General features: G+C 66.7%; 59 protein-coding genes (2 of these 59 cut by a window edge). 40 read left to right on the top strand and 19 right to left on the bottom strand.

Annotated elements, in window-relative coordinates; genetic code table 11:
• Window positions 1–268: the 3' portion of an acyl-CoA thioesterase gene (locus tag FPZ24_RS01385; protein ID WP_146569374.1), read on the top strand. The gene continues 158 nt to the left of window position 1, outside the view; 268 of the gene's 426 nt are visible here — the last part of the coding sequence; its start codon lies beyond the left edge, outside the window; it ends in the stop codon at window positions 266–268.
• Window position 269: 1 nt separating this feature from the next.
• Here FPZ24_RS01385 and FPZ24_RS01380 read toward each other — a convergent pair whose 3' ends face one another.
• Entirely contained in the window at window positions 270–764 is a 495-nt protein-coding gene (locus tag FPZ24_RS01380; protein ID WP_146574067.1) for a winged helix-turn-helix transcriptional regulator, read from the bottom strand.
• A gap of 150 nt (window positions 765–914) precedes the next feature.
• Here FPZ24_RS01380 and FPZ24_RS01375 point away from each other — a divergent pair, with 150 nt between their 5' ends.
• Window positions 915–1,232, top strand: coding sequence for a CC_3452 family protein (locus FPZ24_RS01375; RefSeq protein ID WP_146569373.1), 318 nt, complete (start codon window positions 915–917; stop codon window positions 1,230–1,232).
• A gap of 149 nt (window positions 1,233–1,381) precedes the next feature.
• The gene (locus FPZ24_RS01370; protein ID WP_146569372.1) at window positions 1,382–3,469 is read left to right on the top strand and encodes a RelA/SpoT family protein; all 2,088 of its coding nucleotides are present in this window, start codon (window positions 1,382–1,384) and stop codon (window positions 3,467–3,469) included.
• A 78-nt stretch (window positions 3,470–3,547) separates the two neighbouring features.
• Here FPZ24_RS01370 and FPZ24_RS01365 read toward each other — a convergent pair whose 3' ends face one another.
• Both FPZ24_RS01365 and FPZ24_RS01360 read right to left on the bottom strand, forming a co-directional pair.
• Window positions 3,548–5,347, bottom strand: coding sequence for an aminopeptidase P family protein (locus FPZ24_RS01365; protein ID WP_146569371.1), 1,800 nt, complete (start codon window positions 5,345–5,347; stop codon window positions 3,548–3,550).
• Window positions 5,348–5,476: 129 nt separating this feature from the next.
• The gene (locus FPZ24_RS01360; RefSeq protein WP_146569370.1) at window positions 5,477–6,823 is read right to left on the bottom strand and encodes an MFS transporter; all 1,347 of its coding nucleotides are present in this window, start codon (window positions 6,821–6,823) and stop codon (window positions 5,477–5,479) included.
• A gap of 123 nt (window positions 6,824–6,946) precedes the next feature.
• Here FPZ24_RS01360 and FPZ24_RS01355 point away from each other — a divergent pair, with 123 nt between their 5' ends.
• From FPZ24_RS01355 to FPZ24_RS01345, 3 genes are read left to right on the top strand one after another with little or no spacing between them, the layout of a single operon-like run.
• A complete protein-coding gene (locus FPZ24_RS01355) occupies window positions 6,947–9,007 on the top strand; it encodes a S9 family peptidase (protein ID WP_146569369.1) in 2,061 nt (686 codons plus the stop codon).
• Window positions 9,008–9,355 carry a hypothetical protein gene (locus FPZ24_RS01350; protein ID WP_146569368.1) on the top strand — a complete coding sequence of 116 codons (348 nt, stop codon included), beginning with the start codon at window positions 9,008–9,010 and terminating at the stop codon, window positions 9,353–9,355. It abuts the gene before it with no gap.
• Complete coding sequence (locus tag FPZ24_RS01345; protein WP_146569367.1) at window positions 9,352–9,741, top strand: acyl-CoA thioesterase; 390 nt, start codon at window positions 9,352–9,354, stop codon at window positions 9,739–9,741. Before FPZ24_RS01350 ends, FPZ24_RS01345 begins: the two co-directional genes overlap by 4 nt.
• An 81-nt stretch (window positions 9,742–9,822) precedes the next feature.
• Here the strand turns inward: FPZ24_RS01345 and FPZ24_RS01340 are convergent, their stop codons facing one another.
• Entirely contained in the window at window positions 9,823–11,283 is a 1,461-nt protein-coding gene (locus FPZ24_RS01340; RefSeq protein ID WP_146569366.1) for a glycosyltransferase family 2 protein, read from the bottom strand.
• Window positions 11,284–11,375: 92 nt separating this feature from the next.
• On the opposite strand from FPZ24_RS01340, the gene FPZ24_RS01335 reads away from it, so the two are divergent.
• Window positions 11,376–11,951, top strand: coding sequence for a cytochrome b (locus FPZ24_RS01335; RefSeq protein ID WP_146569365.1), 576 nt, complete (start codon window positions 11,376–11,378; stop codon window positions 11,949–11,951).
• Window positions 11,952–12,028: 77 nt separating this feature from the next.
• Complete coding sequence (locus FPZ24_RS01330) at window positions 12,029–12,514, top strand: methylated-DNA--[protein]-cysteine S-methyltransferase (RefSeq protein ID WP_146569364.1); 486 nt, start codon at window positions 12,029–12,031, stop codon at window positions 12,512–12,514.
• Here FPZ24_RS01330 and FPZ24_RS01325 read toward each other — a convergent pair.
• Both FPZ24_RS01325 and ppc read right to left on the bottom strand, forming a co-directional pair.
• Window positions 12,511–13,503 (bottom strand): cell wall hydrolase, encoded by a 993-nt coding sequence (locus FPZ24_RS01325; RefSeq protein ID WP_240047561.1) that lies wholly within the window; start codon window positions 13,501–13,503, stop codon window positions 12,511–12,513. The genes FPZ24_RS01330 and FPZ24_RS01325 overlap by 4 nt on opposite strands.
• 40 nt (window positions 13,504–13,543) lie before the next feature.
• Window positions 13,544–16,213 (bottom strand): phosphoenolpyruvate carboxylase, encoded by a 2,670-nt coding sequence (gene ppc, locus FPZ24_RS01320; protein ID WP_146569363.1) that lies wholly within the window; start codon window positions 16,211–16,213, stop codon window positions 13,544–13,546.
• 241 nt (window positions 16,214–16,454) lie between these two features.
• Here ppc and FPZ24_RS01315 point away from each other — a divergent pair, with 241 nt between their 5' ends.
• A complete protein-coding gene (locus FPZ24_RS01315) occupies window positions 16,455–17,153 on the top strand; it encodes a PEPxxWA-CTERM sorting domain-containing protein (RefSeq protein WP_146574065.1) in 699 nt (232 codons plus the stop codon).
• Here the strand turns inward: FPZ24_RS01315 and FPZ24_RS01310 are convergent.
• On the bottom strand, window positions 17,150–17,716 hold the full coding sequence (locus FPZ24_RS01310) for an HNH endonuclease (RefSeq protein ID WP_146569362.1): 567 nt from the start codon (window positions 17,714–17,716) through the stop codon (window positions 17,150–17,152). The two genes, FPZ24_RS01315 and FPZ24_RS01310, sit on opposite strands and share 4 nt — an antisense overlap.
• 96 nt (window positions 17,717–17,812) lie before the next feature.
• Between FPZ24_RS01310 and gluQRS the strand changes: the two genes are divergently transcribed.
• The 8 genes from gluQRS (at window position 17,813) to FPZ24_RS01270 (ending at window position 23,737) form a co-directional block, all read left to right on the top strand.
• Window positions 17,813–18,679, top strand: a complete 867-nt coding sequence (gluQRS, locus tag FPZ24_RS01305) for a tRNA glutamyl-Q(34) synthetase GluQRS (RefSeq protein WP_146569361.1) — start codon at window positions 17,813–17,815, stop codon at window positions 18,677–18,679.
• Between the two features lie 9 nt (window positions 18,680–18,688).
• Entirely contained in the window at window positions 18,689–18,913 is a 225-nt protein-coding gene (locus FPZ24_RS01300) for a twin transmembrane helix small protein (RefSeq protein ID WP_146569360.1), read from the top strand.
• Between the two features lie 32 nt (window positions 18,914–18,945).
• Window positions 18,946–19,500: a cob(I)yrinic acid a,c-diamide adenosyltransferase gene (locus FPZ24_RS01295; protein WP_146569359.1), complete on the top strand. Its 555-nt coding sequence runs from the start codon at window positions 18,946–18,948 to the stop codon at window positions 19,498–19,500.
• Window positions 19,501–19,577: 77 nt separating this feature from the next.
• Window positions 19,578–20,837, top strand: coding sequence for an ergothioneine biosynthesis protein EgtB (gene egtB, locus FPZ24_RS01290; RefSeq protein ID WP_146569358.1), 1,260 nt, complete (start codon window positions 19,578–19,580; stop codon window positions 20,835–20,837).
• On the top strand, window positions 20,837–21,814 hold the full coding sequence (gene egtD, locus FPZ24_RS01285) for an L-histidine N(alpha)-methyltransferase (RefSeq protein WP_146569357.1): 978 nt from the start codon (window positions 20,837–20,839) through the stop codon (window positions 21,812–21,814). Before egtB ends, egtD begins: the two co-directional genes overlap by 1 nt.
• Window positions 21,811–22,584, top strand: coding sequence for a class I SAM-dependent methyltransferase (locus FPZ24_RS01280; protein WP_240047560.1), 774 nt, complete (start codon window positions 21,811–21,813; stop codon window positions 22,582–22,584). The genes egtD and FPZ24_RS01280 overlap by 4 nt, the downstream gene beginning before the upstream one ends.
• A 36-nt stretch (window positions 22,585–22,620) precedes the next feature.
• Window positions 22,621–23,490, top strand: coding sequence for a 3-hydroxybutyryl-CoA dehydrogenase (locus tag FPZ24_RS01275; protein WP_146569356.1), 870 nt, complete (start codon window positions 22,621–22,623; stop codon window positions 23,488–23,490).
• A gap of 7 nt (window positions 23,491–23,497) precedes the next feature.
• On the top strand, window positions 23,498–23,737 hold the full coding sequence (locus tag FPZ24_RS01270) for a CBU_0592 family membrane protein (protein ID WP_146569355.1): 240 nt from the start codon (window positions 23,498–23,500) through the stop codon (window positions 23,735–23,737).
• A 99-nt stretch (window positions 23,738–23,836) separates the two neighbouring features.
• Here the strand turns inward: FPZ24_RS01270 and FPZ24_RS01265 are convergent, their stop codons facing one another.
• Window positions 23,837–25,141, bottom strand: a complete 1,305-nt coding sequence (locus FPZ24_RS01265; protein WP_146569354.1) for a NupC/NupG family nucleoside CNT transporter — start codon at window positions 25,139–25,141, stop codon at window positions 23,837–23,839.
• Between the two features lie 181 nt (window positions 25,142–25,322).
• Here FPZ24_RS01265 and FPZ24_RS01260 point away from each other — a divergent pair, with 181 nt between their 5' ends.
• The 7 genes from FPZ24_RS01260 to FPZ24_RS01230 all read left to right on the top strand — a co-directional run bounded on the left by FPZ24_RS01260 (window position 25,323) and on the right by FPZ24_RS01230 (window position 30,094).
• Window positions 25,323–25,760 carry a hypothetical protein gene (locus tag FPZ24_RS01260; protein ID WP_146569353.1) on the top strand — a complete coding sequence of 146 codons (438 nt, stop codon included), beginning with the start codon at window positions 25,323–25,325 and terminating at the stop codon, window positions 25,758–25,760.
• Between the two features lie 162 nt (window positions 25,761–25,922).
• Window positions 25,923–26,576 carry a queuosine precursor transporter gene (locus FPZ24_RS01255; RefSeq protein WP_146569352.1) on the top strand — a complete coding sequence of 218 codons (654 nt, stop codon included), beginning with the start codon at window positions 25,923–25,925 and terminating at the stop codon, window positions 26,574–26,576.
• Between the two features lie 10 nt (window positions 26,577–26,586).
• Window positions 26,587–27,486 carry an acetylglutamate kinase gene (argB, locus tag FPZ24_RS01250; RefSeq protein WP_146569351.1) on the top strand — a complete coding sequence of 300 codons (900 nt, stop codon included), beginning with the start codon at window positions 26,587–26,589 and terminating at the stop codon, window positions 27,484–27,486.
• Between the two features lie 44 nt (window positions 27,487–27,530).
• On the top strand, window positions 27,531–27,836 hold the full coding sequence (locus tag FPZ24_RS01245; RefSeq protein WP_146569350.1) for a YggT family protein: 306 nt from the start codon (window positions 27,531–27,533) through the stop codon (window positions 27,834–27,836).
• A gap of 38 nt (window positions 27,837–27,874) precedes the next feature.
• Window positions 27,875–28,771, top strand: a complete 897-nt coding sequence (gene folD / locus FPZ24_RS01240; RefSeq protein WP_146569349.1) for a bifunctional methylenetetrahydrofolate dehydrogenase/methenyltetrahydrofolate cyclohydrolase FolD — start codon at window positions 27,875–27,877, stop codon at window positions 28,769–28,771.
• 94 nt (window positions 28,772–28,865) lie between these two features.
• Window positions 28,866–29,471, top strand: a complete 606-nt coding sequence (locus FPZ24_RS01235; RefSeq protein ID WP_146569348.1) for a Cif family virulence factor — start codon at window positions 28,866–28,868, stop codon at window positions 29,469–29,471.
• Entirely contained in the window at window positions 29,468–30,094 is a 627-nt protein-coding gene (locus tag FPZ24_RS01230; protein WP_146569347.1) for a MarC family protein, read from the top strand. The genes FPZ24_RS01235 and FPZ24_RS01230 overlap by 4 nt, the downstream gene beginning before the upstream one ends.
• Here the strand turns inward: FPZ24_RS01230 and FPZ24_RS01225 are convergent.
• Entirely contained in the window at window positions 30,087–31,826 is a 1,740-nt protein-coding gene (locus FPZ24_RS01225) for an AcrB/AcrD/AcrF family protein (protein ID WP_146574062.1), read from the bottom strand. The two genes, FPZ24_RS01230 and FPZ24_RS01225, sit on opposite strands and share 8 nt — an antisense overlap.
• A 220-nt stretch (window positions 31,827–32,046) precedes the next feature.
• On the opposite strand from FPZ24_RS01225, the gene FPZ24_RS01220 reads away from it, so the two are divergent.
• Complete coding sequence (locus FPZ24_RS01220; protein ID WP_146574060.1) at window positions 32,047–32,433, top strand: GtrA family protein; 387 nt, start codon at window positions 32,047–32,049, stop codon at window positions 32,431–32,433.
• A gap of 1 nt (window position 32,434) precedes the next feature.
• Complete coding sequence (locus FPZ24_RS01215; RefSeq protein ID WP_146569346.1) at window positions 32,435–33,166, top strand: class I SAM-dependent methyltransferase; 732 nt, start codon at window positions 32,435–32,437, stop codon at window positions 33,164–33,166.
• Between the two features lie 133 nt (window positions 33,167–33,299).
• Here FPZ24_RS01215 and FPZ24_RS01210 read toward each other — a convergent pair whose 3' ends face one another.
• Both FPZ24_RS01210 and FPZ24_RS16990 read right to left on the bottom strand, forming a co-directional pair.
• Window positions 33,300–34,337 carry a glycosyltransferase family 2 protein gene (locus tag FPZ24_RS01210; RefSeq protein WP_146569345.1) on the bottom strand — a complete coding sequence of 346 codons (1,038 nt, stop codon included), beginning with the start codon at window positions 34,335–34,337 and terminating at the stop codon, window positions 33,300–33,302.
• Between the two features lie 10 nt (window positions 34,338–34,347).
• Window positions 34,348–34,485, bottom strand: a complete 138-nt coding sequence (locus tag FPZ24_RS16990) for a hypothetical protein (RefSeq protein WP_186728963.1) — start codon at window positions 34,483–34,485, stop codon at window positions 34,348–34,350.
• Between the two features lie 104 nt (window positions 34,486–34,589).
• Between FPZ24_RS16990 and polA the strand changes: the two genes are divergently transcribed.
• Entirely contained in the window at window positions 34,590–37,373 is a 2,784-nt protein-coding gene (gene polA / locus FPZ24_RS01205) for a DNA polymerase I (RefSeq protein ID WP_146569344.1), read from the top strand.
• 101 nt (window positions 37,374–37,474) lie between these two features.
• Window positions 37,475–38,893 carry a lipopolysaccharide biosynthesis protein gene (locus FPZ24_RS01200; protein WP_146574058.1) on the top strand — a complete coding sequence of 473 codons (1,419 nt, stop codon included), beginning with the start codon at window positions 37,475–37,477 and terminating at the stop codon, window positions 38,891–38,893.
• Here FPZ24_RS01200 and FPZ24_RS01195 read toward each other — a convergent pair.
• Complete coding sequence (locus tag FPZ24_RS01195; protein ID WP_146569343.1) at window positions 38,883–39,491, bottom strand: ankyrin repeat domain-containing protein; 609 nt, start codon at window positions 39,489–39,491, stop codon at window positions 38,883–38,885. The two genes, FPZ24_RS01200 and FPZ24_RS01195, sit on opposite strands and share 11 nt — an antisense overlap.
• Window positions 39,492–39,560: 69 nt before the next feature.
• Here FPZ24_RS01195 and FPZ24_RS01190 point away from each other — a divergent pair, with 69 nt between their 5' ends.
• Genes FPZ24_RS01190 through FPZ24_RS01180 form a run of 3 tightly spaced genes read left to right on the top strand, consistent with a single transcriptional unit; the run spans window position 39,561 to window position 41,322 of the window.
• Complete coding sequence (locus FPZ24_RS01190) at window positions 39,561–40,142, top strand: SCO family protein (protein ID WP_146569342.1); 582 nt, start codon at window positions 39,561–39,563, stop codon at window positions 40,140–40,142.
• Window positions 40,139–40,576, top strand: a complete 438-nt coding sequence (locus FPZ24_RS01185; RefSeq protein ID WP_186728961.1) for a YcgN family cysteine cluster protein — start codon at window positions 40,139–40,141, stop codon at window positions 40,574–40,576. Before FPZ24_RS01190 ends, FPZ24_RS01185 begins: the two co-directional genes overlap by 4 nt.
• Window positions 40,573–41,322, top strand: a complete 750-nt coding sequence (locus FPZ24_RS01180; protein ID WP_146569341.1) for a M48 family metallopeptidase — start codon at window positions 40,573–40,575, stop codon at window positions 41,320–41,322. The genes FPZ24_RS01185 and FPZ24_RS01180 overlap by 4 nt, the downstream gene beginning before the upstream one ends.
• On the opposite strand, the gene FPZ24_RS01175 is transcribed toward FPZ24_RS01180, so the two are convergent.
• The 6 genes from FPZ24_RS01175 to FPZ24_RS01150 all read right to left on the bottom strand — a co-directional run bounded on the left by FPZ24_RS01175 (window position 41,301) and on the right by FPZ24_RS01150 (window position 47,132).
• Window positions 41,301–43,388 carry a transglycosylase domain-containing protein gene (locus FPZ24_RS01175; RefSeq protein WP_146574054.1) on the bottom strand — a complete coding sequence of 696 codons (2,088 nt, stop codon included), beginning with the start codon at window positions 43,386–43,388 and terminating at the stop codon, window positions 41,301–41,303. The two genes, FPZ24_RS01180 and FPZ24_RS01175, sit on opposite strands and share 22 nt — an antisense overlap.
• A 91-nt stretch (window positions 43,389–43,479) precedes the next feature.
• Window positions 43,480–43,881: a peptide-methionine (R)-S-oxide reductase MsrB gene (msrB, locus tag FPZ24_RS01170; RefSeq protein WP_146569340.1), complete on the bottom strand. Its 402-nt coding sequence runs from the start codon at window positions 43,879–43,881 to the stop codon at window positions 43,480–43,482.
• A gap of 25 nt (window positions 43,882–43,906) precedes the next feature.
• Complete coding sequence (locus tag FPZ24_RS01165) at window positions 43,907–45,013, bottom strand: NAD(P)/FAD-dependent oxidoreductase (RefSeq protein WP_146569339.1); 1,107 nt, start codon at window positions 45,011–45,013, stop codon at window positions 43,907–43,909.
• Complete coding sequence (locus FPZ24_RS01160; RefSeq protein WP_146569338.1) at window positions 44,992–45,681, bottom strand: methyltransferase domain-containing protein; 690 nt, start codon at window positions 45,679–45,681, stop codon at window positions 44,992–44,994. Before FPZ24_RS01160 ends, FPZ24_RS01165 begins: the two co-directional genes overlap by 22 nt.
• Window positions 45,678–46,754 carry a type III polyketide synthase gene (locus FPZ24_RS01155; protein ID WP_240047559.1) on the bottom strand — a complete coding sequence of 359 codons (1,077 nt, stop codon included), beginning with the start codon at window positions 46,752–46,754 and terminating at the stop codon, window positions 45,678–45,680. Before FPZ24_RS01155 ends, FPZ24_RS01160 begins: the two co-directional genes overlap by 4 nt.
• A gap of 93 nt (window positions 46,755–46,847) precedes the next feature.
• Window positions 46,848–47,132: a hypothetical protein gene (locus FPZ24_RS01150; RefSeq protein WP_146569336.1), complete on the bottom strand. Its 285-nt coding sequence runs from the start codon at window positions 47,130–47,132 to the stop codon at window positions 46,848–46,850.
• A gap of 82 nt (window positions 47,133–47,214) precedes the next feature.
• On the opposite strand from FPZ24_RS01150, the gene gltX reads away from it, so the two are divergent.
• The 8 genes from gltX to FPZ24_RS01110 all read left to right on the top strand — a co-directional run bounded on the left by gltX (window position 47,215) and on the right by FPZ24_RS01110 (window position 53,996).
• Window positions 47,215–48,534 carry a glutamate--tRNA ligase gene (gltX, locus tag FPZ24_RS01145; protein ID WP_146569335.1) on the top strand — a complete coding sequence of 440 codons (1,320 nt, stop codon included), beginning with the start codon at window positions 47,215–47,217 and terminating at the stop codon, window positions 48,532–48,534.
• A 182-nt stretch (window positions 48,535–48,716) separates the two neighbouring features.
• Window positions 48,717–49,373, top strand: a complete 657-nt coding sequence (locus FPZ24_RS01140; RefSeq protein ID WP_240047558.1) for an energy transducer TonB — start codon at window positions 48,717–48,719, stop codon at window positions 49,371–49,373.
• Between the two features lie 50 nt (window positions 49,374–49,423).
• The gene (locus tag FPZ24_RS01135; RefSeq protein WP_146569334.1) at window positions 49,424–49,774 is read left to right on the top strand and encodes a hypothetical protein; all 351 of its coding nucleotides are present in this window, start codon (window positions 49,424–49,426) and stop codon (window positions 49,772–49,774) included.
• A gap of 17 nt (window positions 49,775–49,791) precedes the next feature.
• The gene (gene ribD, locus FPZ24_RS01130; protein WP_146569333.1) at window positions 49,792–50,814 is read left to right on the top strand and encodes a bifunctional diaminohydroxyphosphoribosylaminopyrimidine deaminase/5-amino-6-(5-phosphoribosylamino)uracil reductase RibD; all 1,023 of its coding nucleotides are present in this window, start codon (window positions 49,792–49,794) and stop codon (window positions 50,812–50,814) included.
• Window positions 50,814–51,431, top strand: a complete 618-nt coding sequence (locus tag FPZ24_RS01125; RefSeq protein WP_146569332.1) for a riboflavin synthase — start codon at window positions 50,814–50,816, stop codon at window positions 51,429–51,431. Before ribD ends, FPZ24_RS01125 begins: the two co-directional genes overlap by 1 nt.
• 293 nt (window positions 51,432–51,724) lie before the next feature.
• On the top strand, window positions 51,725–53,008 hold the full coding sequence (gene ribB, locus FPZ24_RS01120) for a 3,4-dihydroxy-2-butanone-4-phosphate synthase (RefSeq protein WP_146569331.1): 1,284 nt from the start codon (window positions 51,725–51,727) through the stop codon (window positions 53,006–53,008).
• A complete protein-coding gene (gene ribH / locus FPZ24_RS01115) occupies window positions 53,008–53,427 on the top strand; it encodes a 6,7-dimethyl-8-ribityllumazine synthase (protein ID WP_146569330.1) in 420 nt (139 codons plus the stop codon). Before ribB ends, ribH begins: the two co-directional genes overlap by 1 nt.
• Window positions 53,427–53,996 carry a hypothetical protein gene (locus FPZ24_RS01110; RefSeq protein WP_146569329.1) on the top strand — a complete coding sequence of 190 codons (570 nt, stop codon included), beginning with the start codon at window positions 53,427–53,429 and terminating at the stop codon, window positions 53,994–53,996. The genes ribH and FPZ24_RS01110 overlap by 1 nt, the downstream gene beginning before the upstream one ends.
• Here FPZ24_RS01110 and FPZ24_RS01105 read toward each other — a convergent pair.
• Window positions 53,989–54,639, bottom strand: a complete 651-nt coding sequence (locus tag FPZ24_RS01105; protein ID WP_186728959.1) for a TMEM175 family protein — start codon at window positions 54,637–54,639, stop codon at window positions 53,989–53,991. The genes FPZ24_RS01110 and FPZ24_RS01105 overlap by 8 nt on opposite strands.
• 97 nt (window positions 54,640–54,736) lie before the next feature.
• Between FPZ24_RS01105 and acs the strand changes: the two genes are divergently transcribed.
• Window positions 54,737–55,419 carry the start of an acetate--CoA ligase gene (gene acs, locus FPZ24_RS01100; RefSeq protein WP_146569327.1) on the top strand. Its footprint extends 1,255 nt past the window's final position, so the window shows 683 of its 1,938 coding nt (coding positions 1–683); it begins with the start codon at window positions 54,737–54,739; the stop codon falls past the right edge of the window.

The following is a 55,419-nucleotide window of genomic DNA, read 5'->3' as shown; positions in this document are numbered from 1 at the left end:
TGTTTGGACCGATACCGAATTCCACGTCCGCCGCGCCGAGGTCGATTATCTCAAGCCGTTCGTCTGGGGCGACACGATCCGCATCTGGGTGCGCATCGACCGCGTCGGCAACAGCAGCATGACGCAGCGCTACGAGATGGTGAACGAAGCGACCGGCGAACTCCACTGCGCGGTCGATATGGTGATCGTGAACGTCCATTTGCCGACCGGAAAACCCGCGCCGATCGATGACGCAGTGCGGCAATTTATCGCGAATTTGCCCGGCTAGATCACTCGGCCGCCTGTTGCAGCGGCTCGTTTTCGCCGATCACGTCTTCGGGCAGCGCCCAATGCAGGTCGCCTTTGCCGAGCGCACGGCCGTCGTGGGAGAGCACTTGGACCGGCTGGATTCGCCGCATGTCGCGGGCGTCGACCAACACCGGCGTCGCGGGCATGCCGGTCTCCCAGCGTTCGCCCCATTGGCGCAGCGCCACCATCGTCGGCAGCAGCGCGAAGCCCTTGTCGGTCAGGAGATACTGAATCTTGCGGCGATCCTCAGGCAGCGCCTCGCGAGTCAGGATGCCGTGTTCGACAAGGCGTGCGAGACGGTTGGCGAGGATGTTGCGCGCGATACCGAGTTCCGACTGGAACTCCTCGAAATGGTGCAGGCCGTTGAACGACGCGCGCAGGATCATGAACGACCAACGCTCGCCCATCGCCTCGAGCGCGGCCGGCAGGCTGCATTCGACCAGATCGCGCAGCGGTTCCCTCAGGTGTCCGCCCATGCCCATCAGAATTCCTCTCTACTCGACCCAGCGTATCGCATTTCAACTGACATGAAAATGCCATGTAAGTTTTTAGTTGCAACTCGCTACCTAATACACTAGGTGGTGATTCGCAACCTATTGTGCGTTGCAAGGACGAAGGAGGAAAACATGTCCCGCATTCTCGCTTTCATCGGCGCCGTTGCCGTCACCACCGTGCTCGGTTCGACCGTCGCTCTCGCGCAGCCCCAGGGTTCCGGCTTCTACGCCGCCACCCCTGTCGAGGCGCCGGCCAAGACCAGCATCATCACCCGCGACACGATGTGGAAGTTCCGCGACGGCGCGTTCACGGCCGCCAAGGCGCCGGAACGTGACATGGTGTTGTGCCAGCTCGTCGCCCAGCGCGTCGGCAAGCTGTCGTCGTTCACCGCCGGTGGTCAGGCGCTCGCCGCCGACGACCTGGCGAAGTGCAACGCCAAGGCGAACTGAGACCCATCCCCTCGGGGCCGCTTGCACTCCCATGCAAGCGGCCCTTTTTCGCCGCTGGCCCGTTCCTCGACCGAGGAGCGGGCCGGCGTCGTTTCTGCGCTCAGCATTTTTGTTGCAAAGCAGCGCGATCCCGGCATCTTAGGTCATAGATGCTGCGCCAATACGAGCTGGTCGATCGGGTCCTGGGCTACGATCCCGACGCTGACGAAGCGTTGCTCAACCGCGCTTATGTCTTTTCGCTGCAGGCACATGGCAGCCAGAAGCGCGCGTCGGGCGACCCGTATTTCAGCCATCCGATCGAGGTTGCGGGCATCCTGACCGACCTCCACCTCGACGACGAAACGATCGCGACCGCGATCCTGCACGATACGATCGAGGATACGGTCGCCACCCCCGACCAGATCCAGAAGATGTTCGGCGACAATGTCGCGCGGATGGTCGACGGCGTCACGAAGCTGTCGAAGATCGAGGCGCAAAGCGACACCGAGCGCGCCGCGGAGAACCTGCGCAAGTTCCTGCTCGCGATGTCCGACGACATCCGCGTGCTGCTGGTCAAGCTGGCCGACCGGCTGCACAACATGCGCACGCTCCACCACATCGAAAAGCCCGAGAAACGCAAGCGGATCGCGCGCGAGACGATGGATATCTACGCGCCACTCGCCGAGCGGATCGGTATGTACGAGTTCATGAAGGAGATGCAGAGCCTCGCCTTCGCGCAGATCGAGCCCGAAGCGTTCGCGTCGATCAGCAAGCGGCTCGATCAGCTCAAGGAAGGCGGCGGCGATCGCATCGCGAAGATCGGTTCCGGCCTGAAGCTATTGCTGTCGCGCGCGGGCGTCGATGCCGACATTACCGGCCGCGAGAAGCACCCGTACAGCATCTGGAAGAAGATGCAGGAGCGGCACATCAGCTTCGAGCAACTCTCGGACATCATGGCGTTCCGCGTGACGGTGCCGACCGAGGAGGATTGCTACCGCGCGCTCGGCATCATCCACCGCCGCTGGCCGATGGTGCCGGGGCGATTCAAGGACTACATCTCGACGCCGAAACGCAACGGCTATCGTTCGCTTCACACGTCGGTAATGCATGCCGGCGACACCCGCGTCGAAATCCAGATCCGCACAGAAGAAATGCACGCGGAGGCCGAATACGGTCTCGCCGCGCACTGGGCGTACAAGTCCGGCAAGGTGCGCGCCGACACGCAGCACAGCTGGATCAGCGACCTGGTCGAAATCCTCGAGACCGCCGAGAGCGCCGAGGAACTGCTCGAACACACCAAGATGGCGATGTACCAGGATCGCATCTTCGCCTTCACGCCTAAGGGCGAACTGCATCAGCTGCCCAAGGGCGCGACGCCGATCGACTTTGCCTATGCCGTCCATACCGATCTCGGCGACCAGGCGGTGGGTGCCAAGATCAACGGCCGCCACGTGCCGCTGCGCACGATCATCGAGAATGGCGACCAGGTGCAGATCCTGCGGTCGAAAGCGCAAGCGCCGCAGCCCAACTGGCTCAACTTCGCTATCACCGGCAAGGCGCGCGCCGCGATCCGGCGCAAGCTGCGGCTGACCGAGCGCAAGGAAACGCTGACGCTGGGCCGAAAGCTCTACGACGAGATCGTTCAGCGCCTGCCCGCGCCGCTCAGCGTCGACGCCGTGAAGACCGCGCTCAAGAAACTCAAACTTGCCGATGAAGATGCGTTGCTGGAGGCGGTGGCGCGCCGACGCATCACCGACGCCGAGCTGATGGAAGCGCTGATGCCCGGATCGGCCGGCACCGACGCCGGCCGCGCGCTGCCCCAGCAATCGGCGGTGTCGATCACCGGGCTGACCGCCGGCGTCGGCTACAAGCTCGACACGTGCTGCCACCCCGTCCCCGGCGACCGCATCGTCGGCCTGCGCCGTCCCGACGAGGAAATCGCAGTCCACCGCATCGACTGCCCGGTGCTTGCCAAGTCGGACGACGCCGACTGGGTCGACCTCGCCTGGGGCGACAAGGCCGAAGGCGGGATGGCGCAGATCGAAGTGACGCTGAAGAACGAGCCCGGCGCGCTCGGCACCGTGTCGACCATCATCGGCCAGCACCGCGCCAACATCATCAACATCCGCTTCGATTCGAGCGACACCGGGTTTCATACCAATCAGGTTGACCTGGAAGTGCGCGACGTCGCGCATCTGGAGAAGCTGATGACCGCGCTGAGAGCGGCGGACGCGGTGAATGCGGTGACTAGGCCTTAGCCGTCGCCCCGGCGGAGGCCGGGGCCGCCGCGTTACGAAAGACTGCTTCCGGCCCCGGCCTCCGCCGGCGCGACGAATTTACCCCCCGATCGTCGCGCATTTCGCGAGGAGCCAGGTCCGCTCCTCGGCATTGAGCTGCGGACCGAGCACGTCGAGCACGCGGCCATGATACGCATCGAGCCACGCGCGCTCGGCCTGGCTGAGCAGCGCCGGTTCGATCAGGCGGCGTTCGATCGGAGCGTAGGTCAGCGTTTCGAACCCCATCATCGGCTGTTCGGCGCCGGGGACGTCGCGGCGCTCGACCAGAATCAGGTTCTCGATGCGGATACCGTAATCGCCGGCCTTGTAGTAACCCGGCTCGTTCGAAATGATCATGCCGGGGCGCAACGGCTCGGCGGGGCCACCGCCGGGATAGTTGGGCTTGGCGATCCGCTGCGGTCCTTCGTGCACCGCGAGATAGCTGCCGACGCCGTGCCCGGTGCCGTGCGCGAAATCGAGGCCGGCTTCCCAGAGCGGCCGCCGCGCGAAGCTGTCGAGCTGGCCACCGTTGGTCCCTTCCGGAAACACAGCGGTCGCGAGCGCTATATGCCCCTGCAACACGCGGGTGAAGCGATCGCGCATCTCCGCCGTCGGCTCGCCGACCGGCACGACGCGCGTCACGTCGGTGGTGCCGTCGGCATATTGCCCGCCCGAATCGACCAGATAGAGTTCGCCCGGCTTGATCGGCAGGCTCGATTCTTCGGTGACGCGATAGTGCGGTATGGCGCCGTGCGGGCCGGTCGCGGATATCGTGTCGAAGCTCAGATCCTTGAGCAGCCCCGTCGCTTCGCGCAGTTCCTGCAGCTTCGCGGCGGCCGTCAATTCGGTTTCGGTACCGTTCGGGAACGTCTCCTCGCACCATTTGAGGAACCGCGTCAGCGCCGCGCCGTCGCGCACGCTCGCGGCACGGTGACCGGCGGCTTCGGCGGGGTTCTTGATCGCCTTAGCCAGCACGACCGGATCGCGCAGTGCAAGCACCGTCGCGCCGCCCGCCTTCAGCCCGTCGAAGATCGCAGCCACCGCACGCTCGGGATCGGCGGCGACGCGCTTGCCGGCGTACTTGCTCAGCGCGGGCGCGAAATCGGTGCGATCGTGAATGCGCACCGCATTGCCGAGATGCGCGGCGACCTCGTCGCTCATCTTCTCCGGCGCGACGAACAGATCGAGCGTCCCGTCGGCATCGGCGATCGCATAGGCCAAGGCGACCGGCGTGCGCTCGACGTCCGCGCCACGCACGTTGAGCGCCCAGGCGATCGAATCGAGCGCCGACAGCACGACCGCGTCAGCCTTCTGCTCGGTCAGCCAGTCAGCGATCTCGGCGCGTTTTTCGGCGGAGGATTTGCCGGCCAGACTGTCCGGCTGAACCACCAACCGCGCATCCGACGGCGCCGGCCGATCGGGCCAGATCGCATCGACCGGGTTGGTGTCGACCGCGACCAACGTCGCGCCCTTCGCCGCCAGCGCCTTTTCGGCCGCCTTCACCCATTCCGACGTGTGCAGCCAGGGATCGTACCCGATCCGCCCGCCCTGCGGCGCGTGTCCGCCGAGCCAGTCGGCGACGCTGGTCGCGGGCACCTCGACGAACTGCCACGTCCCACCATCGACCTGCTCGCGGACCTGCAACGTATAGCGCCCATCGGTGAACATCGCGGCTTCGGCGGGCAGTACGACAGCAGTCCCCGCCGATCCCTGAAATCCGGTCAGCCAGGCCAGACGCTGGGCGTAGGCGCCAACATATTCGGACATATGCTCGTCGGTCAGCGGGACGACAAAGCCGTCGAGGCGGTCGCGCTTGAGCTGTTCGCGTAAAGCCGTGAGGCGGTCGGAATAGGAGGACATCAAGGCATTCCCGAAAGGCTTAAGTTGACACCAGGGTTACACTAACCGCGCCTCGCCGGATCGGCGGAGCGCAGCACGTCGAACGACGTCATCCGTCCTTGGCAGAAAGCGGCGCTGTAGGAAAATAGTTCAATCGCCGAGGCTGAGGAATGCCGACGATGCCGCACCGGCGGCCAGCGCCGCGCCGACCAGCGCCGCGCCGTGGAACGCGCCGATCAACGCCGGGCCGCTCGCGGCGATCACCGCGCCCGATCCGGCGGTCGCGATCAGCCCGCCGGTCCGCGCGATCGCGCTGTTGAAGCCGGAGGCGGTGCCGGTGTGATCGTCGTCGACCGAGGACAGTACCGCGGTGGTCAGCGGCGCGACCGCCATCGCCATGCCGAGCGCGATCGCGGCGATCCCCGGCAGCACGCTGGTCCAGTAACTCGCTTGCGGATCGACCCGGAGCATCAGCGCGAAGCCGCCCGCGACCACCAATGGCCCGATCGTCAGCGGCCAGCGCGGCCCGATCCGTTCGGTCAGCTTGCCCATCGCGCGCGAGCCGAGACCGATCCCGAACGAGAACGGCAGCAGCGCGAACCCTGCTTGGACCGGCGAGTAACCACCGGTGATCAGCACATAAGGCAACAGCACGATCAGCCCGCCGAGCGCGCCGTAGAGCAGGAAAGTATAGCCGGTCAGCCCGACGAACGCGCGCGTGCCGAACAGCGCGAGCGGCATCATCGCGCGGTCGCCGCGGCGACGCTCGACCAGGACGAACAGCGCGAGCGTCACGATCCCCGCAGTCAGCGCGATCCACGCTTCTGGCGTCATCACCCGCTCGCTCGACCACAAGGTCAACGCCCAGGTCAGCGCGCCGAGCGCGATCGTCGCGAATGCGGCGCCGATCCAGTCGAGTGGTTGCTTGCCCTCGCCGCTTTCCTCGACGCCCTTGAGCGCGAGCCCGATCGCCAGCGCCGCGACCGGCAGGTTGATGTAGAAGATCGCGCGCCACCCGACCGCATCGACTAGCCAGCCGCCGAGCGGCGGACCGAACGCGCTGGCGATCGCGCCGACCGCCGCCCACGTACCGACCGCGCGGCCCTTATCTTCGCCCGAGAAAGCATGGCTCAGGATCGACAGGCTGTTGGGCATCAGCATCGCCGCGCCGATCCCTTGAACCACCCGCGCAGCGAGCAGCAGTTCGAGGCCCGGCGCCGCAGCGCACGCCAGCGACGCCGCCGCGAACAGCACGATCCCGCCGACCAGCATCCGCCGCCGCCCGAAATGATCCCCCGCCGCCCCGCCGAGCAGCAACAGCGCGGACAAAGGCAGCAGGTAGGCGTTGATCGTCCATTGCAAGTCCGCCGCGCTCGCCTGCAGGTCGCGCCCGATCGCGGGCAGCGCGACGTTGACCACCGACCCGTCGATGAACGCCAGGCTCGACGCCAGGATCGTCGCAAGCAAGGTCAGGCGCGGATGGCGGGGGGTGAGCATGCCTGTCCTCTACCGTCATTCCCGCGAAAGCGGGAACCCATCTCCCACGTCGGCTTTCAAGAAGCGCGTCCGCGAGATGGGTCCCCGCTTTCGCGGGGATGACGACAAGGCTAGGGAACCGCAATGACCGACCTTACGCCCCCCATCGCCGCGACGCGCCCGCACAACTTCACCACGCACGGCGTGACGATCAGCGATCCCTGGGCGTGGCTGAAGGACCCGAACTATCCGACGGTCACCGACAAGGACGTGCTCGCCTATCTCGCGGAGGAGAACGCCTATTTCGACGCGATGATGGCGCCGCACAAGGCGCTGACCGATCGGCTGTACGAGGAGATGAAGGGCCGCATCAAGGAGGACGAATCCTCGGTGCCGCAAAAGGACGGCGACTGGCTGTACTGGACCGCGTTCGAAACCGGCGGGCAGTATCGCAAATGGTGGCGCAAGCCCGTCGCGGGCGGACCCGACGAATTGCTGCTCGACGAGCCGGCGCTGGCCGAGGGCAAGGAATATTTCCGGCTCGGCGCGTTCTCGGTGTCGAACGACGGCACGCTGCTCGCCTATGCGATCGACGACAACGGATCGGAACGCTTCACCATCCGCGTCAAGAACCTCGCGACCGGCGAGCATCTGCCCGACACGATCCCCGGCATGCTGTCGGAGATCGTGTGGACCGCCGACGACAGCGCGTTCCTCTATGGGCTCGCCAACGAACAATGGCGGACCGACAATGCCCGGCTGCACCGGCTGGGCACCCCGATCGACAGCGATATCGAGTTGTTCAAGGAAGCCGATGAAGGTTTCCGCGTCGCGGTCAGCGAGACCAGCGACCGGCGATGGATCGTGATCGGCACCGGCGATCACGTCACCAGCGAAGTCTATCTGCTCCCCGCGACCGATCCGCTCGCCAAGCCGCTGATGATCGCGCCGCGCAAGACCGGCCGCGAATACGATGTCGAGACGCATGGCGATACGCTGTACATCCACACCAACGACACCGATCCGATGTGGCGCCTGGTCACCGCGCCGATTTCCGACCCCGGCACGTGGGCCGAGCTGATCGCGCCATCGACCCATTTCTACATGACCGGGATCGAATGCTACCGCGACTATTTCGTCGTCGAGGGGCGCGAGGACGGGCTCGATCAGATCGATATATATCGCTACGATCCGACGATCGCGCCGCAGCGGATCGTGTTTCCCGAAGCGAGTTATGCCGCTGGCCTCGGCGACAATCCCGAATACGACCAGCAGGTGCTGCGGCTCGGCTATGAATCGATGGTCACGCCGGGGACGGTGTACGACTACGACGTCGCGACCGGCGAGATGACCGTGCTCAAGGTGCAGGAAATCCCGAGCGGGTACGAGGCGGGCAAATACGCGACCGAGCGGCTCAAGATCAAAGCGCGCGACGGGACCGAGGTGCCGGTGTCGATCGTCTACCCGGCTGGCTTCCCGCGCGATGGCAGCCGCCCGCTCTTCCTCTACGCCTATGGCGCGTACTGTTATGCGATCCCACCGGGTTTCTCGACCGGGCGGCTGAGCCTGCTCGACCGCGGTTTCGCCTATGCTATCGCACACATCCGCGGCGGCGACGATCTGGGCCAGCAATGGTATCACGACGGCAAGCTCGAAAAGCGCGAGAATACGTTCAACGATTTCGTCGACGTGGCGAAGGCGCTGGTCGCGGATGGCTGGACCAGCGCCGGAAAGATCGCGATCGCGGGCCGTTCGGCGGGCGGCGAGTTGATGGGCGCGGTGGTCAATTCGGACCCTGAATTGTGGGGCGCGGTGATCGCCGACGTGCCGTTCGTCGATGTGCTCAACACGATGCTCGACGAGAGTCTGCCGCTGACGCCCGGCGAATGGCCCGAATGGGGCAACCCGATCGAGGACAAAGCGGCGTTCGAACTGATCCGCTCCTACAGCCCTTACGACAACGTCACCGCGCAGGCCTATCCGCCGATGTTCATCTCGGGCGGGCTCAACGATCCGCGCGTTACCTATTGGGAACCGGCGAAATGGGCCGCGAAGCTGCGCGCGACGAAGACCGACGACAACGTCCTGCTGCTCAAGACCAACATGGGCGCTGGGCATGGCGGCAAATCGGGGCGGTTCGACAGCCTGTACGAGGGCGCCGAGGAACATGCCTTCGTACTGTGGCAACTGGGCGTCGAGGCGTAATTGCTGTTCCGCGTGCTGATCGAAGGCTCCGGGATCCTGACGGCGAAGGGCGCGGTCGGGTTCTTCGCGACGATGACGGTGGACCAGCCCGAACAGCCGGGGTCGGAGATGTTCGCGCTGCGCACGATCCGCGAGGAGTGGCGCCACGGCCTCAGCGCCAACCTATCCTCGACCAAGCCGAAGCTGACGATCGTCGATTGCTGGCGCCCGACCTTTCGCGAGCGGCTGCGCAAGGTGCCGGATACGCGGAGCTTCTATGAGGAGGGTGAGCGGGGCGAGGTCGCCGCGCGTGCCGCCAAGCTGAGCCGCGCGCCCGAATCCGCGACGATCTGGACGATCGCGGAATGACCTTCTCCTATCCGATCACCGCGACCGCCGCCGACATCGACGAACTCGGCCACGTCAACAATGCGGTGTGGGTGAAGTGGATACAGGACATCGCGGTCGCGCACTGGAACCATGTCGCGACGCCCGAGCAGCGCGCAGCGATGATCTGGGTCGTGACCCGGCACGAGATCGATTATCGCGGCAACGTGGCGGCGGGCGAGACGGTCACCGCCGAAACCTGGGTCAGCGACCCGCCGCAGGGCGCACGGTTCGACCGGCACGTGAAGTTCACCGGCGCTGACGGCAAGGTGAAGGTGCAGGCCGTGACGACCTGGGCGCTGATCGACCGCGCCACTGGCCGCCTGATGCGCGTCCGGCCGGAACTGGCCGCGCCGTTTCTGACCTAGTGCTCCTGCGAAAGCAGGAGCCCAGGGTCATCAGCGACATCGCTTAGGGCTCTGGGTTCCTGCTTTCGCAGGAACACGAGTTTATGCCTCGTCCCGCTTCACCTCGGCGATCGCCGTCCGGCTTTGCCGCGCCCACGTCTCGCGGCCGGTCAGGAACGCCTTCCACCCCAGGATCGCGCCCCAGTGGCGGAACAGCTGGAAGCTGAACGGCTCGAGCATCGCCGCCGCCAGCGCCGGGCCGAACCGCAGGCCCTTGGTCTGGCCGGTCCAGCGCGAATAGAGCGTCAGCGACGCGAGGTGGAAGGTCAGGTCGATCGCGATCTTGGCGATCATGATGATCAGGATCGGTAGCACGATATGCAGCCGCCCGGTGACCAACACGACGATCAGGATCGCGAACGCCGTCAGCCCGAACACCGGCTGCATCGTGTCGGCCGCCTTGACCGGCAGCATCGCGGTGCCGAGCTTTCCGAACCGGCGATTGGCGACCATGTCGCGGTTCCAGTGCTGCGTCTGCAGGAACCCGCCGAACCAGCGACGGCGCTGGCGCAGGAAAGCGGGCAAGGTCGCGGGCGCGTCGGTACTGGCCAGCGCGCCGCCGACCACCCGGACGCGCCAGTCGCGGCCGCTGTCGTGCGCGAAGCGGTGCAAGCGATGGATCAGCTCGTAATCCTCGACCAGGCAATCGGGGTCGAACCCGCCGACCTCGATCACCGCCTTGGTCCGGAACGCGGCAAACGCGCCAGACACGAGCAGCAATCCGTTCAACCGCTCCCAGGCATAACGCGACAGGAAGTTGCGGACATATTCGTAGGTCTGGAACCACTCGAACAGCCGCCCCGACAGGCTCGGCCCGCACATCGGGCGGATGACGCCGGTCGCCGCGACCAGCGCCGGCTCGGCGGCGAACGCCCCGCGCATCGCGGCGATCGCGCCGGGTTCGAGCAGGGTGTCGGCATCGACCGTGACGACGATGTCCTGCGGCACATGTAGCAACGCGGCGTTGAGCGCGCGCGCCTTGCCGCCGTGCGGCAGCCGCAGCCAGCGCAACGACGGCAGTCCCGGCGCCGGCGGACTGATCGCCCCGATGTCGGGCGGCGTCAGGCCGTAGCGCGCGAGTGCCTCCGGGGTGGCGTCATCCGATCCGTCGTCGGCGATCAGGATCAAATCGGGCGCGCCGTCCTGCGCCGCCAGCCGGTCGATCGTGACGTCGAGCACCGCCGCTTCGTTGCGCGCGGCGACGATGATCGCCAGACTGGCGGTTGCGTCGCTCGCCGCCGCCCGCCCCGCGCCATGACGCAGCGGCCAAATCTCAATCGCGGTGAAGATCAGCAGCGCGGTATCGTACAGGATGTACGCGACGCCGACCGCCCAGACCAAAATGCCCTGGCGCAGGAACGCCTGAACCACCAGCGCGATGAAGGCCACATATACGAGCGCGGTGATCGCACGACTGGGCCAACCGACGCGGCGCGGGTTCAGCCGGGGCGATTGCTTCGCGAAGGTCTGAGCGAGCGCATCGGCCGCGGTACGCTGGAGCATGGGGAGTTTGAACACCTGGGGAAGGGACAAAGCCTACTAGCGTTCGTTACGTGGCCGAACTAGCCTGAACGCCGGATGACGAGGAGTGAGAATTGGAAACGCAGCGTTACACGAAAATCGCCATCCTCCTGCACTGGCTGGTGGCTTTGGGCATCATCGCCAACATCGCGCTCGCCTGGATCTGGCCGCTCGGCGACCATAACGACGCGATCGCCGCATATGTCCGGCCGATGATCGACAGCCACAAGTCGATCGGGGTCACGGTGCTCGGGCTTGCCATCCTGCGCCTCCTGTGGCGGCTGGGGCACAAGCCGCCCCCCTATCCCGCCAGCTACAAAGCGTGGGAGGCGACATTGTCGCACGTGGTTCATTGGGGACTGTATTTCGTGATCCTCGCGATGCCGATCACCGGCTGGGTGATGGACTCGGCATGGAAGGATGCGGCGACGCATCCAATGCTGTTCTTCGGCACATTCGAATGGCCGCGATTGGGCTTCATCATGAACTTGCCGCACGACACGAAGGAATGGGTGCACAGCACGTTCGGTGCAGCGCACGGCTATATCGCGTACCTCGTCTACGCCCTGTTCCTGATGCACCTGGGCGGCGCGCTCAAGCATCAGTTCCAGGGGCATCCGGAACTGCAGCGGATGGGCATCGGGAACTGACATTGACCGCAAGTCGCGGGAAGCAAGCCAAGGGCGGGGCGCCTAGATCGTTGGTCGCAGCGACGAAGGACCCCGCCATGACCTATGCCTACGCCATCCACCCCTCGCCCGTCGGCAAGCTGAAGCTGGTCGCGAACGACGCCGGGCTCGCCGCGATCCTGTGGGAAAACGATCGCGAGGATCGCGTGCCGCTCGGCGCGATGACCGAACGCCCCGATCATCCCGTACTGGTCGAGACGAAGCGCCAGCTCGACGAATATTTCGCCGGCAAACGCACGCAATTCGACTTGCCGCTCGATTTCCACGGCACCGATTTCCAGAAAAGCGTATGGGGCGCGCTGCTGACGATCCCCGCCGGCGAAACGCGCAGCTATGCCGAAATCGCGGCGCAGATCGGCCGGCCGAGCGCCTGTCGCGCAGTGGGCGCGGCGAACGGCAAGAACCCGATCTCGATCGTCGCCCCGTGTCACCGCGTGATCGGAAGCGACGGATCGCTGACGGGATTTGCCGGTGGACTGAAAGGCAAGAAGTACCTGCTCGACCTCGAGCAACGCGCGGCTTAGTCGACCGTCGCCTGGTCCGACAGGTCCTCGCCCGACGCCGCACCGCTTGCCCCGCGATAGACGCTCACGCCGCGACCACCGCCGACGCGGATGATCTTGGCGTTCGACGTCGGCGCCGGTGCCGGCTTCGCGAGCGCCGCGCTGGTCGTACCCGACTTGGCGACGGTGGTCGCCGGCGCCACCGCGCCGCGATAGATCTGCACGCCCGCCACGCTCTCGACGCCGGCATAGGTCATGTCGCCGCCACCGCCACCGGTACGTCCGCTGACGGTCGGCTCGGTGCCCGAATACGGCTGGCGGAACGCGAGCGCGCGTTCCATGCCCGCGCGCCAGCGATAGAAGATATGCGCGCCGACCGTCGCGACCTTGTCCATGCTGTTCGCCCACCAGGGCGAGACGTAGTTGGCGTGGTAGAAGGTCGCCGACCCGACCGGCGCATAGACCGCGCCGGACAGCGCCGAGCTGGCCACCGCACGGGCGCGCGCCCAACCAGCGGCGCTCGGCGTGCGGTTGAGCGAACCGTCGCAGGTGAAGGTGAACTGGCACCCGGTCGTCCGCTGCGATCCCTGATAGACCACACCGCATACGCTGGACGGAAAGGCCCGGTCGCGGACGCGGTTGAGCACGACTTGCGCGACGGCGCGCTGGCCGTCGTCGGACTGGTTGCCCGCTTCGTAATAGACCGCCTGGGTCAGGCAATCGAGCGCGCGCGTGGCGTCGTCGGGGTTCTGGGTGGATGCGAGCGCGTTGAACGCCGGCGCGGCCTCGAATTCTGTGGTCGCGGCGCCATCGGACGCCGCGCCCTCGGGGATCGACAGATCGGTGGGTACGTTGAGGTCGAGCTTTTCGAGCATGACCTTGGGCGGCAGCTTGGGAATCATCAGCGTCGCGGTCGATCCGTCGTCGCCCTGCACGCACGCCGACACCGCCAGCGCAGCCATCAGGCCAAGCGCCATTCGCGCTGCCAGGAAGATCCCGCCCCGTTTCACGCCTCCTGCGGTAACGACGCAGGGTTAGGGACGAGTTAATTCAGCCCGAATTGCGCAACGCCGTCGCGATCGCGTTGATCGACAGCAGGATGCCCTCCGCGACGCGATCGTCCTGCTCCCCGGCGCGGTGGCGTTTCATCAACTCGATCTGCAATAGGTTGAGGGGCTCGATGTACGGTAAGCGCAGCCGGATCGAGGCGTCGAGCGCGGGGTGCTTTTCGAGTAGGCGCGACTGACCGGTGGCGTCGAGCAAGCCCTGTTTCGCCAGTTCCCAACCGTCGCGAATGCGCGGAAAGATTGCATCGGCCAGTGCGCGGTCCTCGACCAACGCGGCGTAACGCTCGGCGATGCCCATGTCGGACTTGGCGATCACTTGCTCCATATTGGCGAGCGTCGCGGCGAAGAACGGCCAGCCCTCCGCCATTTCGCGCAGCAGTCCCTTGTCGGCAAATCCGGTCAGCGCTTGCCCCACGCCGTACCAGCCCGGCAGCATCACGCGTGCCTGCGCCCAGCTGAACACCCAGGGGATCGCACGCAAATCCTCGATCGCATCGGATTTCTTGCGGCTCGCCGGACGGCTGCCGATCTTGAGGTTGGCGATCTCCGCGATCGGCGTCATCTGGCGGAAGAAGGTGCGGAAGCCCTCGGTCTCATAGACCAGCCCGCGATATGCCTTGAACGCGCCGGCAGAGAGGTCGTCCATCGCCGCACCGAACCGCGCCCGGTCGGCGTCGGACAAAGCCGGCGGCTCGAGGCTCGCGAGCAACGACGCCGCCGCCATCGCCTCCAGGTTGGTCGTGGCGGCTTCGCGCGTGCCATATTTGGCGGCGATAACCTCGCCCTGTTCGGTGATGCGGATGCGGCCCTGCACCGTGCCGGGCGGCTGCGCGCGGATCGCGGCGAAGGCCGACCCGCCACCACGCCCGACCGCGCCGCCGCGACCGTGAAACAGCTGCATACCGACGCCCGCCGCTTCGAATACCGGCGTCAGCGCCTCCGACGCGCGGCTCAATTGCCAGGTCGAGGTGAGATAGCCGCCGTCCTTGTTCGAATCCGAATAGCCGATCATCACTTCCTGCACGCCGCGTAGCCCCGCGATGGCGGCGATTTCGGGGAGCGCGAACCAGTCGGTCATGATCTGCGGCGCGGCCTCCAGGTCGCTGACCGTTTCGAACAACGGAACCGCCATGATCGCCGCGCTGGGCGGATCGCCGGGGACGTAGAGCCCGACTTCCTTGAGCAGCAGATGCACTTCGAGCAGGTCGCTGACCGACATCGCCATCGACACGATGTACTGGCGGATGCATGCCGGCCCGTATGTGGCGTGCGCGTCGGCGGCGGCACGGAGGATCGCGAGTTCGCTCGCGGTTTCGTCGGAATACGTGGCGTAGGGACTGACCAACGGTCGCGCGCTGGCGAGTTCGCGGCGGAGCAGATCGACCCGTGCCGCCTCGTCGAGCGCGGCATAGTCCTGCTCCACGCCCGCGACCTCGAGCATTTCCGCGACGACGCGCTCGTGCACCGCGCTGTTCTGGCGCAGGTCGAGCGTCGCGAGGTGGAAGCCGAACGTATCGACCGCGCGGATCAGCCGGCCGAGCGCACCGCCCGACGCGAGCGGTCCTTCGCCTTCGCCCGCCAGCGCGTGGGCGATGGTGACGAGGTCGCGGCGCAGCGCCTGCGGGCTCGAACAGGCTTCGCCCTTGAGCGTCCCCGGGCGCGGCGCGGGCTTGCCGGTGAGCGCGAGGTGCGTCGCCGCAAGCCGCGCATAGACCCCCGACAGTGCACGGCGATACGGTTCGTCGTCGCGGCTCGGCGCGGTGTCGCCGCTGCGCGCGGCGAGCGCGAGCAGGTCGTCGCTGACGCTGGCATGCTCGGTCGAGATCGACAGCTCGGCCCCGAGCGCATGCACCGCATCGAGATAATAGCCGAGCACCGCCTCGCACGCCTTGGCGAGCGCCGTAGTCAGCGACGCCGCCACGACGTTGGGATTGCCGTCGCGATCGCCGCCGATCCAACTGCCGGGCTTGAGGAAACTCGGCGTCCGCTCGCCCAGCGCGCGGTCCCAGCGCTGGTAGAGTCCGGGCAACACGGGCAGGAAGACGTCGCGCAGATACGACAGCGCGGTCTCGACCTCGTCGGTGACATAGAGCCGCTCGCGGCGCAGCACGCGCGTCTGCCACAGCAACGCGATCTGCCGCGTGATCGCCTGTTCGACATCGTCGCCGTCGGGCGTCGTGGTGGCCCCGCCGTCGCGCAGCGCCATCAGCGCGGCGATGCGATTGCGGTGGTCGATCATCGACTTGCGCCGCACCTCGGTCGGGTGCGCGGTCAACACCGGCGCGATCAACGCGTGGTCGAGCAACGCCGTGACCCTGTCCTTGCCGATCCCCTCCTTCGCCAGCCGGTCGATCGCGGCGGCGACATCGGCGCCCGGTTCCGCGGCGACGCCCTGGCGATCCTCCGCCAGGTTGGCGAGCATCGAAAACAGCATGAACCCGCGCACGAAATCGAGCGTCTCGTCGAGGCTCAGCCGGTCCAGCCCGAGATCGACATCGCCCCCCACCCCGCGATGGCGATCGACCGAAGCCGAGCGGATATATTCGGTGCGCCGGAACAGCTCGTCCCCGCCATAGGCACGGATCACGTCGCCGAGCAGTTTGCCCAGGAAGCGGATGTCGGGATTGTTGGTGATCGCGGGGAGGTCGGCCATGCTTTTCTTGCTGCACCGCAGCGCGCCGCAGGTCAATGATTACGATCCTTGGGGCGGACATGGTATTTTGTTGCGCTGACGATCGCGGCGCGCGCCTGTCCCATCACGGGGCCGCTTGGTTAACGAAACTGTTGACTCGAATGGGTCCCAAGCGCCTAATTACCGGCAATCGCGGCCCGAAAGCCGACAGATTCCATGAAAACATGGTCGCATCCGTATCGTAAAACAGGGAGCGTCCTTCATGATTCGATCCATTATCGCTGTCGGGCTCGCGGCGATCGGTTTGCACGCCGGCACGGCATCGGCCCAGAATCTCGTCGTCAACGGCAGCTTCGAAACCAACACTCTCGGGTCTGGCAACTATCGCGACATGCTGGTCGGCAGTTCAGATCTGCCCGGATGGACGATCATCGGCCCGAGCGGCACGCATATCTCGCAGGTCGACAGGAACTATGCCGGGAATGCCGGCTACACCTTTCCCGCGCAGGACGGCTTACTGTGGGTCGATCTCGCCGGCTATTCGGACAATGCGGCGGACGGCGTCCAGCAAACGGTCGCGACGATGATCGGCGCGAGCTACGACTTCAATTTCTACCTAGGCAACGTGTCGGGTGGTGCGTTCGGCACGCAGAGCCTGGTCAACGTCGTACTCAACGGCGTCAGCTTTTCCTGCGTCAACACGACCCAGACCCAGAACCTGACATGGCAGCCTTGCGGGCGGTCGTTCGTCGCAACGAGCGCGACGACGACGTTCAGCATCTCGAACGGCGATCCGACCTCGGACTATTCGAGTGCGATCGACAATGTCGTGCTGCAGCTGTCGGCAACTCAACCCGGCGGCGTGCCGGAGCCGGCGACCTGGGCGTCGATCATCGTCGGGTTCGGCGCGATGGGGGGCGTGTTGCGCCGGCGCAAGCGTGACGCGATGGCGCTGGCCTAAGCCTCCAGCTCGACATCCCAGTACAACCAATCCCGCCACGTATCGTGGAGATAGTTTGGCGGGAAGCTCTTCCCATGGTCCTGCAACTGCCAGCTGGTCGGGCGGATCGGCTCGACATGGAGCGGCATCTTGGCCTCGCGCGGGGTGCGGCCGCCCTTGCGCAGATTGCACGGCGCGCAGGCGGTCGCGACATTCTCCCACGTCGTGCGGCCGCCATAAGCCCGCGGAATGACGTGGTCGAACGTCAGGTCGCGCCCTGTCCCGCAATATTGGCATGAGAATTTGTCGCGCAGGAACAGGTTGAACCGGGTGAAAGCCGGGAACTGGCTGGGCCGGACATATTGCTTGAGCGCGATCACCGACGGCAGCTTCAGCGCGTGGGTCGGGCTGCGCACTTCGCGTTCGTAGTGGGAGACGATGTCCACCCGATCCAAAAAGACCGCCTTGACGGCGGTCTGCCAGGGCCAGACGGAAAGCGGGTAATAGCTGAGCGGGGTATAGTCCGCGTTCAGCACCAAGGCCGGGCAACTGTCCGGATGTCGCATCAGGTCGGGATGGAACACTCACGCCCCCATTCGCTTTCCTAGCGGGCTTCAACCCGACTAGGATGACGCCATGATGACAGCACAGGCCGTGACTCGCGGTCAAGAGTCGGCAGCGTGATTACGTCGCGCTTCGCGCCGAGTCCGACCGGACGGTTGCATTTGGGCCACGCCTGGTCGGCGGTGCAGGCGCACGACCGCGCGAAGAACGAAGGCGGACAGTTCCTGTTGCGGATCGAGGATATCGACGGCACGCGGTCGCGGCCCGAGCATGTCGCGGCGATCCTGGACGACATGACCTGGCTGGGGCTGGTGTGGGACGGGCCGGTCGTGTTCCAGTCGGAGCGCGTGCCGGACTATGCCGAGGCGCTCGACCGGCTGCACGCGAGCGGCCGCACCTATCGCTGTTTCTGCACCCGCGCCGAGATCGAAGCCGACATCGCCGCCGCTGGCGCCGCGCCGCATGCGGGCGACAAGCCGCCGCCGCATCCCGCCAAATGCCGCTACCGCAAGCCGCAGGACGTCGCGAAGCGGCTGGCGCGCGGCGAGCCGTTCGCATGGCGGCTCGACATGGAGAATGCGTTCGCGCCGCATTTCGGGATCGGCTGGGAAGACGAGATCGCCGGGCCGCAGACCGCCTGGCCGTTCGCCGCGGGCGACATCGTGCTGTGGCGCAAGGACGCGCCGGCCAGCTATCACCTCGCGGTGACGGTCGATGATGCCGCGCAGGGCGTGACGCATGTCGTGCGCGGGCGCGATCTGTTCGAGGCCACGCACGTCCACCGCTTGTTGCAGGCGATGCTCGGCCTGCCGACGCCGATCTATCGGCACCATCCTTTGCTAGTGGATGCAAACGGCGATCGCCTCGCCAAACGTCATGGCGCGCCGACGCTGGCCGACTTGCGCGCGGCGTATCCCGATGGCCGGGCCCTCGCCGATCAGTTGCGGAGCGGGACGCTTCCCAACGGCTATCGAAGCGCCTAGATCGGCGCCATGACCTTTCTCGCCATCCTGCTCCTCGCCGCGATGATCGCGACGGTCGCCGCGCTCGTCTACGGCGTGGTGATGTTCCTCAAGAATTCGTCGGCCGAAGTGCACGGCGACGGGCCGAGCGAATATGCGCTGAAATCGAACAAGGCGATGCAGTTCCGCATCTTCTTCCAGGCCGGCGCGATCCTGATCGTCGTCTTGATCCTGTTCGTCGCCGGGCAACGTTAGTTCGATGCGCTCTCCGGCGCCGCGACACTAAAATGGTCAAGCTCAACAAGATCTACACCCGAACCGGCGACGACGGATCGACCGGGCTGGTCGATGGCTCACGCGTGTCGAAGGCCGATCCGCTGATGGCGGCGATCGGCGATATCGACGAAACCAACACCGCGATCGGCGTGGCGGCGACCTTGGCCGGGGACGAGACGCACGCCGCGCTCGCCCGCATTCAGAACGACCTGTTCGATCTCGGCGCGGACATCGCGACGCCCGACGGGATCGACGGCGCGTTGCGCATCACGCCCGACCAGGTCGCGCGGCTCGAGCATGAGATCGACGCAATGAATTCCGCGCTCGCGCCGTTGACCAGCTTCATCCTGCCCGGTGGCGTGGCCATAGCCGCGCATCTCCACCTCGCCCGCGCCGTCGCGCGCCGGGCCGAACGCAGCGCGGTCGCCGCCAATGCCGCAGCCCCCCTCAACCCCGACGCCTTGCGTTACATCAATCGCCTGAGCGACTGGCTGTTCGTTGCCGCGCGCGCGATGAACCAATCGGCGGGCGGGGACGTTCTCTGGGTGCCCGGCGGCTCCCGATAGACTTTCGGCGCTGATTCTTCCGGGCTGAATGATCTCGATCATTGCGGCGGCATAATTTAGCGCCTACGGAGAACATAATGCGAACGAGGTTGGGCCTTTCGCCGACACCGGGAGCGCTGGCCGAGCGCCTGGCGGGTGTGCGCGCGCTGAGCGTGGCATTGGTCGCGCCGCTCTCTGATGCCGATGCCAGCGTGCAGTCGATGCCCGATGCCTCGCCGGCCAAATGGCACCTCGCGCACACGACCTGGTTCTTCGAGACGTTCGTGTTGCGCGATTTCGTGTCCGGTTACGCGCTGCATGACGAGCGCTTCCCGTTCCTGTTCAACTCCTATTACGAGGCGGAGGGGCGTCGCCACGCGCGCGACCGTCGTGGGATGATCACGCGCCCGGGACTCGAGGAGGTGCTGGCGTATCGCGCCTATGTGGATGCCGCGCTGGCCGACGCATTGCCCGATCTGCCCGAAGCAGCGCGCGAGCTGGTCCGGTTGGGCTGCCATCACGAGGAACAGCACCAGGAATTGCTGCTGACCGACATCCTCCACCTGATGTCCGAAAACCCGATCGAACCCGAAATCTGGCCCGGCGCGCGCAAGGTACCGGTGGCGATGCCGGGACCGATCGGCTGGATCGAACATGAGGGCGGCTTGGTCGAGATCGGGCATGACAGTCCCAACTTCGCGTTCGATTGTGAAGGCCCGCGGCACCAGGCGTTGCTGACCCGCCACGCCATCGCCGACCGTACCGTGACCAACGGCGAATGGGCGGCGTTCATCGCCGATGGCGGCTATACCGATCCGCGGCACTGGTTGTCGGACGGCTGGGCCTGGGTGAAGGCGGAAGGGATCGACGCGCCGCTTTATTGGGAAAAGCGCGACGATGTCTGGACGCGTTTCGGCCTCGACGGCCGCCGCGCGATCGATCCCGCCGCGCCCGTCACGCATGTCAGTTTCTTAGAGGCCGACGCCTATGCCAGCTGGGCCGGCGCGCGCCTGCCGACCGAAATGGAATGGGAAGCCGCCGCCGCAAGCCACGATGCCGACGGCGGCAATCAACTCGACACCGCCGGCCCGGTCGAACCGCGCCCCTCGGCCAGCGGCCCGGCGTTCTTCGGCGATGTGTGGGAATGGACCGGCAGCGCGTATCGCCCCTATCCCGGCTTCACGCCCGCCGACGGTGCAGTCGGCGAATATAACGGCAAGTTCATGAGCGGTCAGTTCGTCCTGCGCGGCGGATCGTGCGCGACGCCGCGCGGGCACGTCCGCGCTTGCTATCGCAACTTCTTCTACCCTCATCAGCGCTGGCAATTCACTGGCGTGCGCCTCGCGAAAGACGTCTGATGCTCAAACAGGAAATCGAAGACGGCACGCGCAGTTTCGCGGACCCGGCGTTCCGTGCCGACGTGATCGACGGGCTGACCCGCCGCCCCCGCGCGATTCCGGCGCGGTGGTTCTACGACCATCGCGGATCGGAACTCTTCGAGGCGATCACCGACCTCCCCGAATATTATCCGACGCGCACTGAAACCGCATTGCTGCGTTCGATCGCGCACGAGGTGGTGGCGAAGGTCGGTGCGGGCCGCGCGGTGGTCGAGTTCGGCTCGGGATCGTCGACCAAGACGCCTATTCTGCTCCACGCGGTCGATCCCGCCGCCTATGTGCCGATCGACATCTCCGGCGATTTCCTGCGCGAATCGTCGAAGGCGCTGGCCGAGCGTTTCCCCGGCCTGCCGGTTTTCCCGGTCGAGGCCGACTTCCTCAAGCCGATCCCTTTCCCCGCGCAAGTCCGCGACTTGCCAAAGCTCGGCTTCTTCCCCGGCTCGACGATCGGCAATATGATCCCGCTGTCGTCCGCCGACCTGCTCCGCGCGATGCGGGCGTCGCTCGGCGAGGGCGCGATGTTGCTGATCGGCATGGACCGGATCAAGGACGTCGCCACGCTCGAGGCTGCCTATGACGACGCACAAGGCGTGACCGCCGCGTTCAACCTCAACCTGCTCGAGCGTATCAACCGCGAGCTCGACGGCACGATCCCGGTCGATGCGTTCCGCCACCGCGCGATCTGGAACGACGATCGCGCGCGGATCGAAATGCATCTGGAAGCGACACGCGACATGACCTTCACGATCGAGGGACGCCCCTTCTCGATCGCGGCGGGCGAGACGATCCACACCGAGAATAGTCACAAATACGGCCCGCGCGACGCGCGCATCCTGCTCCGCGCCGGCGGCTGGACCCCGATCGCGGAGTGGACCGACCCCGAGGATCAGTTCGCGCTATACCTCGCCGAAGCCCAGGCGCCGCGCCCGGCGCCGTGAGCGACGGCGTCCATCCGGTCGCGGCAAGGGGGTTCGCGAACGGCGCGGGCATCTACGCGGCGAGCCGACCGAGCTATCCGCCCGCGGCGATGGATTGGCTGCGCGACCGGTTGCGGATCGGTCCGGGCAGCACGGTGGTCGAGGTCGGCGCGGGTCCCGGCAAGTTCACGCGGCTCCTGGCCGATACCGGCGCGGAGATACTTGCGACCGATCCCGTCCCGGCCATGCTTGCGGCGCTGGCAGCGGCGTTGCCCGGCACACGCACCGCAGTCGCCTCGGCGCAAAGCCTGCCGCTCGGCGATGCCAGCATGGACGCGGTCGTGTGCGCGACCGCGTTCCACTGGTTCGCGACCGTCGAGGCCGTCGCCGAATTCCGGCGCGTCCTGCGCCCGGGCGGTACCTTGGGGCTGATCTGGAACGTTCGCGACGTGAGCGTGCCGTGGGTCGCCGCACTGTCGGCGATCACCGACCGCTACGAAGATGCGGAGCCGCGCCAGCGCACCGGTGCCTGGCGTCGCCCGTTCCCCGCGCCCGGCTTCACACCGCTTCACGAAACCTGCATGCGCTACGAGCATCGCGGCTCGCCCGAGGACGTCATCGTCGGTCGCACGCTTTCGACCAGCTTCATCGCCGCGCTGCCCGACGAGACCAAGGCGGAGGTCGTGGCCGAGGTCCGCGACCTGATCGCCCGCACGCCCGAGCTCGCGGACCGAAACGAGATCGTCTTCCCCTACGTCACCACCGCCTACGATTGCCGCCGCCTGGACTGACCGCTAGGGCGGCCCCGAACTTTTCGGGAGCGAGCAATGCATACGGTCGGCGTCATCGGGGCGGGACAGATGGGCGCGGGGATCGCGCAGGTGACGGCGCAGGCCGGCTATCGCGTGCTCCTGTCCGACGTCACCCAGGAACGCGCCGATGCGGGTAAATCGGGCATCGCCCGCCAACTCGCGCGTGCGGTCGAAAAGGGCAAGATCGACCAGGCCGCGATGGATCAGGCGCTCGGCCGGATCGAGACGATCGAAGGCCCGTCGGCGATGGGCAAGTGCGACCTGATCATCGAGGCCGCGACCGAACGCGAGGACATTAAGCGCGCGATCTTCGCCGAGGTCGGCAAGGTGATGACGACCTCCGCGATCCTGGCGTCGAACACGTCGTCGATCCCGATCACGCGGCTGGCGCAGGCGAGCCCCGACCCGGCGCGGTTCATCGGCGTTCACTTCTTCAACCCCGTGCCCGTGATGGGCCTGATCGAGATCATCCGCGGCCTTGCGACAAGCAACGCGACCGTCGCCGCGATCGAAACTTATGCTTCAGCCCTCGGCAAGCAGGTGGTGCGCGCCAACGACGCGCCGGGCTTCATCGTCAACCGCGTGCTGATGCCGATGCTCAACGAAGCGTGCTTCGCGCTGGGCGAAGGCGTCGCGACGATCAAGGATATCGACCTCGCCTGCCAGCTCGGGCTCAATCACCCGATGGGGCCGCTGGCGCTGGCCGATTTCATTGGGCTCGACACGTGCCTGGAAATCACCCGCGTGCTGTTCGAGGGCACCGGCGACCCCAAGTTCCGCCCCGCGCCGCTGCTGGTGAAATATGTCGAAGCGGGCTGGTACGGAAAGAAGACCGGGCGCGGCTTCTACGATTATTCGGGCGCCGAGCCGGTGCCGACCCGGTGACCATGGCATGACGATCTACGACGTTATCGGGTTGAGCGGCACCGTGGTGATGCTCGCCACCTACGGCCTGACCGTGCTCGGCAAGATCGACCCGCAACGCGGCCCCGCGCTCGCCGGCAATTTCCTGGGCGCGGGCGCGGTGCTGATCAGCCTGAGCCACGACTTCAACCTATCGGCCGCGGTCATCGAGACCGCCTGGGCGCTGATCGCTGGGATCGGACTGATTCGCCTCGCGGTGAAGCGCTGAAGCCCGCTTGTGCTCCGGCGAAGGCCGGAGCGTAGGCGATCGAAGCGCGAGCTGCCGACACTCCGGCCGTCGCCGGAGCACAGTCACCAACTTGAATCGCTAGGCGAGCAACATTCCCGCCAGCGCCGCCGACATCAGGTTCGCGAGGCTCCCCGCCGCCAGCGCGCGCAGACCGAGCTTCGCGATCATCGGCCGCTGGTTGGGCGCGAGGCTGCCGGTAACGGCCATCTGGATCGCGATCGACGAGAAATTGGCGAACCCGCACAGCGCGAACGTCACCACCGCGACGGTATGCGGGCTGAGCGCCGCCTGCTGTTTGCCGAGGTCGATATAGGCCACGAATTCGTTGAGCACGATCTTCTCGCCGAAGAATCCGCCCGCCGCGCCCGCTTCGTTCCACGGCACGTTGAGCAGGAACATTACGGGCTTGAACAGAGTCCCCAGGATCGCCTGGAAGCTGAGATCGGGATAGCCGAACCAGCCGCCGACTCCGCCGAGAATGCCGTTGGCCAGCGCGACCAGGGCGACGAACGCCAGCACCATCGCGCCGACCGCGACCGCGAGCCGCACGCCGGTCTGCGCGCCCTGCGCCGCCGCCATGATGATGTTGGCGGGCTTTTCTTCGTCGTGCGTCGCTTCCGGCAACGGCTCGCCGGGCACGCCGCCTTCGGGCAGCAACGCGGCGGGTCCCTGCCCGCTGACCCGCGCCTCGGGCAATGCGATCACCGCATCTTCTTCGGCCAAAGTCTTGGTGTCGGGCATGATGATCTTGGCCATCAGAATACCGCCCGGCGCCGCCATGAAGCTGGCCGCGAGCAGATAGTCGATCTTGATCCCCATCGACGCGTAGGCCGCCAGGATCGTCCCCGCCACGCCCGCCATGCCGCTGGTCATCACGGTGAACAATTGCGGGGGCGTCAGGCCGGCGAGGTAGGGCTTGATCACCAGTGGCGATTCGCTTTGACCGACGAAGATGTTGGCGGCGGCGCACAGGCTTTCGACCTTCGACACGCCGATCACTTTCTCGATGCCGCCGCCGATCCAGCGTACGACGAGCTGCATCACGCCGAGATAATAGAGGATCGACACCAGGCTGGCGAAGAAGATGATGACGGGCAACGCGGCGATCGCGAAGCTGGTGCCGCCGATCTCCGGCTTGGCGAGCGGACCGAACAGGAAATCGACGCCGTTATGGGCATAGCCGAGCAGATTGGAGACCCCGGCCGATGCGCCATTCAGCGCGGCGACACCCCACGGCGCTTTCAATACCAGCACCGCGATCAACGCCTGCAGCGCGAACGCCGCACCGACCACCCGCAGACTGATCGCGCGGCGATTGTTCGACAGTGCGAGCGCGATCAATAGGATGACGGCGATACCGGCCAGGCCGATCAGGATACGCATGGATTAGTGGCCCCCGGGCTTTTCGTTCTTGCGCGCGGTTATGGCGGCAAAAAAAGCCGATGCACAGCCCCGCCCCGCGCACAGTCTGTAAGCTGAGGTTCATGTTCGGAGGATCACCTAGTCCGGCGCGGACCACGCGCTTTCCCTCGCGCGATCGACGTCCGTCACGAGGAGCAAAGCGATGACCGATGCATTCAAGACGATTGCGATCGCGGCCGCCATGACGATCGGCGCCGCCGCCGCCAGTCCGGCGTTCGCGGCGGACAATGCGATGAAGGTGTGCGGCGCGAAGTATCAGGCTGCGAAGACCGCCAAGACGATTCCCGCCGGCGAGACCTGGAACCAGTTCCTGGCACAATGCCGGGGCGGCATGGCCAAGCCGGCCGCGGTGACGACACCGGCCAAACCGGCACCGGCCGTAGCGGCGAAACCGGCGAAGGTCGTGACCCCGGCGAAACCCGCCACCGCGCCGGGCCAACCGACCGCCGCGCAGTCCGCCATGTACGCCCGGGAACGCCAATGCGGCACGCAATGGAAGGCCGACAAGGCCGCGAAGAAGGTGTCGGCGGGCGAGACCTGGCCGCAATATTGGAGCGCCTGCAACAAACGGATGAAGTGAGCGGCCGATCCTAACCCCAACCGTCACCCCGGCCTTGAGCCGGGGTCCCGCTTCTTCGAGCGACGGAAGAAGCGGGATGCCGGATCAAGTCCGGCATGACGGTAAGGGTGATCGGGATGCTCCGGTTTGACGTAGCCCCGTTTCCCGCTAGCGTTCGCGCGCATGGAAACCAGCTCTCCCGCGAGCCCGCGCTCGCTGTTCGTCTTTTCGATCCTGTACGGCGGCATGGTCTGCATGGCCGGCGTGCTGGGGGTGAAGCAGGTCGCGCTGGGGCCGCTCGCGGTCGAGGCGGGGATTTTCGGGTTCTTGTTGCTCGTCGTGCTGTCGAGCGCGGTCGCCGAACTGCACGGTCAGAAGACCGCGACCTTGCTCGTCCGGTTCGGCTTCGTACCGCTGTTCACCTCCGCCGCGCTGATCCAGCTCGTCCTCGCGCTGCCGCACGATCCCGGCATGTATCCGCCCGCGATCGACGCCTTCCCGATCGTCGTCGGACAGAGCGTGCGAATGATGCTGGCGGGCTTCATTTCCTACGGCATTTCGCAGACGCTGAACGTCTTCATCTTCTCCAAGCTCAAGGGCCAGGAGGGCAAGGGCCACCTCGTCTGGTTCCGCGGCATGGTGGCAAGCGTCGTCAGCCAGGTCGTCGACACCGTTCTGTTCATCACCATCTCCTTCTACGGCGAGCGCCCGATCCTGGGACTGATGGAGGGGCAGATGCTGACCAAGGTCGTGCTGTCGATCGTGCTCGTGCCGTTCCTGATCACCGGCTTCGTTGCGCTCGGCCGCTGGCTGGACGGAAACACCGCAGCGGCCTAACGCGCGCGGCATGACCGACCACGCCCCCTCGCCGGCACTCCTCGCCAAGGCCGAAACGCTCGTCGAGGCGCTGCCCTATCTGCAGCGTTACGCCGGGCAGACCTTCGTCGTGAAGTACGGCGGCCACGCGATGGGCGATCCGGAGGCGCAGCGCGACTTCGCCGAGGACGTCGTGTTGCTCAAGGCGGTCGGCATCAACCCGGTGGTCGTCCACGGCGGCGGGCCGCAGATCGGCGCGATGCTCAAGCGGCTCGGCGTCGAATCGAGTTTCGTCGGCGGCTTGCGCGTCACCGACGCCGCCACCGCCGAGGTCGCGGAAATGGTGCTGGCGGGCAAGATCAACAAGGAAATCGTCGGCTGGATCGCCGCGCTCGGCGGCCGCGCGGTCGGCATTTCGGGCAAGGACGCGAACCTGGTCATCGCCGAGAAGGTGCATGGCCGCGAGCCCGACCCCAATTCGGGGATCGAGCGTCATGTCGACCTCGGCTTCGTCGGCGAACCGGTGAAGGTCGATCCGACGATCTTGACCAACCTCGCCAAGGACGGGTTCATTCCGATTGTCGCCCCCGTGGCGCTGGGCGCAGACGGCGAGACTTACAACATCAACGCCGACACGATGGCCGGCGCGATTGCCGGGGCGCTGGGGGCGACGCGGTTCTTCCTGCTGACCGACGTCGCGGGCGTGCTCAACAAAGCGGGTGAGTTGCAAACCGACCTCGACCGCGCGGGGATCGAGGCGATGAAGGCCGACGGCACGATTTCGGGCGGGATGATTCCCAAGGTCGATACCTGCGTCACCGCGGTAGAGGCCGGGGTCGAGGCCGCCGTCATCCTCGACGGCCGCGTGCCGCATGCGATGCTGCTCGAAATATTCACCCGGCGCGGTGCCGGTACGCTGGTAAGAGCGTAACTACCGTCCTATATATCTAATACACCGGTCGCACGGAGAGCCACTTGATCACGATATTGCAAATCCTTCAGGTCATTCTCGACATCATCTGGTGGATCATCGTCGTTCAGGCGATCATGTCGTGGCTGATCGCGTTCAACGTGATCAACACGTACCACGACACCGTCCGTTCGATCTGGCTGGCGCTGCAGCGGATGACCGAGCCGCTCTATCGCCCGATCCGGCGCATCATGCCCGATTTCGGCGCGCTCGACCTGTCGCCGCTCGTCGTGCTGCTGATCATCGGCATCCTGTCGCGGATCGTTATCCCGAACATTGCTGCCTGGTATCTGAGCCAGGGCGCGCTCTGATCTAGCGCCGTCATGCGCTTGACCGTAAGGGCCGAGGCATGACGGCTAGCATCATCGACGGCAAAGCGTTCGCGGCAGCATTGCGCGAACGGATCGCGACGCAGGTCGCGTCCTTCCACGAAGCGGCGGGCCGCGCCCCCGGTCTAGCGGTGGTGCTGGTCGGCGAAGACCCGGCCTCCGCCGTCTATGTGCGGTCCAAGCATAAGGCGACCGTCGCCGCGGGGATGGGGAGTTTCGAGCACAAGCTGTCCGCCGACGTCTCGCAGGACGAATTGCTCGCGCTGATCGACACGCTCAACGCCGACGACCGGATCGACGGCATCCTCGTCCAGCTGCCGCTTCCCGACCATATCGACGAGCGCGCGGTGACGACGCGGATCGACCCCGACAAGGATGTTGACGGCTTCCACCCGGTCAATGCCGGGCGGCTGGCAACCGGGCTCTACGGCTTCGTGCCGTGCACGCCGCTGGGGTGCCTGATGCTGCTCAAGGATCAGCTCGGCGATCTGGCGGGGCTCGACGCCGTCGTGATCGGCCGGTCGAACATCGTCGGCAAGCCGATGGCGGCGCTGCTGACCAAGGAAAGCTGCACCGTCACGCTCGCGCACTCGAAGACCAAGGATCTGTCGAGCGTCGTGCGTCGTGCCGACATCGTCGTAGCGGCGGTCGGCCGAGCCGAGATGATCAAGGGTGACTGGATCAAGCCGGGCGCGACGGTGATCGACGTCGGCATCAACCGCGAGGCCGCGCCGGTCGAGGGCAGCAACGGGCGGCTGGTCGGCGACGTCGATTTCGCCGGCGCAATGCAGGTCGCCGGCGCGGTGACGCCGGTGCCGGGCGGCGTCGGACCGATGACGATCGCGGTTCTGCTCAGGAACACGTTGGTATCGGCGCATCGCCGTGCGCGCGTTCCTTATGACAAGGATGCGCTGTGATGGGGTGCGTTTCCGGCCGGGCAGCGATGTCATCGACATGACCTTGGCGGCGTATATAGTACGTGTCGTATTATATACGTCTAGGGAGGGTTAGATGCTGCCGATTCTTTTGCTCGCCGCTGCCGCCGCCGCACCGCAAATGCCGGTCGATGCCGAGCGCGCCTTTGCCGCCGACGCCAAGACGATCGGTCAGTGGACCGCGTTCCGCAAATGGTCGACCGACGATTCGGTGATGTTCGTGCCGCAGCCGACCAACACCCACGAGTTCCTGAAAGACCGCAAGGATCCGCCCAAGGTGATCGATTGGTGGCCGACCGCGAGCTACCTGTCGTGCGACGGGAAGCTCGCGGTCAACACCGGCGGATGGAAACGCCCCGACGGCTCGGACGGTTATTTCACGACGGTATGGGTGAGGCAGCCCGACGGTGGTTGGAAATGGACCGTCGATGGCGGCGACGGGTTGGAAGCCGCCCGCGCGCGTCCCGCGCAACCGTTGGTTCGCCGCGCGTCGTGCCGCAAGCCGGGGCAAAATGCGGGCACGCCGCTTGATCCGGCGAACAAGTCGGCGCAGGGCGAGTCGGGTGACCACAGCCTGACCTGGTCGTGGTCGGTCGCCCCCGATGGATCGCGTACCTTCACCGCGCGTCTATGGGACGGCAAGGCGTTCGTGCCTGTGATTGAGGACAAGATAAAAGCTTGATCGAACTCTATCTTTCCGCCTTCGTTACGTTCTTCGTCGTTATCGACCCGCCCGGCTGCGCGCCGATCTATGCCGGGCTGACCAAGGGCGCGACGCCGGCGCATCGCCGTGCAATGGCAGTGCGCGCGGTAATCGTCGCGGCCATCATCCTGTTCGTGTTCGCCGCGGTCGGCGAAGCGATCCTCCACGCGCTCGGCGTCAGCCTGCCCGCATTCAGCATCGCGGGCGGGATCATGCTGTTCCTGATCGCGCTCGAAATGGTGTTCGAGAAGCGCACCGAGCGCCGCGAGGACCGCGCCGCCAAGGTCGCCTCGACGCCGGAGGTCGAGGACGTCTCCATCTTCCCAATGGCGATGCCGATGATCGCCGGGCCGGGCTCGATCGCCAGCGTCATGCTGACGATGGGTCGCAATCACGGGTTTGAGCGCGTTGCGGTGGTGATCGCCGCGCTGGCGACCGTGCTGGTGCTGACCCTGCTCGCGCTGCTGGCGGCCGGGCCGTTGATGCGGCTGCTCGGCGCGCGTGTCGAATCGGTCATCACGCGCATCCTCGGCGTATTGCTCGGCGCGCTCGCGGTTCAGTTCGTGATCGACGGGATCGGCAAAGCGTTCGGGCTCAGTTGATCCTGAACAGCCGGAGCGGCGAGTTCTTCGGCAGCGGCAATGGCGTCAGGAACGCGAACGTCTCTCCCTTCGCCAACCGATCGTAGAAGCCGCCCGGATTGCGCGCGCGGTAGATCGTCGATTCGGCCATGTTCGGGCACACCAGCAGATAGGCCGCGCCATGCTTCGCGGCGATCGCGCGGAATTCGTCGGGCGAGCGGCCGAACGCGTGCTGGACGTCGAGGATAGCGTCGCCGTTGCGGTGATACGGCCCGGCCACGGCCTTGTGGTGCGATACCACGATGATCCGCGGACCGAGATCGACGAAGCTGAACATCGTGCCGGGCGGATAGCGATTGAGCGCGATCATCGCATTGTACGACGGGCAGCGCGCGCTGGCGTTGTTGACCGCCTGGGCGCGTTTGTCGGGCTTGTCGATCGGGAGATACTGGATCGACCAGGCGGCGAACGCGCCCGACGCGAAGATGACGACGGCAACCGTGCCGAACACGCGGACCAGCATGTTGCCGCTGCCCAAGGTCAACGGCACCGCGATCCAGATGAGCGCTGCAGCGCCGGGCACCGCGAGCATCTGCGCACCTGGCGCGGCGCGGGTCTGCCATAGGAGCATCAGGCAAGCGAACAGCGTGAATAGCGCGACCGCGGTCCAGCCGACCGTGTTGGACGCGCGCTCGTCGATCGCGCGCTTCGCGGCGATGAATGCGCCGAGCAAGCCGATCAGCGGCAAGGTTACGATCGGGAACGCGGTGCGGAACGGGTGCGTATAGACCGGCTTCGCCTCGCGCACGTTGTTGAGCCAGTTCTTCGCGAGCTCGGGCGACACTTGCTCCGGCCGCCCCAGGCATTGCGGGAACAGCAATGCGAAGCCCGCGACGATCACCGCGCCCGCAGCCACGGCGAGCCCCAAACGCACCCAACGCGAACTCGGGTTGAGCCGCGCCATCGCGAACAGCAGCGCACCCGCGACGATCATCACCGTCAGATACACCGGCGTCAGCGCGTCGCAGCGCATCACGCTGTTGGCGTACGACCCGAACGCCGCATAGCCGAGCGCCGTCCCGCCACCGAGCGACAGCGCATATCCCTCTACGCGCGGCGCTTCCTCGCGATCCCAGATCCATTGCAACGTGATGATCGCCCCCGCCATCGCGACGTACGGCATCATCTCCAGCCCGATCGACAGGCTGACCGCGCTCGCCGCCCCGACGATCGCCCCGCCTCGGGCGCGCTTCGGGTCCGACAGGCCCGCCACGGTCAGGCTCAGCATCGCGAGCTGCCAGCCGTGATGATCGATCCGCTCGGGCGCGAACATCAGCATCGTCGACGTGCAGGCGAACGCCATCAACGCGAGCGCCAGCGGCCAGGCATGCTTCCCGATCAGCCGCCGCGCGGTCGCGCCAAGGCCGAGGAACGCGATCGATAGCGGCAACAGCGGCGCGATTCCGCACGCCAGCCGCTCGGCCTCCGGCGTCCCGACGAACGGCCGCAGCAGCAGGATCAGCCCGGCGATCGGCAGATCGACGATACGGCTCCAATGGATGTCGAACCCGCCCGGCGGGTTGAGATAGTAATTGCGCAGGTCGTACCAGTCCTGCCCGTTGAGCAGCGCGCGGACCTGCATCAGCCGCATATTGTCGTCGGTATCGCCCAACGCCAGCGCCTGGATGCGCGGCCATTCGGTACCGACATACCAGAACGCGATCAGCAGCCACGTGATCATCACGTAGCGCATCCAGTGGCGGTCGAGCTCGTCGACGAAATCGCCCCACCGCTCCGCCAGGCTCCGATCCAGCGCCGCGAGGTCGCGGTCGAGCGTCGCCATCGCGTCCGGCTTGTCGATGTCGTTCAAAATGCTTCCCTCGCGCCTTTCCGCGCATTAGGGCGGCCGCCACCTCTAGGGCAAGCGTGTGACGGCAATCCTCAAACAATTCGATGCGATGCGCGCAAGCGGCATGCTCGGCCAGTTGATCCGCTTCGGCATCGCCGGGGTGATCTCGACCGTCATCTATTCGGCCGTCTATCTGCCGCTCGCCTGGTGGGTGTTCACCGGCAACAAGGCGGTGTTCGCGGTGCCGCCGGCGTTTCTCGTCGCCGTCACGGCGGGGTTCTTCCTGCACTCCTTCTGGAGCTTCAAGGGCCATGGCGAGCGCGACAATAGCGGCAGGCAGCACGGCAAGTTCCTGCTCGTCCAGGGCTTCGGGCTGGTGCTCAACGCGCTGTTCACCTGGATCATCACCGGGCCGTTGTTTCACGGCCCCGAATGGCTGCCGCTGATCCCGATCGTCACGATCACGCCGCTCGCGACTTTCGCGCTCAACCGCCAATGGGTATTCGGGTAAGATGGACCGTATCGTCTACGACCGCATGGCGGAGCATGACTCGACGCATTGGTGGTACACCGCGCGGCGCGACATCCTGCACGACTACGTCGCGCGCTACGCCGATCTGCCGAAGGGCGCGCGCATCCTGGAGATCGGCTGCGGCACCGGACACAATCTGCCGATGCTGATGCAGTTCGGCGACGTCGATGCGATCGAGATCGATCCCGCCGCGCGTGCAATCGCGGCGAAACGGCTGGGCAAGCCGGTCAGCGACGCGCCCCTTCCCGCGCTGCCCGGCATCGAACGCGGCGCGTACGACATGATCGCGGTGCTCGACGTGGTCGAGCATATCGAGGACGACGTCGCCGCGCTGACGGCGATGAAGGAATGCCTCAAACCCGGCGGCAAGATCCTGATCGCAGTCCCCGCGCACCAATGGATGTGGTCGGCGCACGACGTCGTGAACCATCACCACCGGCGCTATTCGAAGGCGAGCCTGAAAGCGGCGATCGACGCGGCCGGCCTGACGCCGAAAAAGCTCGGCTATTTCAACTCGCTGCTGTTCCCGCTCGCCGCCGCGGCACGCGTCGCGGGGCGGATGACCGGCCGCGACGACAGCGACGATTCACCCCCCGCCAAGCCGCTCAACAAGGCGTTCGAGGCGATCTTTCGGCTGGAACGGCATCTCGTCGGTCGGCTGCCGATGACGCCGGGCGTGTCGATCCTGACGCTGGCGGTGCCGAAAAGCTGATCCTCCCCTGCAAGGGGAGGGGGACCATCGCGCAGCGATGGTGGAGGGGTAGCGCGCCCAAGCAGCGTGGTTGCGATAAGGCGAATACCCCTCCGTCAGGCTGCGCCTGCCACCTCCCCCTCCGGGGAAGGATTTACTCCGCCGCTTTCTGTTCCTCGACCGCTTCCGGCGCGGTCGGGGCGACGGCGATGTGGTGGCCGTCGCCGGCGCGATAGCCGAGCTTCGCGGTTCCCTGCACCGGTCCCGCGACATCGCTGACCAGATAGAGCGGCCGCCTTTTGCTCTCGACATAGAGCCGCCCGAGATACTCGCCGATCATGCCGAGCACGAACATCTGCACCGACCCGAGCAGCACGACGATGAACGCCAGGCTGGTCCAGCCCGGCACCGCATTCCCGCGAATGAATCCATACGCGATGTAGATCAGCAGCAGCACCGACGCGCCGCCCAGCGCGACCCCGAAATGGCTCGCGAGCGTCAGCGGCTTGGTCGAAAAACCCGTCATCGCGTCGAATGCGAGCCGCAGCATCTTCGACAGCGGATAATTGGTCTCGCCCGCGAATCGTTCGGCGCGGTCGTAGGGGAACGGCACCTGGCGGAAACCGACCCAGGCCACCATGCCGCGAATGAAGCGCGCCTGTTCCGGTAGGCTCAGGAACGCGTCGAGCGCGCGCCGGCTCATCAACCGGAAGTCGCCGGTGTCGAGCGGGATCGGCGTGTCGGTGACGCGGTCGAGCAAGCGGTAGAAAGCCGCCGCGGTCGCCTTCTTGAAGAATGTCTCGCCGTCGCGTTTGCGGCGCACGGCATAGACCACGTCGGCCTGTTCCGCCGCCATCTTCGCGCGCATCTCCCCCAGCAATTCGGGCGGGTCCTGCAAATCGGCGTCGATCACCAGGATCTGCTCGCCCGCGCACAGATCGAGCCCCGCGGTGAGCGCGAGCTGGTGGCCGTGGTTGCGCGACAGGTTGATCGCGACCAGCCGCGGATCCTCCGCGGACAGCCGCTGCATGATCGGCCAGCTATCGTCCTTCGATCCGTCGTTGATCAGGACGAGTTCGTAATCCTCCCCGACCTCGGCCTTGGCGGCGGCCGACACGCGCGCGTGGAGCTGCGGCAGCGTCAGCGCTTCGTTGTAGCAGGGGACGACGATCGAGAGCGTGGGTCGGTGCATCGCCGGGTTCCTAATCGTCCGCGCGGGCCGCGTCATCGGGTTTCGTCACCGGCGACGCGGCGCCCCCGCGTGCCTGCTCCTTGCGGCGCTTCAGATTGGCGCGAAGCTGCGCGGCGAGGCGGGCGGCTTTTTCATCGGTCGCTGGCATGCGACAAGCCTAAAACGTTTTGCCCGCGCGCGGAAGCGGCCGTGCATTTCGCGACAATAACCGGGCTTTGTCGTGAGGCGCGGCTGTACTATCTCCGTGCCACGATGCCTCATCTCTATCTCGTCGACGGCTCCGGCTACATCTTCCGCGCCTATCACCAGCTGCCGCCGCTCACCAACCGGCACGGCACCCCGGCGGGCGCGGTCTATGGCTATACCGCGATGCTGTGGAAGCTGGCCGACGCGCTCGACAAGGCGGAGGGGCCGACCCACCTGGCGGTGGTGCTCGATAAGGGCAGCCACACGTTCCGCAACGACCTTTACGACAAGTACAAGGCGCAGCGTCCGCCGCCGCCCGAAGACCTGATCCCGCAATTCCCGCTGATCCGCGAAGCGACCCGCGCCTTCTCGCTGCCGTGCATCGAGGAAGAAGGGTTCGAGGCCGACGACATCATCGCCACCTATACCTGCCGCGCGGTCGAGGCGGGGTGGGACGTCACCATCGTCAGCTCCGACAAGGACCTGATGCAGCTGATCCAGCCGCAGGTCGACATGCTCGACACGATGAAGAACGAACGGCGCGGCGCCGAGTACGTGCAGACCAAGTTCGGCGTGCGCCCCGACCAGCTCGGCGATGTCCTCGCATTGATGGGCGATGCGGTCGATAACGTGCCGGGCGTGCCGGGGATCGGCGCGAAAACGGCGGCGAAGCTGATCGTCGAATACGACAATCTCGACGCCGTGCTGGCCGCCGCGCCCGACATGAAGCCGTCGAAGATGCGCGACAGTCTGATCGAGCATGAGGCGATGGCGCGGCTGTCACGCAAGCTGGTCGCGCTCCACACCGACACCGCGGTGCCGCACACGCTCGACGAGCTGAAGCTAGAGGGCATCCCACCCGAACCCTTGCGCGCGTTCCTGGAGGATCAGGGGTTCAAGACCCTCCTGTCGCGTATGGCTGCGCACGCGCCGGGCCGTGAGACCGCCGATCCGGTTGCCGCGGCGGTCGCGGTCGCCGAATCCGACACGCCCGATTTCATCGAGCTGCCGCCGATCGACTGTGGCACGTACGAGACCGTGACGACGCTCGACCAGCTCGATGCGTGGATCGCCGAGAGCCACGCCAGCGGCACGATCGCGATCGATACCGAGACCGACTCGCTCGACAGCATGGCGGCGAACCTGGTCGGCATCTGTCTCGCGACCAAGCCCGGCCGCGCCTGCTACATCCCGATCGGCCACCGGTCGAGCGACGACATGTTCGGCGAAGTGCCGCCGCAGCTGCCGCTCGCCGAGGTGGTCGCGGCGCTGCGTCTACTGCTGGTCGATCCCGGCGTGCTCAAAATCGGCCACAACATCAAATACGACCTCAACGTGCTGATCCGCCACGGGCTCGACGTAACCCCGATCGACGACACGATGGTGATGAGCTTCGACCTGGACGCCGGCCAGAGCCTCGCCGGGCATGGCATGGACGAGGTCGCGCACGCCGTGCTCGAACACACCTGCATCAGCTTCAAGGACGTGACCGGCACCGGCAAGAAGGCGATCAGCTTCGCGCAAGTCCCGCTCCCCGAGGCGACGCGCTACGGCGGCGAGGATGCCGACGTGACATGGCGGCTATGGACCCGGTTCAAGCCGCGGCTGGCGTATGAGGGCGGAAGTCGCGTCTACGAGATGGTCGATCGCCCGTTGATCCCGGTCGTCGCCGGCATGGAGCGCGCGGGGATCAAGGTCGATCGCGATCATCTGTCGCGCCTGTCGGGCCAGTTCGCGCAAGAGATGGCGCGGCTCGAAGAGGAAATCCAGGCCGAGGCGGGCCAGCCGTTCCAGATCGGCTCGACCCAGCAGCTCGGCGCGATCCTGTTCGACAAGATGGGACTGAAGGGCGGCAAGAAGGGCAAGTCCGGCGCCTATTCGACCGACGTCACCGTCCTGGAAAAAATGAAGGCGGAGGGCGTCGTGATCGCCGGCCTGGTGCTCGACTGGCGCCAGCTGTCGAAGCTCAAATCGACCTATACCGACGCGCTCCAGCAGCAGATCGACCGCCAGACCGGCCGCGTCCACACCAGCTACAGCCTGACCGGCGCGCAGACCGGCCGCCTCTCCTCGACCGACCCGAACCTGCAGAACATCCCGATTCGTACCGAGACGGGCCGCCAGATCCGCGACGCCTTCATCGCCGAGCCGGGCCACGTCATCCTGGCCGCCGACTATTCGCAGATCGAGCTGCGGCTGGCCGCGCACATGGCCGACGTACCCCCCTTGCGCGACGCGTTCCTGCGCGGCGAGGACATCCACGCCGCGACCGCCAACGAGCTGTTCGGCGAGGTCAATCGCGACACGCGCGGGCGGGCGAAGACGATCAACTTCGCGATCCTCTACGGCATTTCGCGCTGGGGCCTGGCCGGCCGGCTGGAGATCGACGCCGACGAGGCGCAGGCGATGATCAGTCGATATTTCGAGCGCTTCCCCGGCATCTCGGCCTATATCAACGATACGTTGGAGGGTGTGCGCCGCCGCGGCCACACCGAGACGTTGTTCGGCCGCAAGACCTGGTTCCCACAGATCAAGTCGCCGATCCAGCACGTCCGCCAGGGCGCCGAACGCGCCGCGATCAACGCGCCGATCCAGGGTACCAGCGCCGACATCATCAAGCGCGCGATGGCGCGGATGGGACCGGCGCTGACCGAGGCCGGGCTGACCGGCACGAAGATGCTGCTCCAGGTCCATGACGAACTCGTGTTCGAAGTGCCGGAGAGCGAAGTCGAGGCGGCCAAGCCGGTGATCGAACGCGTCATGGCGACGGCGGCCGAACCCGCGATCACGCTCAACGTCCCGCTCGCGATCGAGATCGGCACGGGTGCGAGCTGGGGCGCCGCGCATTGACCGAGACCGCGGTTCCCGCCGCCGCGCCCGACGAAATCGGCGCGCTCGCCAAGGGGGGACGGACCAATATCGGCGGGTTCGCGATCCGGCTGATCGCGCGAATGCCGTTCCTGTTCGTCGCGGGGCGGCTGTATGGGCCGGATGCGGTGGGACGCTATGCGCTGGCGGTGGTGGTGATCGAGCTCGGCGCGCTGATCGCGACGCTGGGGCTGAAGCGGGGGCTCGCGCTGGCGCTGGCCAAAGCGGAGGACGCGCAGCAGGAAATCCGCACCGTCTGGGACGCGCTGCTGCTCGCGCTGATCGCCGGGCTGATCATCGGCGGATTCCTGTTCGCGATACCGCAAGTGATGTTTCCCGACGGTGTCACCGACGGGTTCGATCGCTGGTTCGCGCTGACGATCATCCCGATTTCGCTATCCGACGTGGCGCTCGCCGCGCTCGCCTACCGCCGCAACATCAAGGCGTCGGTGACGGCGCGCGCGATCATCGAGCCGTGGACGATCTCGGTCGCGGTGCTGGTCTATTACTACGTCGCGCGCGACGACGGCTTGACGCTGGCGTACATGACCGCGCTGACCGCGGCGATGATCGCGTCGCTGGTCCCGATGCTGCGCAGTTACGGCCTGCCGCGCGGCTGGCGTCCGCACCTCGGCCGGGTCGCCGTCATGGCGCGGCGCAACGCACCGCTGGCAGGGGCCGAGACGATCGAATGGGGCACGCGCAATGTCGACCGATTCATCCTGGGCATGGTGTTCGAGCCGCGGATCGTCGGCATCTACTACATGGCGCAGCAGATCAGCTCGATCCCGCAGAAGCTGAAGTCGAGCTTCGACCCGATCCTCGGCCCCGTCATCACGCAGAGCCTGGCCAAGAACGATCGCGCCGCCATCGCGCAACAGGTGCGCCAGGTCGGGTTCTGGATCATGTCGGCGCAGGCCATCGTCGCGCTGATGGGATCGATCCCGGGCGAAGCGGTGATGGGGCTGATCGGCCCGCAATTCGTCGCCGGCACCGCCGCGCTCGCGTTCCTGCTCTGGGGTGAGGTGCTCGCGACGCAGGGCGCGGTCAGCGAAGCGGCGCTCGTCTACATGGCGCGGCACTTCAACCTCGCCATCTCGATCTTCATGCTGGGCTTCCAGATCGCACTCAGTTTCGCGCTGATCCACGCGATCCGGGCGCTCGGCTATCCGGTGAATTACCAGGCGGCGGGACCGGCCATCGCGCTGCTGCTGTCGCTGACCATGACCTCGCTGATCAAGGCGGGCGTGCTGCGTCGGATGCTCGGCGCGCGAGTGCTGGCGTGGCGCTGGTCGTTCCTCGCCGCGATCGCCGCGTCGGTGCTGGTCGGGACGTTCTTCACGTGGCTGCCCAAGCGGCTCGAATGGGCCGAATTGCTGTTCGGCGAGCCGGCCCTGGTCGGCGCCTTCCTGTTCGTCGTGTGGCGCTACGCGTTCAAGCCCGAGGATCGGACGCTGTTCAAGAAGCTGCCCGGCGCCGGTACCGAGCCGATTACAGCGTAGGCCCCGATACGGCGCGGCGGTTCGTCACAGGCACGTCCTTGAACAGCTTGGCGAGCGTCGAATTGCGCGTATCCTCGTTGGCGTAGTCGCGCGCCGACTTGCCCGCCTGATAGTCCTTGCGATCGGGATCGGCACCGCCGGCGAGCAGCGCGCGGACCATTTCCTCGTCGCGGCGCAGCACCGCCTTGATCAACGGCGTCTGGCCGCCCTGGCCGACGAAATTCACGTTCGCCTTGCCCTTCAGCAGGATCGGGATCAGCCCGGCGAACCCGCGGTCGATCGCGGCCAGCAACGGCGTGTTGCCTTCGCGATCCTTGATGTTGGGGTTGGCGCCGCGCGCGAGCAGGTAGGTCACGTATTTCGAATCGTTGCGCTTGGCGACGATGTGCAGCGCGGTTTCGCCCGTCGTCGGATCCTGCGTGTCGATGATCCGCGTCCCCGGCTTGGCGAGGATCTTGTCGACTTCGGTCCCCTTGTCGTCGCGCACAGCGTCGAGGAACTGGTAGCCGGGCGACCCGCCGAGTAGCTGCGCAGTGGCGGGCATCGCGGTTACGAGCAATGTGCCGGCGAGCGCGAGACGGAGAAACGAAGAGGCCATGGGTCGATACCTTGGTACTGAGCGACGAACTTGCGTACCCGCCCCTAACGGATCAAGGCTGACACCGCGATGAATTTTTCCCGCTTCGTCATCCTTCTATCGCTTTCGGCCGCGGCGTGTTCCTCCACGCCGGCTACGCCGCCGCCGCTCGAGGGCGCCCGGATCGGCGGGCCGTTCTCGCTGACCGACCAGGACGGCAAGCCGGTCACCGACCGGAGCTTCGCGGGCAAGTACCGCATCATGTATTTCGGCTATACTTTCTGCCCCGATATCTGCCCGACGACGGCGCAAACGATCGGCGCGGCGATGCGCGCGCTCGACAAGAGCGACCCCGATGTATCGGCGAAGGTCGTGCCGGTGTTCGTCACGGTCGATCCCGAACGCGACACGCCGAAGGTCGTCGGCCAGTTCGTCCACGCTTTCTACCCGCGGTTCGTCGGGCTGACCGGCAGCGTCGCCGCGATCGACAAGGTGCGCAAAGCCTATGGCGTGTCGGCGTCGAAGGAAAAACCGAATGCCGAGGGCGGCTATCTGGTCGGACACTCCAACGCCGCCTATCTGATGGATCCCGACAACAAGCCGATCGCGTTGCTACCCACCGATCAGGGCGCCGACGCGACCGCCGACGAGATCAAGCGCTGGGTCAAATGACCACGGACAAATTCTGGGAAACGAAGACGCTGGCCGAACTGGACCGCGGCCAGTGGGAGGCATTGTGCGACGGCTGCGGCAAATGCTGCCTGCACAAGCTGGAGGACGACACGACCGGTGAGCTCTACCCCACCAACGTCGCGTGCAAATTGCTCGACCGCCGCACCGCGCAATGCAAGGACTACAAGAACCGCCGCACCTACGTCCCCGATTGCGTGCGGCTGACCAACGACAACGTCTATTCGACCGAATGGCTACCCTCGACCTGCGCGTATCGGTTGCGGGCGAACGGGGAGAAGCTGCCCGACTGGCACTACCTCGTCTGCGGCGACCGCGAGGCGGTGCATCGCGCGGGCGAATCGACGCGCGGCTGGACCGTCAGCGAAGACGATGCCGGGGAGCTCGAATTCCACCTGGTCGATCGCAAATTGTGAGCGCGGAGATCGAGATCGTCCGGCATGCGCGGGCGCGACGGATGCGGCTGTCGGTCGATCCAGCGAGCGGGCGGGTGCGCCTGACCCTGCCGCCGCGCGCGTCGCTGAAGCGCGCGATGGCCTGGGCGGAGGAGCATCGCGGCTGGATCGACGCGCAACGCATCCGCCTGCCCGATACACGGCCGTTCGCGCCCGGCGCGGTGATCCCGATCGAGGGCGAGGACGTCGTGATCGATTGGGATCCGGCGCGTCCGCGGACCATCACCCTTCTTCGTCACCCCGGCCTTGAGCCGGGGTCCCGCTTATCGATTGATGAACGAAGAAGCGGGATGCCGGATCAAGTCCGGCATGACGAGGTGTTGCTTTGCGGCGGCCCGATCGAAGGACTCTCCCGACGGATCGAGACCTGGCTCAAGCGCCGCGCGCTGACGGTCCTTTCCGAGGAAACCGCCAGCTACGCCGCCAAGGCAGGCGTGACGGTCAGCCGCGTATCGGTTGCCGACCCGAAGGCCCGCTGGGGCAGTTGCGCATCGACCGGCGCGATCCGCTACAGCTGGCGGCTGATCTGCGCGCCGCCGCACGTGCGCCGCGCAACCGTCGCGCACGAAGTCGCGCACCGGCTCCACATGGACCATTCGCCGGCTTTCTACGCGGCGCTACGCGACCTGTACGGCGCCGATCCGTCGCCCGCGCGCGCGTGGCTCAAACGCCACGGTGCGGGACTTCACTGGTTGGGACGCGGCTGAACGTCGCGCGGACGATCCACGGGTTGCGAATGATCGCGTGACGGCGGGCGCTTGCCCCCGCTCGAATCGCCCCCGGTAACGCGGTCGAGCCATTTCTTGTCGATCCGGTCGGTCGTCTTGGGCGGGCCGTCGGGCGCGGTCTGCGGCGTGTCGTCCTCCGAACTCGGCGGCGAGCCTGCATCGCCCCCGCCGATCCCGTCGTCGGGCGCGATCTGATCCTGCGGGATCGGATTGCCGTCGGGATCGACCAGCGAACCGCCGCCATTGTCGGGCAGGCCGAAATCGCTTTCGTTCTCGAGCTGGAATTCGGGCAGGGTCACCGCGGTGTCGAATTGCTCGACCGGGCGCCCGGCGGTCGCGATCTTCATGAACGCGGCGAATGCGCGCGCCGGCGCGGTGCCGCCCTGCAGGCCCGGCACGACCTTGGCGTCGTCGCGGCCCATCCACACACCGGTCGTCAGCCCCGACGAAAAGCCGATGAACCAGCCGTCCTTGTTCGAACTGGTCGTCCCCGTCTTGCCCGCGACCGGACGTCCGATCTGCGCGGCGCGGCCGGTGCCCGTATTGACCGCGGTTTGGAGTAGGTCGGTCATCTCCTGCGCGACATAGGGCGCGACCAGGACGTGGCTGCGATCGACCTCGTGGCTGTAGATTGTCTCGCCCATCGATGTGACCTTGGTGATGCCGTACGGCGTTACCGCCACGCCCTTGTTCGCCACGCTGGCGAAGGCGCGGGTCATATCGATCACGCGGACGTCGTTCGAGCCGAGCACCATCGAGGGATAGGTCGAGATCGGCGTCGAAATGCCGAACCGCCGCGCCATGTCGGCGATCGTCGTGAAGCCGACTTCCTGGCCCAGTTTCGCCGCAACGGTGTTGACCGAATAGGCGAAGGCCGTGCGGATATCCATTTGCCCGGCGTTGCGGCCCGACGAGTTGCGCGGGCTCCAGCCCTCGATCGTGATCGGCTCGTCGACGATCGGATCGCCCGGTCGTTTGCCGGCTTCGAGCGCGGCCAGATAGACGAATAATTTGAACGACGAGCCCGGCTGGCGCAGCGCGGTGATCGATCGGTTGTAGTTCGACGTGACGTAGTCCTTGCCGCCGACCATCGCGCGGACGGCGCCGTCGCGGTCGAGGCTGATCAGCGCGCCCTGCGCATTGCCCGGCGCATTGTTGCGGATCGCGTCGTCCGCGGCCTTCTGCATCTTGATATCGATCGTCGTCCACACTTCGAGCGGACGGTTGGGCTCGTCGATCAAATTCTCCAGCTGCGGCAGCGCCCAATCGGTGAAGTAGCGCACGCTGTTCTGATTGGGTTCGGGCGCGAGCTTGACCGTTTTGGGATCGGCGGCCGCGGCTTCGGTCGGGCTGATCTTGCCGGTTTCCTTCATCAGCCCGATCACGACGCCCGCGCGCCCGACCGCGGCTTCGGCGTCGGCGGTCGGCGAATAATGCGACGGCGCTTTGACCAGGCCGGCGATGATCGCAGCTTCGGACAAGGTCAGATGATCGGCGCCATGCCCGAAGAATTTCCGGCTCGCGGCGTCGATCCCGTACGCGCCGCCGCCGAAATAGACCTTGTTCAGGTAGAGTTCGAGCACCTGATCCTTCGTGAACTTGCGCTCCATGGCGAGCGCCAGGATGCCCTCGCGGAACTTGCGGCCGAACTGCTTGGCCGAAGACAGGAAGATGTTGCGCGCCAGCTGCTGGGTGATCGTCGATCCGCCCTGCTTCCAATGGCCCTCGGTGATGCGCACCTGCACCGATCGGGCGACGCCGACCGGATCGACGCCCCAATGCTCGCGGAATCGGCGATCCTCGACCGAGACCATCGCGTCCTTCATGACTTGCGGGATCTGGTCGTAGGTCAGCCACTCGCCATAGCTCGGCCCCAGGCTGACGATCGGCGTGCCGTCGGCGGCGAGCACGCGGATCATCTGGCCGTTGGGCGAAGACTTGAGTTCGTCGAAGCTCGGCAATTGCCCGCGCGTGACGTAGACCGCGATGACCAAGGCGAGAAAGGCGAGGACGAACGCCACGCCGGTGACCTTCAACGCCAGCATCAGCCAGCGCCGCCATTTGGGTACGATACGAGTGGAAGCGCGCGCCACGGACGGCGGGATACCGGACTAGAGTCGCTGCTACAAGCCGTGGTTAATCGGCATCCCGCGGTTCGAAGTCGAGGCTCACCGAATTCATGCAGTACCGCAGCCCGGTCGGCGGCGGACCGTCGGGGAAGACGTGGCCGAGATGGCTGTCGCATCGCGCACAGCGGCTTTCGGTGCGGGTCATGCCGTGGCTGACGTCGCTATGGTCTGTGACGTGATCGGGCGCGATCGGCTGGGTGAAGCTCGGCCAGCCCGATCCCGAATCGTATTTGTCGGCGCTGTCGAACAGGTCGAGCCCGCACGCGGCGCAGGCGTAGATGCCGTCCGCCTTGTTGTCGTTATAGATGCCGCCGAACGCGCGCTCGGTCCCGGCTTCGCGCAGCACGTGATATTGCTCGGGAGTCAGGCGCTTGCGCCATTCGGACTCGGACAGCGATAAATGTTCCATGCGGACCGAAATCGGAGCGCGCGGGTCAGGCGTCAAGCGGCATGTGCGTAACGCGCGTTAGCCGCGCGACGATTCCGGCGATTTGTGGCGTCAGGCGCACAGCCCAGGTGAGCGCGGATGCCCATAATGGGCGCTCGGCGGCGGCGCGGATCGTGCCGGCGACGGCGAACGGGCGGGCGAGATCACGCGCGAGTCGCTGCTGATAGGCGATCGCGGCTTCCGGACCGCCACGCAGATAGGCGTTCGCGGCGCGCAGCCCGCTTTCGATCGCGATCCCCATGCCTTCGCCGGCGAGACTCGGGATGCACGCCGCCTGGTCGCCGAGCCGGAACAGGCCGGGCGCCGTGTCGGTCGCCCGCCAGCCATAGGGGACGTTGGCGACGGCATCGATCGCCGTGCTGTTCGCGCGATAGGCGAGCCGGTCGCCAAGCCGCGGCGATTCGCGCCCCAGCCGGTCAAGCAGGGCGTCGGGCGACCCGGCCTCGGTCAGGCGCGAGCGATGCACTGCCATGCAGCAATTGACCGTCCCGTCCTCCTGCCGCGCGAGCCCCGCATAGCCGCGATCGAACAGATGCAGCTCGATCGTCCCACCGACCATGCGGTCGAGCGCATCGGACGGCCCGAGCCGAACGCGCAGCCCCAGCGCCGGGTCGTCGTCGCGCTCGACCGGCCGCGCCAGTCCGCGCACATCGTGCTTGCCCGTCGTGAGGAACAGCGCGTCGGCGGCGATCTCGCTTTCGTCGGCAAGACGGACCGTTAGCCCTTCCACCCCACGCACAGCGACGCCACGCTCGACCACCGCGCCGGCGGTGATTGCGTGTTCCAGCAGCAACGTATCGAGCCGCCAGCGCGATACCGCGATCGCCGGACGCGGCAGCCACGCCTCCGCTTTTCGCTGACCCGCAAACAGCCGCAACCGCCGGATGTGATCGCGGTTGAGCGCACTCGGCCGGATGCCGATCGCCGAAAGGGTCTCCAGCGTCCGCCAGCTCAAGAACCCGCCGCACAAGGCGTCGCCGGTCTCGGCGCTGCGCTCGATCAGCAGATGCGGTGCGCGCGCCCGCGCCAGCAACAGCGCGGCCGTCGCCCCGGCCGGCCCGCCGCCGACGATCAGCGCAGGCGTTCGACGCACAGCCGGAAAGGGAAAGCGCGATAGACCCGGGCGTCGCTGACCCCGGCTTCGGCGAGGATCGGCGGCCACTCATCCGGGCGGTACGACCGTGCGATCGACAGCGTACCATCGAGCCGGACGATACGATGCCACCCGAACGCGCGCGCCAGGATCGGGAAGCCCCAATGCGCGAAGCCGTGGCGATGCAGGTCGTTGACCAGCCACCCCATCGCGCTTTCGGCTTCCATGAAGCGCAGGAAGGCGACGAGCTGGTCGTGCGTCATGTGATGCGCGACCAGGCTGGAAATGACCATGTCCCAGCCCTGCGCCGCCAGATCGGCATAGTCGCCGGTGATCCAGCGGATCGCCATGCCCGGCGGGGTGTGCGCCATCGCCGCGCGTTCGCTGCGCGGGTTGAGATCGACCCCGACCAGCTCGGCCTCGATCCCGCGCCTTGCCGCCCAGCGCGCGATCGTCCGCAGCATATCGCCATCGCCGAACCCGACATCGAGCAGCTTGAACGTCTTCCGCTCGCCGAGCGCGCGCCGCACGAAGCTCAAGGTCAGCCGCCGCGCCATCGTCACCACGTTGACCTTGGCGAGATCGCCGACAACCGCGCCATACGTCGCGGCGTCGAGATCGTCGGCGTCCATCAGCTCCTCGGCGATGGCGCGTGTCGCCAGCGTCACGCCGCGCTCCGGAACCCGAAGCCTTCCGCCGCCAGTCCCGGCCCGAACGCCAGCGCCACGCCATGCTCGACCGGCCGCGCCGCCAACATCTTCGCCAGCGCGAACATCAAGGTCGCCGACGACATATTGCCGTTGTCGTGCAGCACTTCGCGCGATGCCCACAAGGCGCCCTGCGGCAAGGCATAGGCGCTTTCGACCGCGTCGAGGATCGATCGTCCGCCGGCATGCACCGCCCAGCCGTCGATCTCCTCCGGCGCACGGCCGCCCAGCGCGGCGCTAGCGAAATCGGGATCGGCGAGTCCCGCCGCGATCCGCCCCGGCACTTCGCCCGACAAATGCATCGCGAAGCCCTGGTCGGTGATGTTCCAGCGGATCAGCCCCGCCGAATCGGGCAAGGTCGTCGCGAACGGCGCATCGAGTGCGAACCCCGCCGGGTCGCCCGTCACCAAGGCCGCCGCCGCGCCGTCGCCGAACTGGAGCATCGCGAGCAACGGCTCGATCTCGGCGGTGTCCTGCAGATGCAGGCTGCATAGTTCGACGCACACCACCAGCACCCGCGCACCCGGCTCCGACCGCACGATGTGTCGCGCGCTGCGCAAGGCGGCGACCGCGGCGTAGCAGCCCATGAATCCGACCAGCAGCCGCTCGACGCTGGGCGACAGACCGATCCGCGCGGCGACGATCTGATCGATCCCCGGCGCCACGAACCCGGTGCAGCTCGCCACGACAAGATGCGTGATCCCGCGAATATCGACCTGCTCCGCCAGCCGATCGATCGCGGCGATGCTCAGCGCGGGCGCTTGGTCGACGTAGACCGCCATCCGCGCCGCCGTTCCCGGCATATGGCCGCCTTCGTAGAATCCGCCCGGCTCGATCGGCGATCCGCCCCCGGGCGCACGCGGTAACACGGTCCAGCGGTGCTCGATCCCCGACCGCGCGACCATCCGTCCGAACAGCTTGGCGAGGCGCGGATCGGCGATCTTGGGCGTCGCCCAATCGACGAACGCGCGATGCCCGTCATGATTAGGGACGGCGGTGCCGATGGCGTTGAGATAGGCGGACGGCTGGGGCACGGGATACTTTCTGACACGGATCGATACACAACGCACCGCGGGTCGGTTCGATGCGGCCATGGTTAGTGCGCGACGCGGCGCACGCGGTTCAGCTCATCGCCAGTCGGGTGCGAGTACGATCAGCATCAGGAAGAACAGACCGGTTAGCGTCGCCGGCACTGCGACGAGCGCCAGGATCACCGACGCCGCCACGCGACTGTTCGCCGCCGCGAGATGGTATGCGGCCAGCAACGCCGCACAGGGCGCGCCCGCGAACACCAGCCAGATCGCCATGTTGTCCGCCGACGCCGTCCCGTCGCTCAGCCCCCAGACGAAGAAGAACAGGATGATCGCGGCCGTGACGGCGACAATGCCGAACAGGATGCGGTAGATCAGCATACCCGAAGTCTACCCTGTTGTTCCGCGTGCGCAACATCCGCTGCCCGTTGCCGCTGCCCGGCCCGAACCGTAAGGGAGCGCGATGACCGTTACCCGTTTCGCCCCCAGCCCGACCGGCAACCTGCATATCGGCAATATCCGCACCGCGATCCTCAGCTGGATGTGCGCGCGGTCGAGGGGCGGGCAATTCGTGCTGCGGATCGACGATACCGATCGCGAACGGAGCGAGGAGCGGTTCGTCGAGTCGATCCGCGCCGATCTCGGCTGGCTCGGACTGACCCCCGATGCGGCCGTGCGACAGTCGGAGCGGACCGGGCTGTACGAGCGCCGCTTCGAGGAATTGCGCGCGGCGGGGCGCGTCTATCCGGCGTACGAGACCACGCAGGAACTCGACCTGAAGCGCAAGGTGCAGTTGGGGCGCGGCCTGCCGCCGATCTACGACCGCGCCGCGCTGACGCTGACCGACGCCGATCGCGCGAAGTTCGCGGCCGAGGGCGTCCAGCCGCATTGGCGCTTCAAGCTCGATCCCGGCGCGATCGAATGGGACGATCTGATCCGTGGCCACCAGCATTTCGACGCCGCGACGATGAGCGACCCCGTCATCCGCCGCGCCGACGGGTCGTGGCTCTACATGCTGCCCTCGGTGATCGACGATATCGATCTGGCGATCACGCACGTCGTGCGCGGCGAGGATCACGTGTCGAACACCGCGCTGCAGATCCAGATGTTTGCCGCGCTCGGCGCCTCCGTGCCGCTGTTCGCGCATGCCGCGCTACTGACCGGCGCGGAGGGCAAGTTGTCGAAGCGGCTCGGGTCGCTCGGCGCCGAGCATTTCCGCGAGGAAGGGATCGAGCCGCAGGCGATCGTCTCGCTGCTCGCCCGCATCGGCACCAGCGACCCGGTCGAGCCGTTCGCCGACCCCGCCCCCCTGATCGCGGCATTCGACTTCGCGCGCTTCGGGCGGGCGCCGGCGCGGTTCGACGAGGGCGAACTCGCACAGCTCAACGCGCGGATCGTGCACCAGCTCGACTATGACGCGGTCACCGATCGCCTGCCGGCCGGGATCGACCGCGCGGGGTGGGAAGCGATCCGGCCCAATTTGACGACCATCGCCGACGCCGCGGACTGGTGGCACGTCGTCGAGGGGCCGATCGACGCGACGGTCGATGCCGAGGACCGCGACTTCCTGGCCGCCGCGCATCGCATCGCGGGCGAGATCGATTGGTCGAGCGACCCCTGGCACGCGCTCACCGCCGCGCTGAAGGACGCAACCGGACGCAAGGGCAAGCCGCTGTTCCTGCCCTTACGCCGCGCGCTGACCGGCCGCGACCATGGCCCGGACATGGCGGCCTTGCTCCCGCTGATCGGGCGCGCGCGGGCATTGGAGCGCCTTTCCGCCTAACCCATCAATGTGCTCCGGCGCAGGCCGGAGCGTTGGCGATCGAAGTGCATCATCCTCCTACGCTCCGGCCTGCGCCGGAGCACGGTGACGATATAGGCCTACCCCTTGCACTCTACTATGTAACGTTGTATCATCACACGACTCGACGGCCAACGTCGGGACGATGAGAGAGGATACGGCGTATGTATGCGAACCAATTCGCTGCCGGCCGCGGGTTCAGGCCCGGCAGCATGACCCTGGCGCTGGCGATGACAGCGCTGCCGATCGTGGGGCTGATCATCACGACCCAGGCGGACAAGATCGCAAAGATCCTGCATCCGCCGATTACGATCATCGACATCACGCCGCCCAAGGATCCGCCGCCCGATCCCCAGCCGCAGCCGCGCACCCCGAGCTCGATCAAGGAAACCACCGTCGTGCCGCCGGTGCTGCCGACGCTGCCGAGCGAAAATCCGATCCGGACCACGACCGACCCCGGCCCGATCGCACCGATACTGCCGATCGCCGATCCCGGCCCGACCGTGACGCCGGTGACACCGCCCAAGCCGAAGATCGTCGATACGATCTACGACATTCGTTACACCAGCGCGCTTCAGCCGCCCTATCCCGCGGCGGAGATTCGTGCCGGCAATGTCGGGCGCGTGGTGATCCGCGTGCTGGTCGGCACCGACGGCCGCGTGAAGCAGGTCGAGCGCGTCTCCGCCGCGAGCGACGCCTTCTTCGCGGCCGCCGAGAAACAGGCGCTGACCAAGTGGCGCTTCAAGCCCGCGACCAGCGACGGCACGCCGATCGAGCAATGGAAGACCATGGCATTGCGGTTCGAGTTGCAGGAGCAGTGATGCCCGCGCGGGGCTGGTTTCCGACCGGCCCCGCGCCTATCTTGCGCGGCATGAGTGTCCTTGCCCGCTACAATCCGCTTCGCGCGTTCGGCGACCTGCGCCGCTTTCTCGCGTCGCGCGGGAAGCACGAGATCATCTTCCTGTTCGCGTCGTTCTTCATCTGCGGGCTGATCGTCGCCGGGTTCGCGATCAGTTCGAACGTCGAAAAGCCCTATGTCCCGCCCACGATCATCTATGTCGAATCCTGGCGCGCCGACCGCACCGACGCGGAGATCATCGCGCAGCAGAAGATCGACCTGGAAAAGAAGAAGATCCAGGACGCCAAGGAAGCCGAGTTCGAGGCCAAGAAGCGTGCCTCGTTCAAGCGGCTCGATGATCAGCTGAAGAGTATCGGCCTCTGACCGCCGACCCGCGATGGATGCAGGCCGCGCTGGCGCTGGCCGAGCGCGGGCGGGGACGCACCGCGCCCAATCCCAATGTCGGCTGCGTGATCGTGAAGGATGGCAAGGTCGTCGGCCGCGGCTGGACCCAGCCGGGCGGGCGACCGCATGCCGAAGCGATGGCGCTCGCCGAGGCGGGCGACGCGGCGCGCGGGGCGACGGCCTATACGACGCTGGAGCCGTGCGCGCATCAGTCGCCGCGTGGCCCGGCGTGCAGCGATCTGCTGGTCGAAGCCGGCGTGGCGACGGTGGTCGCGGCGCTCGGCGATCCCGATCCGCGAACCGACGGCAAGGGCGCCGATCGGCTGCGCGCGGCAGGGGTCGCGGTGGAAACGGGCCTTCGCGCTGACGATGCGCGGCGGCCGATGGCCGGGTTCCTGACGCGGCAGGCGTTTGGGCGACCGCATGTCACTCTCAAGCTCGCGACGTCGCTCGACGGCGGCATCGCGCTGGCGAACGGCGAGAGCAAGTGGATTACGGGCGCGCCTGCCCGCGCCCACGCGCATGTCGAACGCGCGCGGCACGAGGCGATCCTGGTCGGGCGCGGGACGTACGAAGCCGATGCGCCGACGCTGGATGTGCGGCTGGAGGGTCTGGAGGATCGGTCGCCACGGCGGCTCTTGCTCTCTTCCCGTCACCCCCGCGAAAGCGGGGGCCCATCTCCCGCCCCCGCCCCGCTTACCGACGCTGAGGAGCTGGGTCCCCGCTTTCGCGGGGATGACGGTTGGGAAGTTGTGACGTCGCCCCAAGCCATCATTGACCTTACCGACATCGACCACCTCCTGGTCGAAGGCGGCGCGCAGACAGCCGCGGCGTTCCTCGCCGCCGATCTGGTCGATCGCCTGCTCCTCTACCGCGCACCCATCCTGATCGGCGGCGGCACGCCCGCGATCGGCGACATCGGCCTGACCGACCTCGCCGGCGCGCATGGCCGCTGGCGGTTGCGCGACCGGCGGATGTTGGGCATCGACGTATTGGAAGAATACGAAAGAACCCGCTGATGTTCACCGGCATCATCACCGATATCGGCACGATCGAGAGTATCGAGCAACGCGGCGACCTGCGCGTGCGGATCGCGACGGCGTACGACACCGCGACGGTCGATCTCGGCGCATCGATCTCGTGTTCGGGTGTCTGCCTGACCGTCATCGACAAATCAGGTCCTGGGGGACCCGGTTGGTTCACTGTCGACGTCTCGGGCGAAACCGTGTCGCGCAGCGCGCAGGGCCAGTGGAGCCAGGGCCGCAAGCTCAACCTCGAACGCGCGATGAAGTTGGGCGACGAACTCGGCGGGCATATCGTCACCGGTCATGTCGACGGCGTCGCGGAGGTGGCTAGCGTCATGCCCGCGGGCGATTCGCGCGTGATCGCGTTCAAGCTGGCGCGCGACCTCGCGCCGTTCGTGGCGGCGAAAGGATCGGTGACGGTCGATGGCGTGTCGCTGACGGTCAACACGGTGAGCGACGCGGCGGACGGGACGACCTTCGCGGTCAACATCATCCCGCACACGCAAGCGGTGACGACGCTCGGCGGACTGGAAACGGGCCAGGCGGTCAATATCGAAATCGACGTCCTCGCGCGTTACCTCCAGCGGATGCAGTCGCTCGCCACCAAGTAGCGTCCGTCATGCCGGCCTTGTGCCGGCATCTGCAGAGCCACAAGCCGTACCGCCCGAGGCGACGCAGACCCGGCACAAGGCCGGGGTGACGATAATGCTGGCAATGTTGGATTTGCCTTGCGACCATCTCGCCATGGGCAGCATGCTGATCGACGACATCACACGGAAAAACGAATACCCGGCATCACATTACCGCAGAACAACCTCGCCAGTGTCAACTTCGTGTCAACTTAGCCCGGCCAATGTGAAAATACGTTGGACTCATCACATTACAGTGTGATATCCGCCGACTCATGAGCACGATGCTGATCGATCGCGTCCGCGATCTCGTCGCCTCGGGCGGGATTTCCCGCTCCGGGCTCGCCCGCGCCGCGGGCCTCCACGCCAATTCGCTGCGCAGCCTCGACGAGCAGGAATGGAATCCCACCGCGGACACGCTCAAGAAGCTCGAACATTATCTGACACAGCGCGAAAAACGCCCCGCGCTCGTCCCGATCGAAGAGATCATCGAGGAGGCGCGCAACGGCCGCATGTTCATCCTGGTCGACGACGAGGACCGCGAGAATGAAGGCGACTTGATCGTCCCGGCGCAGATGGCGACGCCCGACGCGATCAACTTCATGGCGAAGCACGGCCGCGGGTTGATCTGTCTGGCGATGACCAAGGATCGCATCGACCAGCTCGGGCTCGACCTGATGAGCCGCCACAACGGTACGCGGCACGAAACCGCCTTTACCGTGTCGATCGAGGCGCGCGAGGGCGTCACCACCGGCATCTCCGCGCACGACCGCGCGCGCACCGTCTCGGTCGCGATCGACGCGGCGAAGCACCGCCAGGATATCGTGACGCCCGGCCACGTCTTCCCGCTGGTCGCGCGCGATGGCGGCGTGCTGGTCCGCGCCGGACATACCGAGGCCGCGGTCGACGTGTCACGGCTGGCGGGACTTAATCCCTCCGGTGTGATCTGCGAGATCATGAAAGACGACGGCACGATGGCGCGGATGGACGATTTGATCGCCTTCGCCGAGACTCACCGGTTGAAGATCGGCACGATCCGCGACCTGATCGCCTATCGCCGCCAGCACGACCACCTCGTCGAACGCCGCGCCGAAGCGAAGTTCGCGAGCCGCTGGGGCGGGGATTGGCTAGCCCGCACCTATTTCAACAAGGCGACCGGCACCGAGCAGATTGCACTGATCAAGGGCCGGATCGACCCCGACAAGCCGACCCTCGTCCGGATGCACGCGATGAACGTCTTCACCGACATGTTCGGCGAAGGCGGGGCGCGCGGCGACTTGCTCGCGCGGTCGATGGAATTGATCGGCGAGGCCGGATCGGGCGTGGTCGTCCTGCTGTCGCCGAGCGGCGCGGGCGGGTTCAGCCAGGCGCTCGAACGCAAGGCGGGCGGTCCGCCGGGCGACGAGATCCGCGATTACGGCGTGGGCGCGCAGATCCTGACCGAGTTGGGCGTCGAGGACATGATCCTGCTGACCAACACGCACCACACGCTCGTGGCACTCGACGGCTACGGCCTGTCGATCGTCGGCGAGCGCGCGATCACCGGAGGGACCAACTGATGGCCCACGTCCTGATCGTCGAAGCGCGGTTCTACGACCATCTCAACGACATGCTGCTCGCCGGCGCCCGCGCCGCGATCGAGGCGGCGGGGCACAGCCACGAGACCGTCACCGTCCCCGGTGCGCTCGAAGCTCCCGGCGCGATCGCCCTGGCGATGGAGACCGACCGCTACGACGCCTATGTCGCGCTCGGCGTCGTGATCCGCGGCGAGACCTATCATTTCGAGATCGTGTCGAACGAAAGCGCGCGCGGAATCATGGCGCTGACCATGGACGGCATCGCGATCGGCAACGGGATCCTGACCACCGAGAACGAAGCGCAGGCGATCTATCGCGCCGACCCCGCGCAGGCGGACAAGGGCGGCGGCGCGGCCAAGGCGGCGCTGGCGATGCTCGACCTGAAGCAGCGCTTCGGCTGATGAAGCTGGAGGCGCCGCCGTCGCGTTACCGCGTGGTCGAGCGCGGCGGCCGGCTGGTGGTGCTCGATTCGGTCGCGGGCGGGACGCCGTTGAAGGCGAAGGAGTTGCTGCCCGCAGCGACCGACGACGTCGACGCGCCATCGTTTCGGCCTCCCATGGAGAGTGACGACCAGCGAATCGGCACAGCGCAGGAGTTTCTCCTCCAGGCGCTGGCGTCGCGCCAAGCGGGCTATACCGCGAGCCAGTCGCCGATCGCCCAGCCCCCGGGCTTGCTCCGCAACGTCGCGGCGACGATATGCAGCGACAAGCGCGACGGCGATGGCCGGTTGCTGTGGACGACCGCACGCTGGTTCGACGCCAAGGGCCCGCGCACGATCGCGCTGTCGGCAAAGGCCGAGCCCCAACTCGGGTTCGCTACTTTGATGCTGCTCGCCGCCGCCTTTTTCGCGGTCATCCTGATCGTCGCGGTGGGCTTCGTCGCCTTCATCATGCTGTTCGTGGTCGGCTCGTTCCTCCGCCAGGCCAAGCCGGCATCGACCGCCTGGATCGACAGGCTCGCCGCTAGCTAGCCGCGGCGGGCCGCCGCAAACGCTGCAGCAACAGCCGCCAGAAGACGATCGAAAACAGCCCGACCTGCGCCACCCAGGGCTGGAAATAGGCGATGACGATCGACGTCGCCGCGCCTAGGATGACCGACCAGCCGCGGACCTTGATCGTCGCGATCCGCTCGGGGTCGATGCCGTCCTTCACGATGCCCGGCGACACGGCGATGCTGTTGTTCCACAGGTTGAAGATCGCGACGATCGTCAGCCAGATGCAATAGACCATCGTCGGCACGCGATTGCCGACATTCTCGCTCATGAACGCGGTGAAGAACGGCATCGCCGCGACCGAACTCAGCAAGCACAGATTGGGCAGGCCGAGCCGCGGCGACCAATGCTGCGCGCAATCGAACGATCGATGGTGCCCGCCCCAGAACGCCCCGATCACGAAGAACGACACGAAGAAGCCGATGAAATTGGGCGTCAGATTGGCGAGCGCCTGAACGAAGTCCACGTCGGGCGCCCCGAACTTCAGGATCGGCGCATGGAGTTCGACCCCGAGCAGCGTGATGGAGATCGCGAACACCGCGTCGGAAAAGAATACCAGCCGTTCCAGCGCATGCGCCGGCGCGCCGTGGTGCATAGACTGATCGGTCGTCGCGTCACTCATGCTTGCCCCCTTAAGCCGAACTTCATGCTGCCCGCATCGCCGCCGCTTGCCAAGCGCCCTCGCCTTTCGCCACAAGGGACCGTCGAGGGAGAGCCACATGTCCGACCAGAGCGTCTATCCGGTCCCACCCGAATGGGCGAAGCGCGCGAAGGTCAATCGTGCGGGATATGAGAAGCTCTACGGCCGCAGTCTGGCCGATCCCGGCAGCTTCTGGCTCGAACAGGCACGCCGGCTTGACTGGATCAAGCGGCCGGAGATCGCCGGCGACTGGTCGTTCGACAAGGCTGACTTCCACATTTCCTGGTTCGCCGACGGCAAGCTCAACGTCGCGGCCAACTGCCTCGACCGGCACCTCGCGGCGAACGGCGACAAGGTCGCGATCATCTGGGAACCCGACGATCCCGCCGAACAACCGCGCCGGATCACCTATCGCCAGCTTCACGCCGACGTCTGCAAGTTCGCCAACGCGCTGAAGGAGCGCGGCGTCGCGAAGGGCGACCGCGTCACGATCTACCTACCGATGATCCCCGAAGCTGCAGTCGCGCTACTCGCGTGCGCGCGGGTCGGGGCGATCCATTCGGTCGTATTCGGCGGTTTCTCGCCCGAAGCGCTGGCGGGACGCGTCGAGGATTGCGGATCGACCATCGTCATCACCGCCGACGAAGGCCGGCGCGGCGGCAAGAAGGTCCCGCTCAAGGCCAATGTCGATGCCGCACGCAAGCTGGCACCGGGGCTCGATCAGGTGATCGTCGTGAAGGCGACCGGCGGCGCCGTCGCCAT

This window comes from Sphingomonas panacisoli (assembly GCF_007859635.1).
Lineage (GTDB): Bacteria > Pseudomonadota > Alphaproteobacteria > Sphingomonadales > Sphingomonadaceae > Sphingomonas > Sphingomonas panacisoli.
The sequence above is the reverse complement of the archived record's forward strand: the minus strand, read 5'-3'. Positions and strand labels throughout refer to the sequence as shown.

Coding starts and splice junctions, on each gene's coding strand:
- FPZ24_RS01380 (WP_146574067.1), bottom strand. CDS start 764: ATGGGCGGACACCTGAGGGAACCGCTGCGCGATCTGGTCGAATGCAGC.
- FPZ24_RS01375 (WP_146569373.1), top strand. CDS start 915: ATGTCCCGCATTCTCGCTTTCATCGGCGCCGTTGCCGTCACCACCGTG.
- FPZ24_RS01370 (WP_146569372.1), top strand. CDS start 1,382: ATGCTGCGCCAATACGAGCTGGTCGATCGGGTCCTGGGCTACGATCCC.
- FPZ24_RS01365 (WP_146569371.1), bottom strand. CDS start 5,347: ATGTCCTCCTATTCCGACCGCCTCACGGCTTTACGCGAACAGCTCAAG.
- FPZ24_RS01360 (WP_146569370.1), bottom strand. CDS start 6,823: ATGCTCACCCCCCGCCATCCGCGCCTGACCTTGCTTGCGACGATCCTG.
- FPZ24_RS01355 (WP_146569369.1), top strand. CDS start 6,947: ATGACCGACCTTACGCCCCCCATCGCCGCGACGCGCCCGCACAACTTC.
- FPZ24_RS01345 (WP_146569367.1), top strand. CDS start 9,352: ATGACCTTCTCCTATCCGATCACCGCGACCGCCGCCGACATCGACGAA.
- FPZ24_RS01340 (WP_146569366.1), bottom strand. CDS start 11,283: ATGCTCCAGCGTACCGCGGCCGATGCGCTCGCTCAGACCTTCGCGAAG.
- FPZ24_RS01330 (WP_146569364.1), top strand. CDS start 12,029: ATGACCTATGCCTACGCCATCCACCCCTCGCCCGTCGGCAAGCTGAAG.
- ppc (WP_146569363.1), bottom strand. CDS start 16,213: ATGGCCGACCTCCCCGCGATCACCAACAATCCCGACATCCGCTTCCTG.
- FPZ24_RS01315 (WP_146574065.1), top strand. CDS start 16,455: ATGATTCGATCCATTATCGCTGTCGGGCTCGCGGCGATCGGTTTGCAC.
- FPZ24_RS01300 (WP_146569360.1), top strand. CDS start 18,689: ATGACCTTTCTCGCCATCCTGCTCCTCGCCGCGATGATCGCGACGGTC.
- FPZ24_RS01295 (WP_146569359.1), top strand. CDS start 18,946: ATGGTCAAGCTCAACAAGATCTACACCCGAACCGGCGACGACGGATCG.
- egtB (WP_146569358.1), top strand. CDS start 19,578: ATGCGAACGAGGTTGGGCCTTTCGCCGACACCGGGAGCGCTGGCCGAG.
- egtD (WP_146569357.1), top strand. CDS start 20,837: ATGCTCAAACAGGAAATCGAAGACGGCACGCGCAGTTTCGCGGACCCG.
- FPZ24_RS01275 (WP_146569356.1), top strand. CDS start 22,621: ATGCATACGGTCGGCGTCATCGGGGCGGGACAGATGGGCGCGGGGATC.
- FPZ24_RS01270 (WP_146569355.1), top strand. CDS start 23,498: ATGACGATCTACGACGTTATCGGGTTGAGCGGCACCGTGGTGATGCTC.
- FPZ24_RS01265 (WP_146569354.1), bottom strand. CDS start 25,141: ATGCGTATCCTGATCGGCCTGGCCGGTATCGCCGTCATCCTATTGATC.
- FPZ24_RS01260 (WP_146569353.1), top strand. CDS start 25,323: ATGACCGATGCATTCAAGACGATTGCGATCGCGGCCGCCATGACGATC.
- FPZ24_RS01255 (WP_146569352.1), top strand. CDS start 25,923: ATGGAAACCAGCTCTCCCGCGAGCCCGCGCTCGCTGTTCGTCTTTTCG.
- argB (WP_146569351.1), top strand. CDS start 26,587: ATGACCGACCACGCCCCCTCGCCGGCACTCCTCGCCAAGGCCGAAACG.
- folD (WP_146569349.1), top strand. CDS start 27,875: ATGACGGCTAGCATCATCGACGGCAAAGCGTTCGCGGCAGCATTGCGC.
- FPZ24_RS01235 (WP_146569348.1), top strand. CDS start 28,866: ATGCTGCCGATTCTTTTGCTCGCCGCTGCCGCCGCCGCACCGCAAATG.
- FPZ24_RS01225 (WP_146574062.1), bottom strand. CDS start 31,826: ATGCGCTACGTGATGATCACGTGGCTGCTGATCGCGTTCTGGTATGTC.
- FPZ24_RS01220 (WP_146574060.1), top strand. CDS start 32,047: ATGCTCGGCCAGTTGATCCGCTTCGGCATCGCCGGGGTGATCTCGACC.
- FPZ24_RS01215 (WP_146569346.1), top strand. CDS start 32,435: ATGGACCGTATCGTCTACGACCGCATGGCGGAGCATGACTCGACGCAT.
- FPZ24_RS01210 (WP_146569345.1), bottom strand. CDS start 34,337: ATGCACCGACCCACGCTCTCGATCGTCGTCCCCTGCTACAACGAAGCG.
- FPZ24_RS16990 (WP_186728963.1), bottom strand. CDS start 34,485: ATGCCAGCGACCGATGAAAAAGCCGCCCGCCTCGCCGCGCAGCTTCGC.
- polA (WP_146569344.1), top strand. CDS start 34,590: ATGCCTCATCTCTATCTCGTCGACGGCTCCGGCTACATCTTCCGCGCC.
- FPZ24_RS01200 (WP_146574058.1), top strand. CDS start 37,475: ATGCCGTTCCTGTTCGTCGCGGGGCGGCTGTATGGGCCGGATGCGGTG.
- FPZ24_RS01195 (WP_146569343.1), bottom strand. CDS start 39,491: ATGGCCTCTTCGTTTCTCCGTCTCGCGCTCGCCGGCACATTGCTCGTA.
- FPZ24_RS01190 (WP_146569342.1), top strand. CDS start 39,561: ATGAATTTTTCCCGCTTCGTCATCCTTCTATCGCTTTCGGCCGCGGCG.
- FPZ24_RS01185 (WP_186728961.1), top strand. CDS start 40,139: ATGACCACGGACAAATTCTGGGAAACGAAGACGCTGGCCGAACTGGAC.
- FPZ24_RS01175 (WP_146574054.1), bottom strand. CDS start 43,388: ATGCTGGCGTTGAAGGTCACCGGCGTGGCGTTCGTCCTCGCCTTTCTC.
- msrB (WP_146569340.1), bottom strand. CDS start 43,881: ATGGAACATTTATCGCTGTCCGAGTCCGAATGGCGCAAGCGCCTGACT.
- FPZ24_RS01150 (WP_146569336.1), bottom strand. CDS start 47,132: ATGCTGATCTACCGCATCCTGTTCGGCATTGTCGCCGTCACGGCCGCG.
- gltX (WP_146569335.1), top strand. CDS start 47,215: ATGACCGTTACCCGTTTCGCCCCCAGCCCGACCGGCAACCTGCATATC.
- FPZ24_RS01140 (WP_240047558.1), top strand. CDS start 48,717: ATGTATGCGAACCAATTCGCTGCCGGCCGCGGGTTCAGGCCCGGCAGC.
- FPZ24_RS01135 (WP_146569334.1), top strand. CDS start 49,424: ATGAGTGTCCTTGCCCGCTACAATCCGCTTCGCGCGTTCGGCGACCTG.
- ribD (WP_146569333.1), top strand. CDS start 49,792: ATGCAGGCCGCGCTGGCGCTGGCCGAGCGCGGGCGGGGACGCACCGCG.
- FPZ24_RS01125 (WP_146569332.1), top strand. CDS start 50,814: ATGTTCACCGGCATCATCACCGATATCGGCACGATCGAGAGTATCGAG.
- ribB (WP_146569331.1), top strand. CDS start 51,725: ATGAGCACGATGCTGATCGATCGCGTCCGCGATCTCGTCGCCTCGGGC.
- ribH (WP_146569330.1), top strand. CDS start 53,008: ATGGCCCACGTCCTGATCGTCGAAGCGCGGTTCTACGACCATCTCAAC.
- FPZ24_RS01110 (WP_146569329.1), top strand. CDS start 53,427: ATGAAGCTGGAGGCGCCGCCGTCGCGTTACCGCGTGGTCGAGCGCGGC.
- FPZ24_RS01105 (WP_186728959.1), bottom strand. CDS start 54,639: ATGAGTGACGCGACGACCGATCAGTCTATGCACCACGGCGCGCCGGCG.